The organism is Sporosarcina sp. OR05 (assembly GCF_041414805.1).
GTDB lineage: Bacteria > Bacillota > Bacilli > Bacillales_A > Planococcaceae > Sporosarcina > Sporosarcina saromensis.
This window is the reverse complement of the sequence record NZ_JANKJL010000007.1, coordinates 1-57671: the sequence shown is the minus strand read 5'-3', so window position 1 is coordinate 57671 and position 57671 is coordinate 1. Positions and strand designations below refer to the sequence as shown.

The window sequence follows — 57671 nt, the reverse complement described above, 5'->3', positions numbered from 1 at the left end:
GACGGTGCTGAAACAGACCTCGATATCGGTCACTACGAGCGATTCATCGACATTAAATGTAACAAATACTCCAACGTCACGATGGGGAAAGTATATTCCTCCGTGTTAAGAAAAGAGCGCCGCGGCGACTATAAAGGGGCAACTGTTCAAGTTATCCCACACATTACGAATGAAATCAAAAGCCTCATCAAACGTGCGGGCCAAGAAACAAATGCAGATGTCGTCATTACGGAAATCGGCGGTAGTGTTGGTGATATCGAATCCCTACCGTACCTCGAAGCAATCCGTCAAATGAAAACAGACCTTGGCAGAAATGATGTCATGTACATCCACAATACGCTCATCCCATACCTTCATGCTGCAGGGGAAATGAAAACAAAACCGACACAGCATAGTGTGAAAGAATTACGTAGCCTTGGCATTCAACCGAACATGATCGTCGTTCGAAGCGAATATCCAGTTCCGCAAGAAATGAAAGACAAAATTGCATTGTTCTGTAACATCAAGCCGGAAGAAGTCATTGAAGCGCTTGACGTAGAAACATTATACGAAGTACCGATTCGCTTGCATGCACAAAACATGGACAAGATTGTAGTGGATTTCCTAGGTCTTGAAACAAAAGAAGCAGACTTGACGGAAATCCAGGAACTTGTTAACCGTGTAAGCCACTTAACACGCAAAGTAAAAATTGCGCTTGTTGGGAAATACGTAGAATTACAAGATGCTTACATCTCTGCAGTCGAAGCGTTCCGCCATGCAGGGTATGAATTTGATACGGATATCGAATTCGATTGGATTAATTCAGAAGAAGTGACGAGTGAAAACGTAGAAGCAACATTAAAAGATGCAGACGGAATCTTCGTTCCAGGCGGATTTGGCGATCGCGGAATCGAAGGGAAAATGGAAGCAGTGCGTTATGCGCGTACAAACAACATTCCATTCTTCGGAATCGGTCTTGGTATGCAACTAGCAGCTGTGGAATTCGCACGCAACGTCCTTGGCATTCAAGACGCACACTCTGTTGAATTCGACAGCGAAACGGAAAACCAAATCATTGAAAACAATCATGATTTCGAAACGCATGCCGGCGTTGATCAACCAAGTGGCGATATGCGCCTAGGTGCTCACCCATGTAAATTGGTAGAAGGCACGAAAGCACAAGCAGCTTATAACGATGAACTTGTGTACGAGCGTCACCGCCACCGTTTCGAATTTAATAACATTTTCCGTGAGCGTTTCGAGAGCGCGGGCATGGTCGTAGCAGGCGAAAGCCCAGATGGACACCTTGTGGAAATCATCGAATTGAACGATCACTCATTCTTCATGGGCACGCAATTCCAACCACAATTCTCGTCACGCCCAACGCGCCCACAACCGCTAATCCGCGAATTCATTCGCGCATCACTCGAAGCACAAAAAGCGTAAAACAGAAACGGCACCGCCCAACAAATGTGAGGGCGGTGCCGTTTTTTCTTACATCAATCTTGTTTTTTCATCAAGTCTTTTATCTGCAAAAATGCAGTAAAACTAGGATATATAAGTATAACTCAATCCAAAGGAACATCCATCATCTGAACACAAGAGATTCCTTCAGCATATTATTGCAAGATAACAAAACCGTTAATGTGTCAAAGGCATCCAGCGCGACAAGCGCATTCCCTTACAAAATCTTTCCCGCGGATCACAATGCCGCAAAAGTCACCCGTTCGCCGCATAACTCCTCCGAACGCCGCATAACTCCTCGAAACGCGGCAAACATCTTCCGAACACGGCATAACTCCTCTAAACGCGGCAAACTTCCTCCGAACACGGCAAAACTTCTCGAAACGCGGCAAACTTCCTCCGAACGCGGCATAACTCCTCGAAACGCGGCAAACATCTTCCGAACGCGGCATAACTTTACGAAACGCCGCATAAATCACGCGAACACCGCATAACTCCTCCGAACGCCGCATTAACCAACTCAATCCTCTTCAAAAATCATCTCATCATACGCCATCTTCACCGCTTCATACAAAAACAAAGCAACGAGCAAATGGGGCTGGACGATTCTTGATCCATCATCCGCTGGCAAGATGCCTTTCACTAATCCAGTAGCCATATACGTATACGCCAACTCCGCTAATTCATTCCCTTCAACTGCCTTTTCACCCGCAACAACAGCGAATGGAATGAATTGGTCAGCGAGCTCTCTAGCCAATTGCAGTGCACGTTCATCCGAAGCGGATCGCGCGAATAACCAAATCCGGTCTGCAGATTGAATGTCCATTCCTTGTTCATATGGAATTGCCCCTTTAAATGGCTCTGCACCATAAGTGGCATTCAATGCGACGCCATGCATTTCATCAAAACCTGCAAAAATGACTCGACCTTGTCCAATTGTTGCCTGCGCCAATAACCGTGCAGTTTCTTCAATGGCTTCTTCATTATTAGAACCAGCCCGTTGTAGAAGTCCGCCGGTTTGTGTCGTCAATATTTTCATCTGTCCAATCACCTCGTCATTCATTATAATTTTTATCGAAAATAAAACCAAATTAGACGGTGTAAACTAAAATCTTGGAAGTTATCTTACAATAACGAGAGAAAAAAGAAGGATATCCGCGATTTATGTATAATTAAATATATATAAGGGATATATCATTACAAAGGGGTGGGGCCAATTGAAGACCTTGCTAATTGTAGACGACCAAACCGGAATACGTCTTCTATTGAACGAAGTATTCACGAAAGAAGGGTTTGCAACGAGGTTGGCCGCGAATGGTGCCGAAGCAATGCAATCGGTAGCAGAAGTACAACCGGATTGTGTTTTGTTGGATATGAAAATGCCGGGCATCGATGGGGTAGAAGTGCTAAAACGTATAAAAAAAGACTGGCCGGAGATTCCTGTAATCATGATGACGGCATATGGTGAAATCGATTTAACGAAAGACGCAATGGAACATGGAGCCATCAGGTACTTTACGAAACCGTTCAACATTTATGAAGTGCGCGATGCAGTCCTCGAAACAATTAACAAAACAACTCGTTAGCATGAAAATGTGAATATGCTTGACGGACAGCCAGACAGTAGTAAATACTGTCTGTTTTTGTTATGATAAAAGAGGTAAATAACATAGTGATAAATCAATTCATCTCAACAATCCAGAGGAGGATTTTTTCATGGCACTTGTTTCAATGAAAGAAATGATGATTAAAGGTAAGCAAGAAGGATATGCAATCGGGCAATTTAACTTAAATAACTTAGAATATACGCAAGCGATTTTACAAGCTGCGCAAGAAGAAAATTCACCTGTCATCCTTGGTGTCTCTGAAGGTGCAGGTCGTTATATGGGCGGTTTCACAACTGTCGTCAATATGGTAAAAGGACTCATGCACGATTATAACATTACCGTGCCGGTAGCCATTCACCTTGACCACGGATCAAGTTTTGAAAAATGTAAAGAAGCGATTGACGCAGGATTCACGTCTGTCATGATTGATGCTTCATCCAAACCACTTGCAGAAAACATTGAAATTACGAAAAAAGTTGTGGAATATGCACATGCAAAAGGAGTTTCTGTAGAAGCGGAATTAGGCGTTGTCGGTGGACAAGAAGACGATGTTGTCGCAGAAGGCGTCATTTACGCAGATCCTGCAGAGTGTAAAGAACTTGTCGACAACACAGGCATTGATTGCTTAGCACCTGCACTTGGATCCGTTCATGGCCCTTACAAAGGCGAGCCGAACTTAGGGTTTGAAGAGATGGAAATCATCTCTAGTCAGTCTGACCTTCCACTCGTTCTTCACGGCGGAACAGGGATTCCAACGAAAGATATCCAACGTTCCATCTCATTAGGAACAGCAAAAATTAACGTCAACACAGAAAATCAAATCGAAGGAACGAAAGCGGTTCGTGAAACATTGAACGCAGATCCGAACGTATACGATCCACGCAAGTATTTGACACCAATGCGCGAAGCAATTAAAAAGACAGTCATTGGCAAAATGCGTGAATTTGGTAGCTCAGGTAAAGCATAATCGCTTTTTCGAACAGAAACGTTGTCCGAAAAGAGGAGAGGCATCGAATCATCGGTGCATTCTCCTTCTTTCCATTCATGAAGGAGGAAGTTGAAAATGAAATTTTTTATTGATACAGCAAACTTTGAGGAAATTAAAGAAGCACATAGTTGGGGAATTCTATCAGGTGTTACAACGAACCCATCTTTAGTGGCGAAAGAGAATATTTCATTCCACGACAGACTACGTGAAATTACAGCACTCGTACCCGGTTCTGTCAGTGCAGAAGTTATTGCGTTAGACGCAGAAGGTATGATTAAAGAAGGTCGCGAGCTTGCAAAAATTGCTCCAAATATTACTGTGAAATTACCGATGACACCGGAAGGTTTAAAAGCGTGTTCAGTTTTCGCGCAAGAGGGCATTAAAACGAACGTTACACTCATTTTCAGTGCGAACCAAGCATTGCTTGCTGCACGCGCTGGCGCAACGTACGTCTCTCCATTCCTCGGCAGATTAGATGATATCGGTCAAGAAGGTATCCAACTAATTAGCACGATTGCGGACATCTTCACAATCCATGACATCGATACACAAATTATCGCAGCGTCCATCCGTAGCCCGCAACATATTACAGATTCAGCATTAGCCGGAGCGCACATTGCAACAACTCCTTTCAACGTGCTCAAGCAATTGTTCAATCACCCGTTGACAGACAAAGGTATCCAACAATTCCTCGCAGACTGGGAAGCAAGAAAGAACAAGTGATTCATTAAAGGAGACTGACATGGACGTTTATAAAATTAAAGGCGGTAACCCTTTACAAGGAACTATCAAAGTGAGCGGTGCAAAAAATAGCGCCGTCGCTTTAATCCCGGCATCCATCTTGGCAGATTCTCCCGTAACAATTGATGGACTTCCTGAAATCTCGGACGTCTTCACCCTTCAAGCACTCCTTGAAGACATTGGCGGTAAAGTGGATTTCCAAAATGGGAACATGACGATCGACCCAACTGAAATGATTGCGATGCCACTTCCTAACGGTAAAGTGAAAAAGCTGAGAGCATCGTATTATTTAATGGGTGCAATGTTAGGCCGTTTCAAGCATGCGGCAATCGGGTTACCAGGTGGATGCCATTTAGGTCCTCGTCCGATTGACCAACATATTAAAGGGTTTGAAGCGTTAGGGGCAAAAGTGACAAACGAGCACGGTGCCATTTATTTACGTGCCGACGAACTTCGCGGAGCTAAAATCTATTTGGATGTCGTTAGTGTAGGCGCGACAATCAATATTATGCTTGCAGCTGTACTTGCCAAAGGACGTACCATTATCGAGAATGCGGCAAAAGAACCTGAAATCATTGATGTGGCAACGCTTTTAACGAATATGGGCGCAAACATTAAAGGCGCAGGGACGAATGTTATCCGAATCGAAGGCGTGGAGAAGCTTAACGGTACAAAACATACGATTATACCGGACCGTATCGAAGCAGGAACGTTCATGATCATGGCAGCTGCTGCGGGTGACGGCATTACAATCGATAATGTCATTCCATTCCACGTTGAAGCATTGACCGCAAAACTTCGTGAAATGGGTGTTACTGTTGAAGAGCGCGAAGAACAGATCTTCATTCCGAAGGCGAATAAATTACAGGCAGTCGATGTGAAAACGCTTGTCTATCCAGGGTTTCCGACCGATCTTCAGCAACCATTCTCCGTTTTACTGACACAGGCAGAAGGTTCTTCCGTCATTTCCGACACCATCTATTCAGCCCGTTTTAAACAAATCGACGAATTACGTAGAATGAATGCCGACGGGAAAGTGGAAGGCCAATCGGTGTTATTGAGCGGACCAACCCCATTGGAAGGGGCAACCGTCCGTGCTTCCGATTTACGAGCAGGCGCAGCACTTGTCATCGCAGGGTTGATTGCTAAAGGGGAAACGGAAATTCAGGAAATCGTACACATCGAACGAGGCTATAGTTCGATTATCGAAAAGCTTCGTGGCATTGGAGCGGATATTCGCAAAGAAACCGTCGCCGAAAACGCAGTTATAACGGAATAAAGAACATGTCGAGTTTTTCGTGTGAATGAACAGCGGCAAACTTGGCGAATTGACAAAAAACGGCACGTTCACAATATGCTATACTGAACAATGACAAATTATTTAGCTTGTAGTTGTAAAGCGTATAACGGGAGGAACAATCATAATGGAACGCAGTTTATCGATGGAATTGGTACGTGTAACAGAAGCAGCAGCTATCTCGGCATCACGCTGGATGGGACGCGGTTTGAAAAACGAAGCGGATGACGCCGCGACGACAGCGATGCGTACTGTGTTTGATACGATTCCGATGCAAGGAGTCGTCGTTATTGGTGAAGGCGAAATGGATGAAGCACCGATGCTATATATCGGTGAAGAATTAGGGACAGGACATGGTCCGGCAGTTGACGTTGCAGTCGATCCGCTTGAAGGAACGAACATCGTTGCTTCAGGTGGCTGGAATGCACTCGCAGTTATCGCGATTGCGGACAAAGGCAACTTGCTCAACGCACCAGACATGTACATGGACAAAATCGCAGTAGGTCCTGAAGCGGTAGGAAAGATCAGCATCGACGCTTCTGTAACCGAAAATCTGCATGCCGTAGCCAAAGCGAAAAACAAATCGATTGATGAAGTTGTGGCAACTGTCCTCAACCGTGAACGTCATGGAAAAATTATTGAAGAAATACGAGCAGCAGGCGCACGCATCAAGCTCATCAATGATGGAGACGTTGCAGCTGCAATTAACACAGCATTCGACAATACGGGCGTAGATATCCTCTTCGGCCTCGGCGGTGCTCCTGAAGGCGTTATCGCAGCGGTTGGACTCAAATGCCTAGGCGGCGAAATCCAAGGACGTCTCGTTCCATCAAACGATGAAGAACGTGCACGATGCGAAAAAATGGGCATCAACGTCAATAAAATCCTATACATGGACGACCTCGTCAAAGGCGACGACGCCATCTTCGCTGCAACCGGCGTAACCGACGGAGAACTCCTCCGCGGCGTCCAACTAAAAGGCGGCTACAGCGAAACCCACTCACTCGTCATGCGCTCCAAATCCGGCACCATCCGATTCGTAGAAGGCCGCCACAGCCTCAAGAAAAAACCGAACCTGGTAATGGAAGACTAAAACAAAAGCGAAGGGCGCTTGCTCAGACCCGACAAGCGCTGGCCGACTAAGTGCGCCACGTCCTGTGGCAACGTCGGCACTAGTACATCGTGTACGTCGGAGGGCTTGAACGAAAGGCGCACTTTGCCTTTTGCTTCAAGACCGAAGCGACTCGAGGGTCTAGCGCCCGCAGCTGGATGCTAACAAAAGCGGATGGCGCTTGCTCAGACGCAATGATCCAACATAATAAAGGAGGGCATTCCAAACGAATGCCCTCTCAAAAAATAACTACTTATATTCTTCCCGAAATGATAATATAGTAACGAAACGTATGAAATCTTACAAACAACGAAACACTATACACAAAACAATACTAGCTTGCCTCATCGTCCGGTAATCCCCGGGCACACTTCTAGTGAGCTTCACCTACCCGATACTCGATAAGACCTCAAAAAACTAAATTTACTAAAGAGTGGTGCATAACGGAATATGTCGATATTAACAATCGCCAGTTTGGAAAATATGACTCTTAAAGAGTTATACGAGCTAGCAAAGGAATACAAGATTACGTATTACAGTAAACTTACGAAAAAAGAACTCATTTTTGCCATCTTAAAATCAAGAGCAGAACAAGAAGGTTTCTTTTTCATGGAAGGGATTTTAGAAATCATCCAGTCGGAAGGGTATGGCTTTTTACGCCCCATCAACTACTCACCGAGTTCAGAGGATATTTATATTTCTGCATCGCAAATTAGACGTTTTGACTTGCGTAACGGGGACAAAGTAACTGGAAAAGTGCGCCCGCCGAAAGAAAACGAACGGTATTATGGGTTATTGCAAGTGGAAGCGGTCAATGGAGAAAATCCCGAAGTTGCCCGTGAACGCGTTCACTTCCCGGCGTTGACACCACTTTATCCAGAGCGGCACATCAATTTGGAAACGATTCCTTCAAAACTATCTACGCGGATCATGGACCTTGTTTCGCCTGTAGGTTTCGGACAACGTGGCTTGATTGTGGCACCTCCAAAAGCGGGGAAAACAATGCTGTTGAAAGAAATTGCGAACGCGATCACAACAAACCATCCCGAAGCTGAACTGATCGTTCTCCTGATCGATGAACGACCGGAAGAGGTGACGGACATTGAACGGTCTGTAAAGGCGGACGTTGTGAGTTCGACTTTTGATGAAGTGCCAGAAAACCACGTGAAAGTTGCGGAACTCGTTTTGGAGCGAGCGATGCGCCTCGTTGAACATAAACGGGATGTCGTCATTCTTATGGACTCGATTACGCGTCTTGCGCGTGCGTACAACTTGGTCATTCCTCCAAGTGGTCGGACACTTTCAGGGGGAATTGACCCTGCGGCGTTTCATCGTCCAAAGAGATTTTTCGGGGCTGCACGTAACCTTGAAGAAGGCGGCAGTTTGACGATTTTGGCAACGGCGTTGATCGATACGGGTTCACGAATGGATGAAGTCATTTATGAGGAATTCAAAGGAACGGGTAATATGGAGTTGCATCTAGATCGGAGCCTGGCAGAGCGTCGTATCTTCCCGGCACTCGACATCCGTCGTTCGGGCACACGTAAAGAAGAGTTGTTAATTCCTTCAAGTCAGCTTGAAAAACTGTGGGCGATCCGTAAAACGTTCTCAGATGCATCCGATTTTGCAGAACGTTTCTTGAAAAAGTTACGCCAATCGAAGTCGAATGAGGAGTTCTTCGATAAGTTGAATGAAGAAATGAAAGCGCATCGGAACGGCAAAGGTTTGTTGTAAAGTAGGCAAACATGCTTTTCTGAATAAAAGAGGAAACAGTTGCGTCGTCCCAGCAGATTTGCTATACTATTTGAGTAAGGTTTCAATAAATTTGCTGCATATACGGTTGACATATACGGACCGTGTAAGGCATCAGTCTTATGCAAGACCTTTAAAACATACTCTGTTCCAGATGGTTCAGGGCGAGAGGAGAGAGACCGATGAGAGCAGGAATTCATCCAAATTACAAACTTGCAACTGTCACTTGTTCATGTGGTAACACATTCGAAACAGGCTCTGTTAAAGAGGACATTCGCGTAGAAGTTTGTTCAGAATGCCACCCATTCTACACTGGACGCCAAAAATTCGCTGCAGCGGACGGACGTATCGACCGCTTCAACAAGAAATATGGCTTCAAAGAAGAAGGCCAAGAATAAGATTGATTCAACCCGCTGGTATCATGCCAGCGGGTTTTTATGTGAGAAAAAAACTGTATAATACTGAGTTGCTTTTGATGTGTCAAAGGCATTTGGCGCGATGGGGATGGATAAGTTCCAATAAGCGATCACCGCGGTTGCTGCATACTGTTTTAGGCGGTTAAACGGCGGAAAAATTTCCTGAACGGAGCATAATCCGTTGGAACGCAGCAAAACTCAGTCAAACGCCGCATAACTGGCTGGAACGCAGCATAACTTCCTCAAACACCGCATAACTGGATAGAACGCCGCATAACTTCGTCAAACGCCGCATAACGCTACTGAACTCCACAAAAGGCTTCTTTACATAACCAATCAAAAGTGGTACTATTCCTAAAACTACATGCATTGAAGAGAAGAGTAGATAATCGTTTTTCTTTACAGAGAGCTCCGTTAGCTGAAAAGGAGTAAGGAAACGTTATTGAAACAAGCCTCTGAGCAGCATGCCGAAACCGTGTGTAAGGGGATGGCGTGACAGGAGCTCCTGTTATAGAGCTAGGGTATTTATGTAAACGTACCTGATAAGGTTAATATGGTGACATATTAATAAACTGGGGTGGCACCGCGATTGGTTAATCTCGCCTCCAAGATCAATTCTTGGAGGTGGGATTTTTTTATTGGTCAATAATGAGAGGGGTTGTGAAAATGAAGGAAGCATTCGTACCAAAATCATGGCGGTATCCTGCAATCTTTTTGTGCAGCATAGGAGTTTCAAGTGTTGGCAGTTGGATCTATTTCATCGCACTCAATCTAATTGTCTTGGACCTGACAAAATCAGCACTCGCTGTTTCAGGACTCTATATCATTCGTGCAGTCTCCACGGTATTCACGAATAGCTGGGCGGGCAGTCTTATTGATCGAGTAAACAAAAAATACTTGATGATGATACTGAATTTCATGCAAGCATTATTCATCGCGGTACTTCCACTATTCCCGTCGATACCAATCATTTATTTACTCGTATTTATAATTACAATTGGTAGTTCCATGTATCAACCGACATCTATGGCATACTTGACGAAACTCCTACCGATTGACCAAAGAAAAAGGTTCAACGCACTGCGAAGTTTACTGGATTCTGGCGCATTTTTGACGGGCCCAGCAATCGCAGGTATGCTGTTTACAATTGGAACACCCAATCTTGCAATTTATTGTAATGCTTTAGCGCTGTTGATGTCAGCAATCATTACATTCGCCATGCCGACTGTCGACATACGTGAAGAACCAGCCCGACTAGCAAAAACACGATCTGTAACAGTATTGAAAACCGACTGGCAACTCGTTGCAAAGTTCAGTAGAGCCAACGCCTACATTATGCTTATCTATTTCTTGTTCAGTCTCACAATTGTGCTCATGACAGCGACGGACTCCTTAGAAGCTGCATTCGCTACACAAATCCTGTTGCTGACGGAAGGAGAATACGGCGTGTTAGTAAGTATTGCAGGTGCAGGGGTAGTCGTCGGCTCATTGCTGAATACAGCCGTTGTTGAGAAATTACGTACCTCTTGGCTAATCGGAATGGGTTCTATTGTAACGGCTACAGGGTATATCGTATTTACACTATCGAACGGATTTGTCCTTGCTGCAATTGGTTGTTTCGTCCTATCATTTGCGACGGCGTTTGCCAATACGGGTTTTTATACGTTTTACCAAAATAACATTCCGGTAAAGATAATGGGGCGGATTGGAAGTATTTATGGGCTAGTGGAAGCATTTCTCATTATCGTAGCAACCGCAATATTTGGACTTGCTACTGAGTTGATGTCCATTCGATTTGTTGTTGTTTCAGGGGCATTATGTATGGGAGTTGTCGCTTGTGTGTTATTTGTTTGTAATGTACTACCAGCAAAAGTACATTATTATTTAGCAGGTGGAGAGCGTGTTTACGAACAAGTAGAAAAATAGATGGGGTGGGAGTCAAATGGAGAAAATACAAAAGGTATTGGATGAATATTTCGCTGCATGGAATGAAGGATTTATCAGCAAAAACGGAGAGGGGATAGGCATTACATGTCTCCTGAATTTGTTGGGTATTGGGCGCACGCTAATTTAAATAAACCGGATGAGTACGGCTACAACTATGACCTAGACGATGTATTATGTCAGTATGGGAAAGCAGAGAAAAGTTTTGAAACATTTTGCGTAACTGAACGAAAAAATGGAGATGAAATGATTGTTGTAGGAAGAGAGACCAATTTGATAAATAATGAACCATATTGCGCTCAGTGTATGTTCATTTGGAGAAAAGAGAATGGTGAGTGGAAATTGTTAAGGGAATATATTGAGTTAGAAAGGTAAAGGATTTTATTAACAAAGAGTAGTTTTAGTTGCTTGAAGAACAAGTCCAGTTTCGCCACATAACATATTTTTACAAGAAATAAAAGACGTCCTTTTCACTTCGATTTGGTGTATGATAGACATTCCTATGACGATAGATGGAAGTCCATATAAAGGTAGAAGTGAAAGGGGAACCAACATGTACGTATCAATGCAAGGCGGATGGATTGAAGTGATTTGTGGAAGTATGTTTTCGGGGAAATCTGAGGAATTGATTCGAAGGGTGCGACGTGCGCAATTCGCGAAACAGAAAATTGCCGTGTTCAAACCTGAAATCGATGATCGATATAGTGAGGAAGCGGTCGTCAGCCATAATGGAACGACTGTCATTGCAACGCCGGTCGCAGAATCGACGCAAATTGAGCAGTTCATTACAGAAGACTACGATATTATCGCAATTGACGAAGCGCAATTTTTTGACGAAGGCATTGTAGATGTTGTGATGGAATTTGCGGATCGTGGTTTTCGTGTCATCATTGCGGGACTTGACCAAGATTTCCGTGGCGAGCCATTCGGTCCGATGCCACAACTGATGGCAGTTGCGGAAAACGTTACAAAACTTCAAGCGGTATGCACAGTTTGTGGATCACCTGCAAGCCGTACGCAACGGCTCATTAATGGGAAACCGGCCGGCTATGATGATCCGATTATCCTCGTTGGCGCATCGGAAGCGTATGAAGCAAGATGTCGCTTGCATCACGAAGTACCAAATGGCGTAACAGCAAACGTTGCAGCGAAATAAGAGAATGTGGGCAATATGGACAACCTCCATATTGTCTTTTTTGTGGAATGAAATGCACACAAAAGGGCTTTGGCTGAATACTATGAAGGGCATTAAGAGCATATTGAAAGTAGGAGAACGTATGAACAAATGGAAATGCATCTTTTCCCTCAGTCTCGCCATCGTGCTTATGGGTTGTGAGGAAGAAACGGTTGTTGAACAAGTGGAAGCGCCGGTTGTTGAGGCAAAGCAAGAGGCAACGGAGAAACCACAAAAACCTCAGAAACCACAGCAAGAAATTGAACAGGAACCCGTAATTGTTGAACTTGTCGATCCGTCAACTTCGGAAGTTATCCACACGATTAAGCCGACTGAATTAGAATTTGAAACAGATCGTGTGAGCTATCAACAGACCATCGAAAAGTTGGCGAGAAATTTGGCAAGAGGGACGGAAGATGCGGAAGGGTACGACCGAAGAATGGTTTTGGATCGGTTGGATGACAAAGGCAACGTCGTGAAAGGGAGTCCGTTAATCTTGCTGCGGGAACGCGTATTGGTGGAACGGATTTTAGCGGCTTCTGTGGAGGGTGGAAAGGTTGAACTTCCGATTGATATCATTGAAAGTGACTATGATCTCGAAGATGTTCCTTATTTAGACGAAGTCGTCGTCGCAACTTACACAACGTATTTCAATCCAGCTGAAACCGGCCGGAACAAAAATATTGAACTGTCCGCTTTGGCTATTAACAATTTCATTATCGGAAGCGGTGACTACTTTTCCTTCAATACCGTCGTCGGTCCGCGAGATGAAGCTAGCGGCTACCAACCCGCTCCGGAAATCGTAAACAAAGAACTTGTTATGGGCATCGGAGGAGGAGTCTGCCAAACATCCTCAACGTTGTTCAATGCAGTGGACCAACTACCCGTGAACTACGTCGAAAGACACCACCACTCCCTCGATATCGGCTACGTTCCTAAAGGAAGAGACGCCACTGTGTCATACGGCGGACTGGATTTTAGATTCCAAAATACTTCTGAAGTTCCGTTCCTCATCAAAACAATCTACAACAAAAACTCCCTCACCATCGAATTCAGGACTTCGCAAAAACATAGTCGTGCGTTGTGAATTGTTTCGGGGACAGTCCCCGGCGCAATTCGCAACATTCCCAATTGTTCTGGTGCCTGTCCCCGGTTTAATTCGGAAGATTGGCATTTGTGTGGGGGACTGTCCCCGTAAAAATGGGGAGAAATTACTGTATTTTGGGGGCTTATTGCCGTACAATAAACTTACTATATGACTGAGAAATTTGAGGTGTGCGTGTATGTTTGATAGGCTGCAAGCCGTTGAGGATCGTTATGATCGGTTGAATGAATTGTTAAGTGATCCGGAAATTGTGAGTGACATGACGAAGTTGCGGACGTATTCGAAGGAGCAGTCCGATTTGCAGGATACGGTCGATGCGTATCGTGAATATAAAGAGCTGACTTCGCAGTTCAAAAGTGCGAAAGAGATGCTTGAGGAATCGTTGGATGATGAGATGAGAGAGCTCGTCAAGATGGAAATTAGTGAGTTGGATGAGCAGATTGAAGCGCTTGAAATTAGGTTAAAGATGCTGCTTGTGCCGAAGGATCCAAATGATGATAAAAACGTTATTATGGAGATTCGTGGGGCTGCTGGTGGGGACGAGGCGGCGCTGTTTGCTGGGAACTTGTACCGGATGTATAGCCGTTTTGCAGAAACGAACAATTGGCGGGTGGAAGTGATGGATTCGTCGCCGACGGAGCTTGGTGGCTTCAAGGAAATCATTTTTATGATTAACGGGAACGGGGCGTATTCAAAATTGAAGTATGAAAACGGTGCGCATCGTGTGCAACGTGTACCCGAAACTGAATCGGGCGGGCGCATTCATACGTCCACTGCCACTGTCGCCGTGCTACCGGAAGCCGAGGAAGTCGAGATTGACATCCATGAAAAAGATATCCGGACAGATACGTTTGCATCTTCAGGTCCGGGTGGGCAATCCGTCAATACAACGATGTCAGCTGTCCGTTTGACGCACTTACCGACAGGCATTACCGTTTCATGCCAAGATGAAAAATCGCAAATTAAAAACAAAGAAAAGGCAATGAAAGTATTGCGTGCCCGCATCTACGACAAGTTCATGCAAGAAGCGCAAGCGGAGTATGATGAAAAACGGAAATCCGCAGTCGGAACAGGGGACCGTTCTGAACGGATCCGCACGTACAACTTCCCGCAAAACCGCGTAACCGACCACCGTATCGGTTTGACGATTCAAAAACTCGATCAAATCATCGAAGGGAAAATGGATGAAGTGATCGATGCACTCATTATGGAAGACCAAGCGAGACGACTGGAAAGTTTGGATCAGCATGACTGAAAGAATTTATGAAGCGCTCCAACGAGCGAAGACGCGTCTAGCGTCAAACAATCTCGATGAAAACGCTGCGCAGCTCCTGATGGAACATGTTACAAACAAATCAGGGGCTTCGTTGCTTGCTGATTTACGTGAACCGCTCACGCCTGAACAGCAAACCGACTTTTGGAATAAAACCGAACAACTGTTAACAGGAAAACCTGTGCAACATATTATCGGGACAGAAATGTTTTACGGACTGTCCTTCGAAGTGAATGAGCATGTCCTCATCCCGCGTCCTGAAACGGAGGAGCTTGTTTTCGGCGCGCTTGAACGAAGCAAGCACTTGCCTGAAGATGCACGCGTGGCAGATATCGGTACCGGGAGTGGCGCAATCGCGATTGCCTACAAAAAAGAACGACCGAACGCAATGGTAACGGCGGTCGATATTAGTGAGGCGGCGCTTGAAGTGGCGAAGCGTAATGCAAGTCACAACGGCGTATCGATCGACTTCCGGCAAGGGGACTTAACGAATCCGATTGCGATGGAAAAATGGGATATCGTCTTATCGAATCCTCCTTATATTGCTGTTGAGGAGTCCGTGGATATGTCGCGGACGGTTCTCGATTTTGAGCCGCACGGCGCATTGTTCGCAGAGGACGATGGGCTTTTCTTTTATAAGAAGCTGGCGGAAAACTTGCCGCCACTCATGAATGTTCCTTCAGTCATCGGTCTTGAGATTGGCTATCAGCAAGGTCCTGCAGTTGCACGTCTCTTTGAAAATGCCTTCCCTGCAGCACGTGTTTCAATTGTCAAAGATATTAACGGAAAAGATCGAATGATATTTTGCGAGATTGATGAATAAACGATCCTGCTCCTGGTAACAATGAGGTCAGGAGGGGATCGAGATGTTACAAGACTATGAAATTAGTAATTTGCATACACGTACAAAGCGGATGGGTAAAGTGGTGGCAGTCGTTGAATTCATGCTGATCTTATTTCTAATCCAGTCCGCTTTGATGCTTTTTATACAGCCACAACCTGAACAGGCGGAGGAAATCCGATTCCGTGTTGTTGCGCATTCGAATACACCAGCAGATCAGCAGTTGAAAGAATCGATTCAACAGGCAATTGCGCCGCTTATACACAATGCCGTCAGTCAGGCAACGTCAAATGCAGACATTGTGGATAACTTGGAAGAAGTAGATGAAGAGATTTATCGTATTGCACAACAAATGGCGGATGGACAAGAAGTGCAATTTGAACGAAAAGCAACATTGTTCCCGCCAAAACGGTCTGGCCTCGTCATTACGCCGCAAGCGCCGTATGATGCATACGTGTTAACAATCGGCAGTGGGCGTGGCGACAATTGGTGGTGTGGATTGTTCCCGAATGTCTGTTTTCCGGAGCAAGAAACGGAAAAGAAAGCGGATGAAGAAAAAGAGGAAAAGGTAACGTTCTTTATTTGGGAGTGGATAAAGTCGTTGTTTTCGTAAAGTTATCCACTTTAATTGTGGATAAGTGAATTGAAATGTGTATAAATGGAGGTTTTATTCGTGGAAACAAAAATTGTTTCAGTGGATAACCATATGGATAACTCGCTAAGTTATCAACAGGCTGTGGATATTTTAAAAAGTGGGGAAGTTGTTGCTTTTCCGACAGAAACGGTTTACGGGCTAGGTGCGTTGGCGACGGATGAGACGGCTGTCCAACGTATATACGACGCAAAAGGGCGCCCGTCGGACAACCCACTGATCGTACATATTGGGCGTCAAGAAGATGTGGATAAGTATGCGTTGAATGTTCCGGAACATGCGAAAGCGCTAATGGAACGGTATTGGCCAGGTCCGCTGACGCTCGTTTTCCACAAACGTCCGGGTGTGATAGCAGAAAATGCGACACCTGGTTTTCAAACGGTCGGGCTACGTATGCCAGATCACCCCGTTGCGCTTGAATTGTTGCGCACATTAGACGGGCCTCTTGCCGCGCCAAGTGCCAATCGTAGCGGTAAACCGAGCCCGACAGAAGCAGCACATGTGTATCATGATTTGAAAGGCCGCATTCCTCTCATTGTTGATGGGGGGCGGACAGGCGTCGGTGTGGAATCGACCGTGCTTGATATGACGACTGAGCCGCCGACGATTTTGCGGCCGGGCGGTTTGACGCGAGAAATGATTGAAGCGGTTATCGGACCCGTGCATGCAGAAAGCAAGACGTCTGAAGGAGAAGCACCACGCGCGCCAGGTATGAAGTATATGCATTATGCGCCGGAATCTCCGCTTTACGTAATTGAGTCGGATGAAGCAGTCATTCAACGTGCCATTTCTTCCATCCATGAAGACGGCAAGCGTGTGGCGGTCATTGGGCCGGATGAATACCGCAATAGTGGCGCGGACTGGTATTTTTCAGTCGGTGCACGAAGCGATCAGCAAGCGATGGCGACAAATTTGTATAACGCGATTCGGCAATGTGATGAGACGGAAGCAGATATTATTTTAGCTGTGGAAACTGCTTCAACAGGTGTCGGTGAAGCGGTCATGAACCGGTTGTTAAAAGCGGCGGATGGCAAACGGTTTTAATTGACACAATTGAATATTGAACGAATGACCTCCCAAGGGGCCGCATAAGATGAGGGGATGCGGAAGTTGGGAGGTCAATTTATTGGTAGAAATTATCGCGGCAAGTGTGACGACAATCGATGTGATCATTGTGTATTCGTTGTTACGATTAAGAAAAGCGAGATTGATGCTGGCCATTTGGACGATGTTGCTCAATATGGCGTTTCCATTTATAGGATTTGTCATGGGTGATTGGTCTGCAGAACTTTTTTCGACGTGGAGCCATTTGTTATCGGGGATTTTACTGGCGTTAATTGGTGTGCATATGTTGCTGCAAGACGACAATGCCAATTCGGAGTTAACGAGGCAATTGCACCCTGGTATTATCGCGTTGGCGGTCAGTCTTGATACATTTTCCGTCAGTGTTTCTTTTGGCATGCTTCAATTGAATAAAATCCTGTTCATCTTAGCATCCGGCTTTCTCACTTTCATCTTCTCCTGTTTGGCACTTTACTATGGTAGAAAGCTAAAACTTGGCAATGGAGCGCTGTTACGAAGGGCTTGTGGCGGTATTTTACTAGTCATGGGAATAATGTCATGGTTTCGTTAAAATTATCTGTTTCTATATTCGTAGAGATAAGGTATGGTATAAGTAGGTGATTATGGAATGAATATTTATTTTATTTGTACAGGAAATACGTGTAGAAGTCCGATGGCGGAAGCAATTTTGCGCTCCAAACAAATCGATGGAGTAACGGTACGATCGGCAGGAATCCATACGCTTGACGGATTGCCGATTTCTTTGCATGCCGAAACAGTAATTAAACGGTCGGACATGCCCTATACCGCTGTGTCGTCTGCGTTGACTGCTGAAAACTTGGAATGGGCCGACCTTGTGTTGACAATGACAACGTCTCACAAAGATGCGATTTTGCATGCTTTTCCAATTGCGGCAGGGAAGACGTATACGTTGAAGGAGTATGTGTGGCCGGATCAAGGCGGGGATGTGCTAGATCCTTATGGCGGTTCTCTGGAACTGTATGAACAGACTTTTGACGAATTGAGCACTTTGATTGGACAGTTGAAGACGAAGCTGACGGAGGATGAAGGATGAAAAATGGAAAGAAGTTTGGATTGAGGAAGAAACTTGTTTTATTCGTGACCATTTTAGCGATTGTCACGTATTCAACGAGTGCGTTATTTATTAATTATATTGGCCCGACGTTTTTTCCGGGTGTACAACCCTTTTTGTTTGAATTAATTACATATGCGTTAGGAATTTTATGGTCGGGTATTTTAGCAGCCTTATTCTCAACAATTTTGACGAAACCGTTGCAAAACTTGGAAGCTGCAGCGATTGAAGTGGCGGATGGAAAAATTGGTGCGGATATACCATTACCGAAGTCTTCGGATGAAATTCGTTCGGTTGCAGAAGCGTTCCAACATTTAGTCGTTAATTTACGGACGATTGTTGGAGAAATTGAGACGAATTTTGAAAAGACGGCGAAAACAGTCGATCAGTTGTCCGCTGAAACGAGCGCTGCTGCCACACAAGCGGATGCAGTTGCATCGACGATTATGGAGATTTCTTCAGGTGCAGAAGCGTCTGCGATGGCAATCCAAGAGACGGCGGAGGCAATGGAAGACGTCAGAATGCTTGCTGCAGAAGTGAGCAGCCGTGCAGAGGAGTCGTCCGACCGCTCAAAAGAAATGCTCGCAGAACTCGAACGTACGACGAATGTGTTTAAAACGCTCGTCGATGGCATCCGTGACATGTCCAACCAAAGCGAGCAGTCACTCGGAACGATTCGCGAGTTGGATCATAACGCACAAAAAATCGGAGAAATTGTTCAGTTGGTCGGCAGCATTGCAGGGCAAACGAACTTGCTTGCATTGAATGCTTCGATTGAAGCTGCACGTGCGGGTGAACATGGAAAAGGATTTGCGGTCGTGGCGGAAGAAGTCCGTGTGCTGGCGGATGAAAGTGCGAAAGCGGTCCACAGTATCGATGAACTCGTGAAAACGATTCAGACAGACGTCTCCAAAGTTGTGAAAGAAATTGAGCAACAAGTTAAAACAGCGGCTATCGAAGCAGATCGTGCGGACGCAACGAGCAGCAGTGTCCAATCAATGTCCGAAAAAGTGAACGGCATGGCGGCATCGGTCGTCCAAATAACCGAACTCGTCGAGAACCAATTAGCAAATATCGAAACGACGGCAAGACAATCACAAGAAGTCGCAGCAATCGCAGAAGAAACATCAGCCGGTGCTGAAGAAGTACGTGCCGCAACGGATGAACAAGTAAAGTCAATCGAAAAAACCGATGACATGGCCATCCAACTCAAACGCCAATCGGAAGACTTATACAAAGTGATCAACCAATTTGACCGTTCGTAATTGCAAGTGTGTGGAATAAATGAAAAACCGTATGGATCTACGTAGGAAAAACGTAGCTCTATACGGTTTTGTTCGTTGTGAGGACTTGTAAAGTGCATGTGGCACGACAAGATTGCTGATGAATTACAGCTCCCCGCGGAACAAGCAAACGCCGCATAAATGACTATAACCCAGCATAACCCAAGAGATTATAGCATTTTGCCTTAAACCAACCCTTAGTTTGTAAAGTGCATATGACGCGACAAGATTGCTGACGAGTTACAGCTCCCCGCGGAACAGGCAAACGCCGCATACTTTCTCAAAACGCGGCATAAATCCCTCGAACGCCGCATAACTTAGCCAAACACAGCAATATTCCTTCAAACACGGCATAAATGCCTATAACTCAGCATAACCCAGGAGATTATAGCATATTGCCTTGAACCAACCCGTAGTTTGTCAAGTGCATATGGCGCGACAAGATTGCTGATGAGTTACAGCTCCCCACGGAACAAGCAAACGCCGCATACTTTCTCAAATCGCGGCATAAATCCCTCGAACGCCGCATAACTTCGCCAAACACAGCAATATTCCTTGAAACGCCGCATAAATGCTAATAACTCAGCATACCCCAAGAGAATATTGTATTTCGCCTTGTACCAACCCTTAGTTTGTCAAGTGCATGTAGCGCGACAAGATTACTGACGAGTTACAGCTCCCCGCGGAACAAGCAAACACCGCATACTTTCTCAAAACGCGGCATAAATCCCTCTAAAGCCGCATAACTTTGCCAAACACAGCAAAATTCCTTCTAACACGGCATAATGCCGCCAAACGCCGCATAAATGCCTATAACTCAGCATAACCCAAAATATGATAGCATTTCGCCTTGTACCAACCCTTAGTTTGTAAAGTGCATATGGCGCGACAAGATTGCTGATGAGTTACAGCTCCCCGCGGAACAAACAAACACCGCATAACGCCACAAAATCCCCGCATAAACAAAACCTCTCCAAAAGCAGCTACCAAATCCATACAAGTATCGAATCATTTACCCATCAAGCCGGATAGTGTACAGTGGAATTAGCACTACATGGCGATTAGCCATTCATTTCACAGCACGAAATAATCATTCAGATGCTGTGTTTTTATGTCGAACAATGATAGAATTAGTTGTGAGTAAATTAAGAAAAGAGGGACCGCAATGAAAATCGCAATCTCTTCAGATCATGGCGGCAATAACTTGCGTCGTGAAATTATGGACTTATTATCGGAATTGGGCCTAGATTATGTGGATTTCGGTCCAGACTCAGACGCTTCAGTCGACTACCCGGATTACGCAGTGCCTGTCGCACATGGCGTGGCAAAAGGGGAATTTGACAAAGGGATTCTCATTTGTGGCACAGGAATTGGTATGTCCATTGCTGCCAATAAAGTGAAAGGGATTCGATGCGCACTTGTCCATGACGTATTCAGCGCCAAAGCGACGAGAGGCCATAACGATTCGAACGTCCTCGCAATGGGCGAAAGAGTAATTGGTCCTGGGCTTGCACGCGAAATCGTGACAGCATGGTTGGACACTTCTTTTGAAGGCGGCCGCCACGAGCGACGCATCGCAAAATTAACGGAGCTCGAAGACGAATCGAGGTGAAATAAACAATGGATGCAATGAACTTATATAAGCTCGAACTTGAACAACTGCTTGCAGAATTGGCAGAACAAACCGATTTAATTCCTGGAACGTTCTTTGTCATCGGTTGTTCAACATCTGAAATTGCTGGCAAACGAATTGGTACCGGCGGCGCACTTGAAGTAGCGGAAGCCTTGTTCCAACCGTTGCAAGCATTTGCCAAAAAGTATTCCCTCCACTTGGCATTCCAAGGATGCGAACACATTAACCGGGCATTGACGATTGAGCGCAAAGCAGCAGAAGCGTACAATCTCGACCCAGTTTCTGTCATACCTGTCGTAAAGGCAGGGGGCTCTATGTCAGCGTACGCATATGAACATTTAAAAGACGCAGTTGTCGTCGAATCCATCCGTGCCAATGCAGGAATCGACATCGGTCAGACGTTGATCGGAATGCAATTAAAACCGGTCGCTGTCCCACTACGCACATCCATTAAAAAAATCGGTGACGCCATCGTAACCGTTGCGACAACCCGTCCGAAACTAATCGGTGGAGAACGCGCAGTTTACAAACGTCCGATTGAAGAATGAACGACTGATTTCCAATAGATGCGCCCGCTCCGTTTTCGCGAAATGAACGTGAGAGCGGGGCGTTCAAAATACCGGACAAGCTTACGGCGCCGATTCCGGATATATAAATGATAAAGGGGAAATGACAACATGGATTTAAGCAATGTACAACGTGATGACGCAGCAGTTTTCGAAGCAATCATGGCGGAAAAAAATCGCCAGAACGCAAACATCGAGTTAATCGCATCTGAAAACTTCGTAACAGAAGCAGTTATGGAAGCACAAGGCTCCTATTTGACAAACAAATATGCAGAAGGCTATCCAGGCAAACGTTACTACGGTGGATGCGAACATGTCGATGTGGTAGAAAACATCGCGCGCGACCGTGTAAAAGAAATCTTCGGTGCAGCGTATGCAAACGTCCAAGCCCACTCCGGTGCACAAGCGAACATGGCTGTTTATTTCACAGTGCTTGAGCCAGGCGATACAGTGCTTGGAATGAACCTTTCACACGGTGGACACTTAACACATGGTAGTCCGGTGAACTTCTCTGGTATCCTTTACAACTTCGTGGAATACGGAGTAAGCGAAACGGACGAGCGCATCGACTACGAAGACGTTCGTCAAAAAGCACTCGAGCACAAACCAAAAATGATCGTTGCAGGCGCAAGTGCCTACCCACGCGAAATCGACTTCGCGAAATTCCGTGAAATCGCGGATGAAGTCGGTGCATACTTAATGGTTGATATGGCGCACATCGCTGGACTTGTCGCAGTGGGCGAGCATCCAAACCCAGTGCCACACGCACATTTCGTAACATCGACAACGCATAAAACGTTGCGCGGGCCACGTGGCGGTTTGATTCTCGTGAATGAAGAATTCGCTGCTGAATTCGGTCGTAAAATCGATAAAACGATCTTCCCTGGCATCCAAGGTGGTCCATTGATGCACGTCATCGCTGCCAAAGCGGTTGCATTCGGCGAAGCCCAAAAGCCTGAGTTTAAATCGCATATTCAGCAAGTGAAGAAAAATGCGAAAGCCCTTGCGGACAGTTTGATGGCAGAAGGTGTCGACATCGTATCTGGCGGAACGGACAATCATTTATTGCTTGTCAACTTGAAGTCACTTGGCATCACAGGCAAGATCGCTGAACACGTACTTGACGAAGTCGGCATCACAGTAAACAAAAACACGATTCCTTTCGATACAGAAAGCCCATTCGTCACATCAGGTATCCGTATCGGAACACCTGCTGTCACAACGCGCGGCTTCAAAGAAGAAGAAATGAAAGAAGTCGGTGCAATCATCGCAACGCTTCTGAAAAACCACGAAGACGAAGCGACGAAAAAAGAAGCAGCAGAACGCGTGAAAGCACTAACAGACAAATTCCCACTATATGCATAATAAAACCAGCCTCGTTCTCTTGCAGAACGGGGTTTTTCTTTTGATAGGGGAGTTTTGTTTTCAAGTGATGCCCATTGAAGCAAAGCGCTAATTTGTCAAAAGCATTCTGCGCGACAGGGAAAGTGGGGGAGAAGAGTGTTTTTGCCCGCGGTCACTATCATTGCTCGATACCGATAATGACGCGCCAGCCAGCAAATGAGGAGTCGCCGCATCGATAAATAGTTTTAAAGACACGCAAACCAGAAAAACAAGACGTCCCACGTCATAAACCAGTCCTTAATGACACGCAAACCGTAAAAACAAGACGTCCCGCGTCATAAACCAGTCTTTAATGACACGCAAGCCAGAAAAACAAGACGTCCCGCGTCATAAACCAGTCTTTAATGACACGCAAACCGTAAAAACAGGCCGTCCCGCGTCATAAACCAGTCTTTAATGACACGCAAGCCGGAAAAACAGGAAGTCCCACGTCATAAACCAGTCTTTAATGACACGCAAACCAGAAAAACAAGACGTCCCGCGTCATAAACCAGTCTTTAATGACACGCAAACCGGAAAAACAGGAAGTCCCGCGTCATAAACCAGTCTTTAATGACACGCAAGCCGGAAAAACAAGACGTCCCGCGTCATAAACCAGTCTTTAATGACACGCAAGCCGGAAAAACAGGAAGTCCCGCGTCATAAACCAGTCTCTAATGACACGCAAACCGGAAAAACAAGACATCCCGCGTCATAAACCAGTCTTTAATGACACGCAAACCGTAAAAACAAGACATCCCGCGTCATAAACCAGTCTTTAATGACACGCAAACCGGAAAAACAAGACGTCTCGCGTCATAAACCAGTCTTGAATGACACGCAAACCGGAAAAACAGGAAGTCCCGCGTCATAAACCAGTCCTTAATGACACGCAACCCAGAAAAACAGCATCTCCCGCGTCATTAAACACACAAAATACGCACGCTAGCCAGTCCATCAGTCCATTTTGCGTCCAAACCGAAGCAATCCGCTCAAAAAAAACTCGCTCTCGCTCTCCCAAAATTCCCTCTTCAAAAAATCATCAATACAAAAAATCCTCAAATAATTCATCATTCAACAACATCTGACACAAACTACGGTTGATGGTGTGTGTATTGGTAACTATCTGTTATAATGTACGAGACATTCCGAAAAGGAGCGATAAGCAATGGCAAAAGTACACGTATTCGATCATCCGCTCATCCAGCATAAATTGACACACATCCGGGACGTTAACACCGGCACGAAAGAGTTTCGTGAACTCGTTGACGAAGTGGCGACACTCATGGCGTATGAAATTACACGCGACCTTCCTTTAGAGGAAGTCGATGTAGAAACGCCTGTATGCATGTCGAAATCGAAAGTATTGGCAGGGAAGAAATTAGGGATTGTACCGATTCTCCGTGCAGGTATTGGGATGGTTGACGGCATCTTGAAATTAATTCCAGCGGCGAAGGTTGGACATGTCGGCTTGTTCCGTGATCCGGAAACATTACAGCCACACGAGTATTTCGTAAAACTACCATCTGACGTGGCGGAACGCGAGTTCATCGTCGTCGATCCGATGTTAGCAACAGGTGGGACGGCTGTAGAGGCGGTTAATTCACTAAAAAAACGCGGAGCAAAAAACATCCGTTTCATGTGTTTAATTGCTGCTCCTGAAGGCGTTAAAGTATTTACGGATGCACATCCGGAAATCGATGTGTACATCGCAGCGATGGACGAGAAGTTGAACGAAAAAGGCTATATCGTACCAGGACTCGGAGACGCGGGCGACCGTTTATTCGGCACAAAATAAGATTGCGATAAAATAATGGGGGAAGGCGTGAATGGTTTGAAACAGAAATGGAAAGTAATGACGATATTCGGTACAAGACCGGAAGCGATTAAAATGGCACCACTCGTACTGGAGCTGCAAAAGCACACGGAGGACATCGAGTCAATCGTCACTGTGACGGCACAACATCGTCAAATGCTCGACCAAGTTTTGCATACATTCGGCATCACACCTGACTACGATCTGAACATCATGAAAGATCGTCAAACACTCGTGGATGTTGCGACTCGTGGGTTGGAAGGATTGGACGCAATTATGAAAGAAGCGCAACCTGATATCGTCCTTGTCCACGGTGATACGTCAACAACATTCATCGGTAGCCTTGCAGCATTTTACAACCGTATCGCTGTTGGCCATGTTGAAGCAGGACTTCGTACGTGGGATAAATTCTCCCCGTACCCTGAAGAGATGAATCGCCAGCTAACAGGCGTCATTGCGGATTTGCACTTTGCACCAACCGAAAAATCTGCCGGTAATCTCCTAGATGAAAAGAAACCGGAAGACCGTATTTACATTACAGGGAACACGGCAATCGACGCCCTTCAAACGACTGTCCAAGAAGATTACCATCACCCGATCTTTGATAAAATCGGGGATGATCGCCTCATCTTGCTAACGGCACACCGTCGTGAAAACTTAGGGGAGCCGATGCGCAACATGTTCCGTGCCATCAATCGCATCCTTGAAAAACATCCTGATACACAAGTGATTTATCCTGTGCATATGAACCCTGCGGTGCGTGAAGTTGCAGATGAACTGCTTGGTAATAACAACCGCGTTCATCTCATCGAGCCGCTTGAAGTAGTGGACTTCCATAACTTCGCTGCCCGCTCGCACATCATCTTGACGGATTCTGGTGGTATTCAAGAAGAAGCACCTTCACTCGGGAAGCCGGTCATCGTGTTACGCGATACAACAGAGCGCCCTGAAGGCATTGAGGCTGGCACGTTAAAACTTGCTGGGACAGACGAAGAGATGATCTTCCAACTGACGGATACACTTCTTTCCGACGAAGCGGAATACAGTGCGATGTCCAAAGCATCCAATCCTTACGGAGATGGAAAAGCGTCTGCACGAATTGTAGAAGCGTTGAAAGAATATCTTTCTTCTTTGTAATAAAAAGCAAACGAACAACACGAAAAATCGTTGAATGTGCAACTCGAAAGTGTTTCCACTTCAACGGTTTTTCTTTCCTTTCACAATGTGCACAGGATAGAAGGAAATCCAGATGATGAAAACGCTAAAATTTCAGCATATGACTCCGTGAAACACGCATTCTTGCAGGTTGCACCCAATTATGTCGATAATTTGACAAAAACACGACTTTGTGAAGTTTTTCACGGGAATCAATTGACATCAAAATGCCCCTATTGTATGCTAACAAAGGGTAAGAATGATAGGGATTTCATACATATGAAAATCGTCATTGCAATCAAATTTGACGCGATTCTATCATCCTTTCACTGGACGTCGTCAATAGTCACATCACGAGCGTGCACAATAGCAACGCTTCCTGGTGGTCAGCGGCTACGACGATTCACTTACAATTATAGGTTCCGACCTTTATCGGAGTCTTGGACAAGCCCGACTTAGGGAAACGAACCTTTTCGTTTGACACTGCTCATTGTCCTAACACTTTTCGCGGATCACAAAAATCGGCAAAAATACGAATCAGGAGAATCACCCACCATGCATACAATGCGACAAATTTTCAATAGGCAAAAGAAGGCGCTCTTTTTTTGGCTCGCACTGTTCGTCATCGGATGGGGTTTTACTGACTTCAAACCGATTTTTGCAGGATTAATTCTTGGCTCCTTGTTCGGATTGTATAATTTTTGGATTATTGTCCGTAGAATGGAAAGATTTGATCAATCGATCTCGCAAGGAAAAGAAACGAAGTCAATCGGAGGAACCGTATTGCGATTCGGATCCGGTGTGGCGGCGGCAGCCATTGCGTTGACGAAGCCGGAAACATTTAACATGATTGCAACAGTGATCGGGTTAATGATTCCATACGTCTTGTTGCTAGTCGACAGGATCGTAGTACACGTCAAGCATTACTAATTTTTTGATTGCAAAAGGGAGGTGAACGAAACGTGAACCATAAAAATCCGAATGTGGAATTTCTCGGATTGGTCTTTAACTTATCCAACGTCCTAATGCTTTTCGTAACATGCCTTATCGTCTTCCTAATTGCAGTCATCGCGACGCGTAATTTACAAATTAAACCGACAGGCATGCAGAATTTCATGGAATGGGTCATGGATTTCGTCAAAGGGATCATCAAGAACAATATGGACTGGAAAACGGGTGGTCGTTTCCATGTACTTGGAATTACACTCATCATGTTCGTATTTGTCGCAAATATGCTCGGTTTACCATTCGCAATTAGTTATAACCATTATCTATGGTGGAAATCGCCGACAGCTGATCCAGTTGTAACGATGACGCTTGCAGGAATGGTTGTTGTTTTGACACATTATTATGGCGTTAAACTATTAGGTGCGAAAGGGTACTTTAAATCGTACCTACAACCGATGCCTTTCTTGGCACCACTCAAAGTCATTGAGGAATTCGCAAACACGTTGACACTCGGTCTTCGTCTTTACGGTAACATCTTCGCAGGGGAGATCCTTATCGGACTTCTTGCGACACTAGGGGCTTCCACTATCTTTGGATTCGCTGGAGCATTAATCCCGGCACTCGCTTGGCAAGGTTTCTCCATCTTCATCGGAGCGATCCAAGCATTTATCTTTGTTATGTTAACGATGGTTTATATGGCTCATAAAGTCGATACAGACCATTAAACATATATTGCCCCTTTAGAGGGTTCATAAACAACACAAAAAAAACATGAATTTTTAGGAGGATATTACACAATGGGTTTATTAGCAGCAGCACTTGCAGTTGGTCTTGGTGCACTTGGAGCAGGTATTGGTAACGGTTTGATCGTATCGAAAACAGTAGAAGGTATCGCTCGTCAACCAGAAGCACGCGGTATGCTTCAAACGACAATGTTCATCGGGGTAGCGTTAGTTGAGGCCCTTCCGATCATCGCGACAGTTATCGCGTTCATCGTAATGAACAAATAATTTACACACAACTATAGATGGCGAAGAACGCAACGTTTGTCCTTCGCCATTCATTTATGTAACAACAGATGTTTGAAATGCAAGTTTAACGTTGAAAATTAAGAATAACGTTCTTTCTATACACTAACGAAATTTGACAGGAGCTCTTGAAGGGAGTGAAACAATCGTGTTTGGAAATACCTTCATCCTTTTGTCGGCAAGCGCTGACGCAGGATTTTTAGCAGGATTAAACGACCCAGAAGGTTTGAACTTAGGTGACATCATCGTCACAGTAACATTCTTCACCATCCTAATGCTTCTTCTGAAGAAGTTTGCATGGGGTCCACTTATGGGCATTATGGATCAACGTGCACAATTGATCGCGAATGAAATCGAAGCAGCTGAACAAAGCCGTCTCGAAACACACAAACTTTTGGAAGAGCAGCGTGCCCTTTTGAAAGAAGCGCGTGATAACGCACAGTCGATTGTTGACAATGCACGTAAGCAAGGTGAAACACAACGTGAAGAGCTGATTTCAGCAGCACGTGCAGAAGTGAACCGCATGAAAGAAGCGGCTACACTTGAAATCGCGACAGAGAAAGAAAAAGCTGTTGCAGCTGTCCGTGAAGAATTCGTCTCACTATCAATTATGGCGGCTTCCAAAGTTCTTGGTAAAGAAATCTCTGAGGAAGACAACCGTGCATTGATTGAAGAAACGATTGTGAAGGCAGGCGAAAGCCGATGAGCCAATCGGTAGTAGCTAAGCGCTATGCAACCGCATTATTCAACTTGTCACAACAACAAGGACAAACTGCTTCCATTCAATCAGAACTAACAGAATTGAAAAAAGCGTTCCGTGACAACAAGCAACTAGGCGTACTACTCAGTTCTCCAAAGTTGTCCGTAGCAAAAAAGAAAGACATTATGGCAAACATCTTTAAAGGCGTAAATCCGATCATCATGAACACATTGTTCGTTTTATTGGATGCGAAACGTCTTGATGAAATCCAAAATGTTATTACTGAATTCCATGAACTCGCGAACGGTGCTGCAGGCGTTGCAGAAGCGAAAGTATACTCGACACGTCCATTGACGGAAAATGAGTCGAACTCAATCTCTGCTTCATTCGCACATAAAGTTGGCAAACAAACATTACGCATTGAAAATATCATCGATCCAAGCTTGATCGGAGGCATCCGTCTCCAAATCGGCAATCAGATTTACGACAGCAGCTTGAGCGCGAAGCTCGATAAGCTCCAACGTAAATTGATCGGATCTTAATTTGAAATTGAGGGGTGACATACATGAGCATCAAAGCTGAAGAAATCAGCACGCTGATTAAGCAGCAGATTGAAAACTATCAGTCTGAGATGGAAGTAAGCGAAGTCGGTACGGTTATCAAGATCGGTGACGGTATCGCTCTTGCTCATGGCCTCGACAACGTCATGGCTGGAGAACTTTTAGAGTTCTCAACAGGTGTTCTAGGTATGGCACAAAACTTGGAAGCGAACAACGTAGGTATCGTTATCCTTGGACCATACACAGATATCAAAGAAGGCGATGAAGTACGTCGAACTGGCCGTATTATGGAAGTTCCTGTAGGTGAGGAACTAATTGGACGCGTAGTCAATTCAATCGGTATGCCGGTAGATGGATTAGGTCCAATCGCAACAACAAAAACTCGTCCAATTGAAAGTCCTGCGCAAGGCGTTATGGCACGTAAATCCGTACATGAGCCATTGCAAACAGGCATCAAGGCGATCGATGCACTTGTACCGATCGGCCGTGGACAACGTGAATTGATCATCGGTGACCGTCAAACAGGTAAAACAACTGTTGCGATCGATGCGATTCTTAACCAAGCTGACCAAGATATGATCTGTATCTATGTCGCTATCGGACAAAAGGAATCCACAGTACGTGGGGTTGTTGAAACACTTCGTAAAAACGGAGCGCTTGACTACACAATCGTCGTTACAGCGTCTGCTTCACAACCAGCTCCATTGCTATTCCTAGCACCTTACACAGGTGTAACAATGGCCGAAGAATTCATGTTCCAAGGCAAGCACGTATTGGTTGTTTACGATGATCTATCTAAACAAGCTGCTGCTTACCGTGAACTTTCACTACTACTTCGCCGTCCTCCAGGTCGTGAAGCTTACCCTGGTGACGTATTCTACTTGCACAGCCGTCTACTCGAGCGTGCAGCGAAGTTGAACGATACATTAGGCGCAGGTTCAATCACTGCACTTCCATTCGTTGAAACACAAGCTGGAGACATCTCTGCTTACATTCCAACGAACGTTATCTCCATCACTGATGGACAAATCTTCTTGCAATCAGACCTCTTCTTCTCGGGTGTACGTCCAGCGATCAACGCCGGTCTTTCCGTATCCCGTGTAGGTGGATCTGCGCAAATCAAAGCAATGAAAAAAGTTGCGGGTACACTTCGTCTTGACCTTGCTGCATACCGTGAACTCGAAGCATTCTCTGCATTCGGTTCAGACCTTGATGCATCAACAAAAGCGAAACTAGACCGCGGTATCCGTACAGTTGAAGTCTTAAAACAAGACTTGAACAAACCGGTTAAAGTTGAATATCAAGTAGTCATTCTTTATGCATTGACACGCGGCCTTCTTGACGATGTCGCAGTACAAGATATTCTTCGATTCGAAAGCGAAGTTACAAGCTGGCTCGAATCCAACCACACTGAAGTGTTAGATCATATCCGTACAACGAAAGACCTTCCGTCTGATGACGTCATGAAAGATGCGATCAACGCATTCAAGAAAACTTTCGTACCTTCTGAGTCTTAATTCAAAAATAGTCTCTTAGGATTTTGATCACTATATACTAACAATTACTGTTTTCGTATGAACGTAGAGGATTGAAGCGGAAGGCGGTACAGAAATACCGCTAGAAGCCTCAATCCGTTTCACAGCGAACTTAATTTACTGTATACAACTAAACAATAAGGTGGTGAATTGCCAGTGGTATCATTACGCGATATCGAAAATCGTATTAAATCGACAAAGAAGACTAGTCAAATCACAAAAGCGATGCAAATGGTTTCAGCTTCGAAATTGACTCGTGCAGAAATGAACGCGAAAGCATTCGTTCCGTACATGGAGAAAATCCAAGAAGTTGTCGGTGCAATTGCGAGCGCGACAAGCGACGCAAGCCATCCGATGCTTACACATCGTCCAGTGAAGAAGACAGGCTATATCATCGTCTCATCTGACCGCGGACTCGTTGGTGGATACAATAGTAACCTCTTCCGAAAAGCGCGTCGAGCGATTGAACAACGTCACGCCTCCAAAGAGGAAGTGAAAATCGTTGCAATCGGTCGTAAAGGGCTTGAATTCTTCAGCCGCCTTGGATATGACGTATGCGAAAGTCTAGTCGGAGTTTCCGATCACCCTTCTTTCGAGGAAATAAAATCAATCGCGAATCGAGCTGTTGGCATGTTCACAGAAGGCGAATACGATGAAGTGTACTTATACTACAACCACTTCATCTCCGCCATCTCCAATGAAGTGACGGAAAAGAAATTGCTTCCGCTCACGGATATTTCATCAGCGTCAGCAATGGCTTCCTATGAATTTGAGCCTTCTGCAGAAGCGATTCTCGAAACGCTTCTTCCACAATACGCGGAAAGTCTGATTTACGGAGCAGTGCTTGATGGAAAAGCGAGCGAACATGCTTCCAGTATGACAGCGATGAAGACGGCTACAGACAATGCGACGGAACTCATCGATTCACTCACATTGTCATTCAACCGAGCACGTCAAGCTGCAATTACGCAAGAAATCACCGAGATTGTCGGCGGAGTTGCCGCTCTCGAATAGAGCATAATTTGAACGGGAAAAGTAAGACAGGAGGGAAAAGCATGAGTAACGGACAAATACTTCAAGTTATGGGTCCTGTTGTTGACGTTAAATTCGAAGACGGTCAACTGCCAGCAATCTATAACGCACTGAAGGTCCAAATCCAACGTCCGAACGAAGAACCGCAAACGTTGACGCTTGAAGTTGCACTCCACCTTGGAGACGACTCAGTACGTACAATCGCAATGTCATCCACGGATGGTCTAAAGCGTGGTACGGCTGTTATTGATACAGGCGCGGCGATTTCAGTTCCAGTCGGTAACGTCACACTTGGACGTGTATTCAACGTACTTGGAGAAATCATTGACCTAGGAGAGGAAATTCCGGCTTCAGAACACCGTGACCCAATCCACCGTCAAGCTCCACAATTCGAAAACCTTTCAACGGAAGTTGAAATTCTAGAAACAGGGATTAAAGTAGTTGACTTGCTTGCACCATACATCAAAGGTGGTAAAATCGGCCTCTTCGGTGGTGCCGGTGTAGGGAAGACAGTACTTATCCAAGAACTAATCAACAACATCGCACAAGAACACGGCGGTATCTCCGTATTCGCGGGTGTTGGTGAACGTACACGTGAAGGAAATGACTTGTTCCACGAAATGACGGATTCCGGCGTTATTAACAAAACAGCAATGGTATTCGGTCAAATGAACGAGCCACCTGGCGCACGTATGCGTGTTGCACTTAGTGGTTTGACAATGGCAGAACACTTCCGTGACGAACAAGGCGCGGACGTACTTCTGTTCATCGATAACATCTTCCGCTTTACACAAGCGGGATCTGAAGTATCTGCACTTCTTGGCCGTATGCCATCTGCCGTTGGTTACCAACCAACACTTGCGACGGAAATGGGTCAATTGCAAGAGCGTATCACTTCAACAAACAAAGGTTCTGTAACTTCCATCCAAGCGATTTACGTACCAGCCGATGACTATACGGATCCGGCTCCGGCTACAACATTCGCTCACTTGGACGCGACAACAAACCTTGAGCGTAAACTATCTGAAATGGGTATCTACCCAGCGGTTGACCCACTTGCTTCATCTTCACGCGCACTTAGCCCTGAAATCGTCGGCGAAGAGCACTACGAAGTGGCACGTCAAGTACAGTCAACGCTACAACGTTACCGTGAACTTCAAGATATTATCGCAATCCTTGGTATGGACGAGCTTAGCGAAGAAGACAAACTTGTCGTCGGCCGCGCACGTCGTATCCAATTCTTCCTATCACAAAACTTCCACGTGGCTGAGCAATTCACAGGCCAAAAAGGATCTTATGTGCCGGTTGCGGAAACAATTAAAGGCTTCAAGGAAATCTTGGAAGGTCGTTACGACCACCTACCAGAAGATTCCTTCCGTCTTGTTGGACGCATCGAGGAAGTTATCGAAAAAGCAAAAGGCATGGGTGTAGAAGTCTAATTTGCCTTTACTAATGTCGCATCCATCCCCTTAACCGGGTGATGGATGCAACGTTCTTAACTATTCCAGCTTTACAAGAACAAAGCTGAATACCATTAAAGCCTCCGGCGATGCCATAGATTGTCAACAATCTGGGCACAATTATGCCTAGGCGTAATTGATTAAGCGGGATCAGGAGGGAACATTATGAAGACAATTAAAGTCAATATCGTCACTCCCAACGGCCCAGTTAGTGAAACAGAAGCGGACATGGTCATTGCTTCCACTGAAACGGGTGAGATTGGGATTCTTCCCGGCCATATCGCTATGGTTGCACCACTTCAAATTGGTGCGCTTCGCCTGAAGAAAGATACTACGACTGTTAATGTCGCCGTTCACGGTGGATTCATCGAAGTCCGTCCAGACGTTGTAACCGTATTGGCACAAAACGCTGAATTGGCTACCGATATCGACATTGCTCGTGCACAACGCGCAGCAAAACGTGCGGAAGAACAACTACAGGCAAAAGCAGATAAACTTGATGCTCAATTGGTGGAACTCGATCTAAAACGTGCCATCAATCGAATCAACGTTCATAATATGAAGTAATTGTTTTGACTTGTTGGCGGGCAGAGGATATGTTTCTTCTGCCCGCATTTTTTCTTATGGAAATTAATCCCTCTAGGACTCTACTAAAGGGAATCTATCCAATCACCCATATAATGTACAAATCATATGCAATAGTAAGTAGGTCTCGCGTGATACTCCACATCGCAAAAAAGCCAGTACCCTCTACTAACTTCATATGTAGGACTACTAAACTTCACAAAGAAACGATAACAGCTCCATAACAATTATCGAAAGTTGGCGAAGGAGGTCGAAAGAATGAACGATATTTTTGTGCACAATCCGATGCTTGCAATTTTGTCACACATCTTTTTCATCGGTTTGACATTTTATGCATTGCAGTCTGTCATGCCAGAAAAAATCATTAAAAAGCACCACGTTTTTCAAGCACAAATTCTCTATATTTTATTGAGTTTTGCGATTGGTTCAGCCGTATCAAATTTCTTTTTAGACATATCCTATTGGTCAGGAAGAATTCCTACATTATTTTCATAAACACTGGTTTGCCTGAAGATTTTTGGGGTACATAGTCAGTAGGCAATTGTCAGTAGTACAAACAGTGTACTCATTTCGAGTTGTTCCATGCTATCGCCGCGTATATACAGTCGTGTAGATGGGGCGATGGCATGAAAATAAATGTTTGAACCCCTATATGGCAAGGGAAAAACAAACATTAACAAGACGACAGCCCATTCTAGACAGGGCACAAATCGTCAAATGGGTACATATTATAGAATATCTTGTAGATAAGCGGGAAAATAGCTCTGTAGTAACTTGTTTAATTATGTAGAGCGATGTAGAATAGTATGTGTTTTTATGTTTAATCTATGACAAAAAAATTTAAATGAATCGCATATGGCAAAAAGTAAAAATTGAAGTCGGAGGGACTTTTTGTGGATAAAATAATTATAAACGGTGGACGTGTTCTTGAAGGAAATGTCCGGGTAGAAGGAGCGAAAAACGCAGTACTTCCTATTTTGGCTGCAGCATTACTCGCATCCGAAGGCCCAAATATTATACGCGACGTACCGAACCTATCGGACGTATCGACAATAAACGAAGTTGTAAAAAGCTTGAATGCAAAAGTTACGTATGATGCTGAACAAGGAGAAGTCATTATCGATTCAACGAGCAGACTTTCATCCGAAGCACATTTTGACTATGTACGAAAAATGCGTGCGTCCATTCTTGTCATGGGCCCATTACTCGCACGTAACGGTTTTGCCCGTGTCGCGCTTCCAGGCGGTTGCGCAATCGGATCAAGACCAATTGACCAACATCTCAAAGGGTTCGAAGCGATGGGAGCAGAAATCTCATTCGGTCATGGACATGTTGAAGCAAAAGCAGTTAACGGTTTAAAAGGTGCTAAAATCTATTTGGACTTCCCAAGTGTAGGTGCAACAGAAAACATTATGACAGCTGCTGCATTAGCCAAAGGAACGACAATTATCGAAAACGCGGCGAAAGAGCCGGAAATTGTCGATTTAGCAAACTTCATTAACGAAATGGGCGGAAGAGTCATCGGTGCAGGTACAGATGCCATCCGAATCGAAGGTGTGCAAAAACTACATGGCACAATTCACCATATCATTCCAGATCGTATCGAAACAGGTACGTTCATGGTAGCTGCAGCGATTACAGGCGGAGACGTCACAATCGATAACGCAGTTCCTGAACATAATGCTGCATTGATCTCCAAGCTCGGAGAAATGGGCGTTGTCATTACGGAATTGGAAGAAGGCTTACGCATCCAAGCCAAACACCCATTAAAAGCAACGGATTTAAAAACAATGCCGCACCCAGGATTCCCAACAGATATGCAATCACAAATGATGGCACTTATGTTGACGGCATCCGGAACTGGCGTCCTAACAGAAACCGTATTCGAAAACCGCTTCATGCACGTTGAAGAATTCCGCCGCATGAACGCAAGTGTTAAAATCGAAGGACGTTCTGTCATCATATCAGGGCCGTCCAAACTTCAAGGCGCTGAAGTCGCTGCAACCGATCTACGTGCCGCAGCCGCACTCATCCTAGCAGGACTTGTCGCAGAAGGCGTCACACGCGTCACTGAACTCGCTCACCTAGACCGCGGCTACGTAGACTTCCACAAGAAGCTCAAAGCACTCGGCGCGGACATCGAACGCGTTTCCGAAGAAGAAACAACAACTGTCCAAGAAGAACAACTCGTCTAAACGAACTTCTTCCTACCATACAAAAACTGTCTACACACCAAACCACTGTAGGCAGTTTTTTTATGCCTCAATAAACAACCAATACCTCTTTAAACACCACATAAGTCCTTCAAAAGCGGCATAAATTCTGCGAACGCGGCATAACCTCTCCAAACACCGCAAACTTCGCTCAAACGCGGCATAACATCTTCAAACGCCGCATACTCGCTCAATCTCCGCATAACGCAGCTCAAGATCCATTGAATCTCCGTCTCTCACAAACCCTTAAAGTGTAAAAGGCATTCAGCGCGATAACATCATATCTATTACATATAGCAACCCACGGAAAAGAAAATTAGGTACAAACCAAACTTGAAAGCTGCTATGCTCAGCATCAAACGCGGCATAACTCCGCAAAGCGCCGCATACTTCGCTCAAACGCGGCATAACATCTTCAAACGCCGCATACTCCGCTCAAACGCGGCATAACTCCCGTCAAACGTGGCAAACTTTGCTCAAACGCCGCATAACGCAGCTCGCCATCCATTGAATCTCCCTCTCTAACAAACCCTTAAAGTGTAAAAGGTTTTTGCGCGACAGGAAACCCTTCAAGACGAACAACTGGCCGCGGTTCCACAACAACCTTCTACTCATTTCGCAGGCAACTAAAACAATCCCGAAAAATCATAGCGATCTAGAAACTGTACGACACTCTCAACCAAACCGTTAAAGTGTAAAATGCATTTGGCGCGATAAGATTATATCTGCCACAAATAACAGCCCGCGGAAAAGAAAATTACTACCCCAACTTGAAAGCTGTAATAGTCAGCATCAATCCCCGCATAACTCCGCGAAACGCCGCAAACTTCGCTCAAATGCGGCATAACTCCGCGAAACGCCGCAAACTTCGCTCAACCGCGGCATAACTCCGCGAAACGCCGCAAACTTCGCTCAAACGCCACATAACGCAGCAAGTCTCAAAAACTCTACGAATATCTTCAACCATTTCTTCGAATGAATGAAGGACAACCTTCATACAATGAATTATGGACAAACTACTAGCTGTTTTATTCATTTTACTCCTATTTTTTATTCCAATCTTTATGAAGCAGACAATCGAACCCGTAGCAAAAGAAGTAGCAAAGGAAGAAGAAGATCCTTGCGCAATCTACATTACAGTGGAAGGAGAGGACAAGCCTATACCGCTTGAGGAATACGTACTTGGCGTCGTGGCAGGAGAGATGCCGATCGTATTTCATGACGAAGCGTTAAGAGCGCAAGCGATTGCCGCACGGACATATGCATTACGGTCAACAGACAACGGAAAGAAACCGATCCAAGCAACTGTATCCGCACAAGTCTATAAAAATGAAAAAGCTAGAAAAGAGCGTTGGGGGAAAGAATTCAAAAAAAACGAGAAGCGACTATCAGAACTTATTGAAACAACACAAGGGCAAACAATCGTTTACGAAGACGAAATGATCACAGCCATGTTTTTCTCGACATCCAATGGCAAAACGGAAACCGCACAAAATTTTAGCGGCAATCCGATCCCTTATTTGCAAAGTGTTGAAAGTCCAGGTGAAGCAAACGTAGCGGCAGAAGTAGAACGACGTGTTGAAATGCCGATTGACGAGTGGAATGAAGCACTCGGTTCTGAATGGAAAGCGGATCATTTTAAAAGCTTGAAGCTCGTTCGTAATCATACAGGACGCGTGCAGCGAGCTGTATCTACTAATTTTGAGAAGAGCGGTAGAGAAATGCGAGAAGTACTCGGAATCGCATCTACGGACTTCGACATTGCGTACGATGTAACAAACGAAATCGTCATCATTACAACGAAAGGCTATGGGCACGGTGTAGGCATGAGTCAATACGGTGCAGAAGCGTTCGCACAAAAAGGATGGAAAGCTGAAAACATCTTATCGTACTACTATACAGGCACAACATTAAAAAATTTCCAACAAGATGATTTAGCATGTTTAAAATAACGCCCAATTGCAAACAATAGCAATTGAGGTGATGACAATGCGAGAAGAAAAACCGAAATCCCCTTCTCAAAAGAGTAAGAGTACAAAGAAGAATAGATGGTTCTGGCCGGCCGTCTACTCGAGCGTGGCGATCGTCTTTGTCGGCATGATTTGGGGCTTTAATGCCATCATACAAAAGGATACCAAAGAAACTGTCGATGGTACAAACGAGCCGAACAACGGATTGGTCGTAGAAACAAATGCACCAACTGAAGTCGTAAAGTTCCCATTTGATGAGGAACATCTTGACAACGTGGCCATTATACAAGAGTACTATGATACCGAAGCAGATGAAGCAGACAGAGAGAATGCCCTCCTCGTCTTCAACCAAACGTACAAGACGAACACAGGTATTTCAATTTCCGTCAACGACCAACCATTTGAAGTATTAGCAGCAATGAGCGGAACTGTTGAACAAGTCGTAGTGGATCACTTCCAAGGCGGCGAAGTACGCATTACACACGCGGACGGAATGACAACGATTTACAGTTCACTCACAGGCATCCAAGTGAAAGAAGGCGACCAAGTTGAGCAAGGCCAAGTACTTGGTACAGCGACGAGTAACGAATGGAATCCGCAAGCTGGAACACACTTGTTGTTCGAAGTACAGGTGGATGGCGTTCCAATTAATCCACGTTCAAAATTAGGTTTTTAACAATCAAGCCATTCTCGTCGTGTAGAGCGAGATGGCTTTTTCTGTATCAAAAATTCTTTCATTCCCACCAATCAATCGTTTAGTAAGCAAGTCATTCACTTAAATCGAAGTAGCGGACGAAAGCATTTCAAGTAGTCCCACAGATTTTCTCCTGCTTTTTCAAATCTCTTCCTCACTTCAAATGCTCTATCAGACATAACCACGCCCATCTCAGCATAGGATAAAGGAAGAAATGGAGCTGACAGGAAAGGAAGAGGGCGTGCACGAGCAAATTCGGAGGCGATGCGTGCGCCTCGGCAAAATGTTGCTGGACACTGGACTTACCGTACGGGCATTGGCAAAAGCAACAGGCTACTCCAAAAGCACGGTTCATAAAGATTTGACAGAACGATTACCAAACGTGGACTCGGAGTTGTCTGATGAAGTTGCTAGAGTACTTGCCTATCATAAGTCTGTCAGACATTTAAGAGGCGGTGAAGCAACACGAATGAAGTGGAAGAATGAAAATAAGAAAGCCCGCAACACATGACGGGAATAGACGGGGACGCAACCATCCGATTTGGAAGAGTGCGCACACCCTGTCTTTTCGCATGTAGAAAAGTTTGATGAATATACATATGCCATTTGAATAACATGTAGAAAGTACTAGTGGAAATGAACGATGTAAATTACGATTCATTGTCATGAGTTGTAAATAAAATCCTACAATTGGTTGATCGACAAATAAGGTTTGTTGCATAAAAACATTCCAAAAGACTGTCAATCTTTGTGTTCAATAAAGAACCAGTGTGTTACAATGTATAGTTAGAAGAGTACGTAAAAATACAGTATGGAATAGGCAGCTGGAAGGGGAAACGGGATTAATGTTTGCTAAAGATATCGGAATCGACTTAGGAACTGCAAATGTGTTGATTCACGTGAAAGGGAAAGGGATCGTATTGGACGAGCCTGCTGTTGTAGCGATCGATAAACATACGAACAAAGTATTGGCTGTTGGCGAAGAAGCAAGTAAAATGGTAGGAAGAACACCGGGCAATATTGTTGCCATCCGCCCAATGAAGGATGGCGTCATTGCTGATTTCGATGTGACAGAAGCGATGTTACGTCATTTTATTAACAAACTGAATGTAAAAGGATTCTTGTCAAAACCAACGATTCTTGTCTGTTGCCCAACAAACATTACACGGGTTGAGCAGAAGGCGATTAAAGATGCGGTAGAAAAATCAGGTGGAAAGAAAGTCTACTTGGAAGAAGAGCCGAAAGTAGCAGCAATCGGCGCAGGCATGGATATTTTTCAACCGAGCGGTAACATGGTCATTGATATCGGTGGTGGAACGACTGACGTCGCGGTATTATCAATGGGCGATATCGTCACATCCGAATCGATTAAAGCAGCTGGGGATTTGTTTGATAGTGAAATTATTTTATCAATCAAGAAAAAGCATAAGTTGATGATCGGTGAACGGACTGCAGAAACGATCAAGAAAAATATTGCCACTGTTTTTCCAGGAGGCCGCAATGAACAGATGGACATCCGTGGACGCGACATGGTGACAGGTTTGCCAAGAACAATTACGATTACATCCGAAGAAGTTCGTGAGGCGTTATCGGAGTCAATCGAAATGATTATTCAATCTGCTAAAAACGTATTAGAAAAAACACCACCGGAGCTATCGGCAGATATTATTGACCGTGGCATTTTCCTAACAGGTGGCGGTGCATTATTGCACGGGATTGATCAACTGCTTGCAGAAGAGTTGAAAGTACCCGTATTTGTTTCGGACAACCCATTAGGCTGTGTCGCAATCGGCACGGGTATATTGCTCGAAAACATTAGCAAAGTCGGTAAACGATACTAATTGCAATAAATGATAGGAGGCGGGAACAATGTTCCGTGGTTTTTACACAGTCGGTTCTGGCATGATTGCGCAACAGCGTAGAACGGAAATGCTAGCAAATAATATGGCGAACGCCAACACACCAGGCTTTAAAGCAGAGCAATCGAGCATCCGTTCATTCCCTGAAATGTTCATGTCCAGCTTGAATGCGACGCGCATCCCTACAGAAAAAGGATTACATATGACAGGACTCTCACCTGTAGGCGAACTGTCCACAGGTGTTTACATGCAAGAAACGATGCCACTTTTTGTACAAGGCTCCCTTCGTGAAACAGGTTTGACGACGGATGTCGCTTTACTCGAAGGCAACTTGCCTGTCGATGAAGAAACAGGTACACCGGGTGCCGTCTTTTTCCGTCTAGAAAGCGACAATGGCAACGAAGTGTATACGAAAAACGGGAACTTCACATTGGATCCGCAAGGCTATTTAACCAATCCGATGGGTTATTATGTCCTGGATACGAACGGCAATCGTATTCAGTTGCAAAATGACGATTTCCGCATTACATCTGACGGGGTTGTGATGGAAGGTGAAGGTGCGGTTGCGACGCTCGGCGTGTCATTCGCTGCTCAACCAGCAACATTGCTGAAACAAGGCAATGGCCTGTTTGCAAGCAGTACAGGCAATCTACCTGAAGCACAAGGCGTTGCAGGTGTCGGGTATTCATTCCAACAAGGCTATTTGGAAGGGTCTAACGTCGATTCTGCTAAAACGATGACAGACATGCTTGCAGCTTACCGTGCATTTGAAGCGAATCAAAAGATTTTACAAGCCTATGACCGCAGTATGGAAAAAGCAGTGAACGAAATCGGGCGTGTCAATTAATGATACGCATTGAAAGGGGCCGGAAAGTATGATACGGTCGATGACAACAGCCGTCAATACAATGACGCAATTACAACACCATATCGATATTATCGGAAACAACTTGGCAAATTCAGCGACGACGGGCTACAAAGCAAGCCAAGCGAATTTCCAGGAAATGTTGTACCAACAATTCAACAATGACAAAGCGGATACAGCAACACGACAAACTCCTGCAGGCATCCGCTATGGTGTTGGTGCAATGCTCGGTTCAGCGCAAATGAATTGGAAAGTCGGCACGATGCAAAAAACCGATCGAGATCTCGATTTTGCATTGACCGAACCGAAACAGTATTTCAACGTCATCATGCCCGGTGAAAATGGCGACACAATCGCCTATACACGTGAAGGCAGCTTCTATGTCTCACCGATAGAAGGCGGCAACGTGATGCTCGTCAACGGTGAAGGCTATCCAATTGCCAATCAAGCAGGCGAGCCGATCACGTTTGCAGACAATGTCCGTGAATACGGTTTATCTGCACGTGGTGAACTACAAGTGTCGTTTTCAAATGGCACAACACAAACGATTGAACTCGGCATTTCAACCATTCAACGTCCAAATTTAATGGAACGACTATCGGGCAACTTGCTTGGCGTTCCGGCGAATCTTGCGGACCTTGGCGTCGGACAAGAAGAAGTACTCATCAATTTAAACGGAGCTGACCGTAATCAAATCGGTATGGAAAAAGGTTATTTGGAAGCATCGAACGTCAATTATGAAAAAGAAATGACAGACCTCATCAATGTCCAACGTTCGTACCAATTTAATGCTCGTACCGTCACACTTGCCGATCAAATGTTAGGGCTCATCAATAACATTCGATAAGTCGGGCTAGGGAGAATACAATATGACAGATGATAAGCAAAAAAGTCCACAATTAAACCGCAGAGATGCCACTGAAAAAGAAATCGTGTCATCGCGCATTGCACGCAGTCAACAAAAAAAGCAGAAACCTGTGAAGGAAGAACAAGAAACGAAAAAACGCATGTGGGTGCAAATTCGTTTGCTGCCCATCTGGTTGCGGATCCTCCTCGTCCTTCTGTTAGTTGCAGGTGCAGCAATTGCAGGTGCAATGGTCGGTTATGGCGTCGTCGGTGACGGCCAGCCGGCAGACGTGTTGAAAAAAGAAACGTGGATGCACATATTCGATATTATGAGCGGGAAAGAGTCATAACGGCTCTTTCGTTTTCATTTACACCATACATAAGTTTGGAGGACAAAGTCATGCTAAATGCAGAGCAAATTCAAGCCATCATTCCACATCGCTATCCATTTTTGTTAGTCGATCGAATTACTGAACTCGAAGAAGGGAAAAAAGCAGTCGGCTTAAAAAATGTCACGATCAACGAAGAATTTTTCAAAGGACATTTTCCAGGCTATCCCGTCATGCCAGGCGTGCTCATTGTCGAAGCACTCGCACAAGTCGGTGCAGTTGCCATGTTGCAAAAAGAAGAAAACCGTGGCCGACTTGCATTCTTCGCAGGCATCGACAATTGCCGTTTTAAACGACAAGTTATTCCTGGCGATACGTTAAAACTGGAAGTGGAAATCACAAGAATGCGTGGCGCAATCGGAAAAGGTAAAGCCGTCGCAACCGTCGAAGGCGAAATCGCATGCGAAACCGAAATCACGTTTGCACTTGGACCGGTCGAGTAAACATTTGCACTACTCAGCCAATTTCGTTACAATGGATGTGTAAAATCCATTTTATTGACAGCCGTGCACAAAACGGAAATGTTTCACGTACGCGTAGAAACATGCATAGTGGGAGGTACCATCAGAAATGTTTAAAAATCTTTCTCCAAATATAAAAAGTAGTATAACCCGCTCCATCACCCAAACATTCGAGCAATATATGGCAAGTATCGCTTGGGATGAAGAACTATACAGCATCGAGCAGTTTGTCGCAACATGGCGGGAATACATTACAACAAAAGCATTATGGTATTCAAAAATTCCGGAAGACATCAAACAACATCCTTCATTCCACGAAGATCTCGCCCAGCGCATCAATGAAGTCATTCAGCGGATTTTGAACGAACCGCCTTCCGAAGACCAAATCGCATCCATCCAAATGATGCAAGAAAAACTCGACACGCACTACACATACGGCTGTAAGGCAGAAGCCAACTTTGTCGAAAATTTACTAACCGAACACCTACAAAAAGAACAAGATTAAACGGATAGTTCCCTCCTTTTAAGCCAACCTACGAGTATCATACGGATTGTATGATAGACGGCTTGTGGAAAGGAGGGAATTTCATGTTCAAAAAAGCGATCCCACTCGTACTCGTATCTGGATTCGCCCTAGCAGGGTGTGGCAACGACGAAGTACCGGACAACAACGAAACCCCAATGGAAGAACTAGACAACGGGCTACGTGACATGACACCACGTGTAAATAACGGTGCAGGTCCAGACATGGATGGCATCGACAATGGAAACGGCAACAACGTAGACGACGGAATCATCAATGACGACAACCGCTACGATGGCAACATGAACGGTGACAACGGAATGGACGACGGCATCATCACCGATGACGGCGTAACCACACCAGACGACACCCAAATGGACGACCGTGACCAACGCAACGGAATGAACAACCGCTAACCGCAAGCCGTAAAGAAAACCGCCTCCAGCAGGCGGTTTTTCCCATTCAGTTCAGTGCTTCTTTGTGGAATCGCGTCACAGAAATTCCACACAACAAAGCAATCCCCGCATAACTTCCCCAAACGCGGCATATCCGCCTCAAACGCCGCATAGCCGCCGCAAAACGCGGCATACTTCTTCCAAACGCTGCATAACACCTGCAAACGCGGCATACTCCTCTCAAACGCCGCATAACGCCTCCAAACGCGGCATACTTCTCCTAAACGCCGCATAGTCGCCACAAAACTCAGCATACACCTCGCACCCGCTGCCATCGAAAAACAAAACCTAAGAGCTTAATTTGTCAAAACCCATTTAGCGCGACTCAATACACAAGGAAATATAGTAACCGCCCACGAAACAAAATTAGTATTCCGCATAAATACTTAAAACGCGGCATACTTCTCTAAAACGGCGCATAACACCTGCAAACGCGGCATTTTCCTCTCAAACGCCGCATAGTCACCACAAAACGCAGCATACTCCAAGCACCAGCTGCAAACGAAAAACAAAACCTAAGAGATTAATTTGTCAAAACCCATTTGGCGCGATTCAATAAATCGAGAAACATAGTAACAGCCCACGAAACAAAATTAGTATTCCGCATAAATACGTAAAACGAGGCATAAAGTCACCAAATGCAGCATACTTCTCTTGAATGCCAAACGTCTCCAAACGCGGCATACTTTTCCCGAACGCCGCATACTCCACGCACCCGCTGCAAACAAGAAACAAAACCTAAGAGCTTAAATTGTCAAAACCCATTTGGCGCGATTCAATAAATCAGGAAACATAGTAACCGCCCACGAAACAAAATTAATAATCCGCATAAATACTTAAAACGCGGCATACTTCTCCCAAACGCCGCATAACAACTCCAAACGCGGCATAAAGTCATCAAACGCGGCATACTCCTCTCAAACGCCGCATAGTCGCCACAAAACTCAGCATACTCCTCGCACCCGCTGCAAACGAAAACCAAAACCCAAGAGCTTAAATAGTCAAAACCCATTTAGCGCGATTCAATAAATCAGGAAACATAGTAATCGCCCACGAAACAAAAATAAAAATCCGCATAAATACTTAAAACGCGGCATAAAGTCACCAAACGCGGCATAATGTCACCAAACCCAGCATACTTCTCTCAAACGGCGCATAAAGTCTTCAAACGTCGCATAACTTCTCAAAACGCGGCATAACTCCGCCAAACGCCGCATAACCGCCGCCACCAATCCCAGCATAATCACCCAAATAAAAAAAGCCACCATCAAGGCAGCTTCTCCTCCGACAAATCGCGATCCCGATCCTTCTTCAATCGAGGACGTTCCCGCATATCCGATTCAAATCGTTGCAACAACTCTTGACCGCTCAAACCTTCCGTAATGAGCTCTTCCAACAAATGCTCCGCATATTGTGTGCGCGCACGCTTCAAGCGACCTTTCAATAAGACAGAGATATGATCGCCAATTTGCTCAATCGCATCCACCGCCACAAGAAAGCCTGCCGGTTCATTCTCCGGATAAGAAATGACGACGCGCGCCTCCAGCAACTCTTCAGCCGCCTTCCAACGCTCAAACAACCCCTGGTGCGAACGATCGATAAATAGTTCCAGAAGCCACATGCGATGACTATTTTCCTGATTAATAATAATGCCATCCTCTAACGGAAAATCTTGAATTTTATCCTCCACCAGTATGCCCACAGAAATCATTTTAAACGTCTTCAAACCTGCCACCCCGCTCACTTTTTGCTACAAGTATAACACAATTTACAATAAATCTTGAAAAACTACCCATCTTTAAATAATCTCATAAAATACACAATTCTTAGAAGGCGATACCTATGCGCTTTGAACAAAAAACACCTGTTATCAGACGCTGTTAAAACAACAAAACAACTATCTAAACACATTGAATTTTCAATTTTGAGTATTTGCAAGTTTTGACAACCTAGACATATGATAAGGACATTACAAACAGAAAGGGGGGAAATGAGTGAATCAAGTTGCACTTGTCGGGCGAATTACGAAAGATCCCGTACTAAGAAGATTGTCGGAAGGCAGATTCCAAACAAGCTTCATTCTTGCAGTGAATCGTAAATTCAAAAACCAGCAAGGCGAAGTGGACGCCGACTTCATACTCTGCACAACGTGGGGCAGAGTTGCAGAAAATACCGCGAAGCATTGTGGAAAAGGTTCTCTAATCGGGGTCGGCGGACGAATTCAATCACGCACATATGAACGTGAAGACAAAAGCCGCGTATTCATTACAGAAGTAATTGGTGACGAAGTCCGCTTCCTCGCAACAAAAAGAAGGACAAGCGACGACCTGTATGATGACACTGAAGCCAACGTACATTCCGCAGATTCGCCTGGACGGGACGAGGAACAGGAAAATGTGAGCGCAAACTTCCAGTTACCGCAAGAAGAGAAAGATGGATTGCCAATCTACTAGCTATCTAAGTTACATACGGAAAGCGAGTAGACAGGGGAGGGAGGACCGAAGGAAGTAGTAGCTGTAGCCATGAATTGAATAGCACGTCAGGTAAATCGTTTACATGAATCGAACGAAAGTAGAACAAAGGAGATTTATCGATGTCTAAAGGATGGGGGTCCTAACGACATCATACCAAGCATTGTAGAAGTCGGTTCACAATGCTTGCTGCAATAGGCCGGTGGATCGTGGCCAACCATTTGTGGCAGGAGGCCGCTCCTGCCGCAAATCCAATAAATGAAAGAGGTGAACAACATGACATCCGTCGAAAAACAACTGTTCAGATTGGAACTTCAGGTGGGACAACTCATCACCATCATCGCCAACTTGAATGAACGCGTCATGCACTTAGAAGAAAAAGTGCAGCAACAAAAAGTCATTTCCATCCAAGCTCGCCGAGACAAACAAAAAGTCCATTAACAAACCCGACTCCATAACAGAGCCGGGCCGAAACCTATCGTTCAAATGTTAATAAATCATCAAGTTCAGCATCGGACAATTCCGTAATCCATTGACTCGACTGAATGAGATCTGCAGACAACGCCGCTTTCTCTTGCAACATCTTATCAATTTTTTCTTCAATCGTTCCGACACTAACAAACTTATGCACATGCACAAATTTCGTCTGTCCGATTCGATACGCCCGATCCGTTGCTTGGTTCTCGACCGCAGGATTCCACCAACGATCCGCATGTAACACATGATTCGCTGCCGTCAAATTCAGCCCCGTGCCACCCGCCTTCAACGACAAAATGAAAATCGGGAACTCACCTGCCTGGAACGCATCCACCAAATGATCACGCTGACCTTTCGGCATACTTCCAGACAAAAACGGCACATCCAAGTCATGCAACTCACTCAAACATTGGCGAATTAATTGACCCATCCCGATGTACTGCGTAAAAATGAGACATTGCTCCCCGTTACTCGCAATATCGGCAGCCATCGACACAATGCGATTTAATTTTACCGAACGACGAAGCATTTCATCAGCAGGAGAAGCCGGCTCCTTCAAGAACAACGCAGGATGATTACACAACTGTTTCAAACGGCTAAGCATCTTCAAAATAAGCCCTTTGCGCTCAAAACCAGTCAACGTATCCAACTTGAATTTCGTATCCTCTATGAAACTTTCATAGAGCGCAGCCTGCTCGGTCGTGAGCGGACAATACTCGTTCTGCTCAAGCTTTTTCGGTAAGTTCAACTGCAAATCAGGATCATTTTTTGTACGGCGCAACAGAAACGGTCGGATTTTTGCCCGCAGCTTTCGTTTCTCAACCGCCGAATCATCCCGCTCAATCGGAATGATAAACTGTTCATTAAACGTCCGGAAACTGCCAAAATACCCTTTATGAATAAAGTCAAAAATCGCCCACAACTCAGACAAACGATTCTCAATCGGCGTTCCAGTCAGCGCAATCTGATGTTCACCGTGCAACTTGCGAATCGCACGCGACTGCTTCGTCTGCATATTTTTGATATTTTGCGCTTCATCAAGCGTAATACTCGCAAACACCGTGCCACTCAACGTCTCATCATCTTGCGTCGCCGTACCGTACGTCGTCAAAAGTACATCCGGCTTGCGTTCTGCCAACAATTGATCGAACGCTTCATCCTTCGCCCGCGACGGCCCATAATGCGTATGCACGACGAGTGAAGGAGCAAAACGCTCAATCTCCTTCTGCCAGTTGCCAAGCACACTCGTCGGACAAATGATCAACGAAGGCGAAGACGTATCCGGCCGCGAATGGACATTCAACAAATACGAAATAAGCTGAATCGTCTTGCCGAGCCCCATATCGTCGGCTAAACACGCACCAAACCGATAATCACGCATGAAGACGAGCCAATTGTAGCCCTCAATCTGATACGGGCGTAACTCAGCATTTAACGCAGCCGGCACACCAGCATCCGGCAAACCATGCTTATCAGCAATCATTTCAACATACTCACGCAACGACTGTTTCATCGAAAAAGCCAACAACGGATCATCGGATTCACCATCATCCTCGAGCGGGACAATCTCTTCAGGAATTTCCTGAAACAGCAAATCTTTCACCGTCCACTCACCAGCATCCGCCTGATCCATCAACTCACGAATCCGCTTCAACCATTGCGGATCAATATGAAACCACTCATCACCCGAACGGATGAACTCACGATTCTCATCCACCAACTTACGGAACGTATCTTGATCGATTTCTTTATTCGCAAGCGAAAAATTCCAATCGAACGCCAACACTTCATCCAACCCTGCCGCTGAACGATACGACTGCACACTCGCACTCGTCCGCACCCGCAACTTCGACTCTGTCACCGACTTCAGCCAAGCAGGCAAAATCACCGGATAACCGAACGATTGGAACACCGGCAAATCCTCCTGAATGAACATACGCACTTCAGGATCGGACATCGGCATCGACAAAAAACGCTCGCCAGGCTCAACCTGAATGGACTGCAAAAACGAAACCATCTCAGACTGCTTCTCATGAATCTCAGTAGCATACGATTTCCACTTCGCCGGCAGCGCATCCGCAATTGGCGCATTCACCTTTTTAACAGCAGGCGTCCAATGTGCACCGCGCTCACTGACAACAACCGTCTCCAGCAACCATTCAGTACTACCCGCATCATCAGGCTCCGTCAAACGGAACGCCACCCGGACCGGCATCGTCGAAACCGACTCACCCGGCCACCCATACTTCTTCAGATGCGGCAGCAATGCCGGCAACTGTTCGAATCGCATCGCTGAAGCCTGTATTTTTTCGCGAATCGCATCATGCAAAATCATCGAAGCTGACGCAGAAATCCCGATTTTCTCCTCGTCGAATCGGATTGTCCCTGCGTCCAACTCTGCATAGTGCCAGAAATCCGGTTCATTCCAAACACGCGCAGCCTCCCGGACAGCCGTCAAATGGGCTTCATCCTTCTCAGACTGCCCGCTAAACGAAACAAACGGATGCGGCTTGCCAACAAATACTTGGAAAAACTCATTCGTACTTACATGGACTGCTTGCTCATCCGTCACCGCAAGCAATCCATACAACGCTTGTTCATTCGAAAAAAACAGAAAGCTCGCAAGTCGCCCTGGCACGATCCGTCGACCGTTTACATCCGTTGCAGAAAGAGCATACTGACCGTTTTCTTGGCGGTCTATCGATAAATGGAAAAGTGTATTGATTTGTTCGGTATGCATCATAAATTCAAATTCCCCTTTTCCATCTCTTCCGACAATGCGCGCAACCGTTTGTATTGTTCGCGGACCGTATCGATATAGCGATTCCAAAACTCGATCTTGCCGCTCTTTTTCGCACCTGTTTTCATGTTTTTAAACAAGCGGACAGCTCGGCGGTAACTATGCCGATTCTTTTCCTGAATGAACTGCATCGCGTACGTATGCAACAAAGGCATGACGGAAGCAGGGTCATTTGCCAACACAAATTTCAATGTATCCGGATCCACTCCATCATACGGCACATTGAACCGGTGCATGAGTGCAGCCCATTCGTCAAAACGCTCACGCTCAATGAGAAAATCACCGAATGCACTGACACCATCTTTTCCATACAACATGAAAAGTTCTTCACGCCGTATTTCAGGGAAATGGGCTTCTTCCAGCAATTCATCCATCTTTCGGATAAAGTGATGTTTGTCTCCATTCGTCTTTAACAGTTCATAATACGTCCCGATATACGGATAAATGGACTCCATAATAATCGCTAACGACTCGGTCTGGCCCATGTCAAGCGCATGATCTGCAAGCGGCAACCAGTGCGTAACACGTTTGCCCCCTGTTTGCGCAGCAACTTTTTCAAGGGCTACATCATCGATCCATTCCAAGTAGACGTAAGCGGCAAAAAACGGCGCTTCGGCAGAGTCTTCTTCAAGGAGGCGTGCAAGCTCTTTCTTTTGGGAAGCTTGATCAGTATACAATAAGTCCCACATCACTCTAAACAACTCAAGCCTCTTTTCAAACAGGCCTTTATTGTACAAAGTGATCGACTGAATCATTATTTTCAATGCATCATAAAATACGTCCGTTTCAAACAAACGCAACTTTTTTCGTAATGATTGTGCATGGTCTTTAATCTTTCCGATTTGCTCACCAAGCCACATCTGCAATTGCCACTCACGGTATGTGAATTGATTGGAATCGTCCAGATGAACCTGTACATAGGACCAAGCAGCATCGACGACATGCAAACGGTAAAACAAGTCAAACAACGGCTTCCATTCCCACTCAAAAGGAGCTAGAGGAATCACTTTCTGATCCATCAACGACGTTTCATGTATGAACACATTCGCATTTTCGCGCGGATCCATGTTTCGCAACGGATTTGTCAATTGACGAAGGACCACATTCCACGCTTCAGGTGAGCGTTCCGACAATTTTAACGTCATTTGGGTGACTTCCGTCTGTTGCCATTCATGCAACCAATCCGTCAAAGAATGAAATTGAGAATAGAGATGGAAAACAACTGCAATCTTATGCGGACACCAACCAGGCTCCTCACACGTGCACGTCGCATCCACCTCAGAAAACGTCAATTTCACAAGATGGTCAACACCATCCGTACAAACTGTTTCAACCGAAGATTCGTCTTTAGCAAACCGATATGCAAATCGCGCTCCCTTGCGCACAAAGGAAACCGCCTTTCGAATGATTTGCGCTTCTGTATGAACGTCAGGACGATAAGAATGTTTAATCCTATTCATTAATTCATCAATCTCACGCTCATGCAAATAAGAAACGCGTTCAACTGTCATGTGCATCGGCTCACTCCCTAACATAGGCATTCCCTTTATTATAAAGCTTTTGGCCATCAATTTAAACGATTTCAATTCAAACAAAATGTGTTACGAATAAACCGCATACCTACAATGTCCGAACAAGTAATAACCCACATCATTTTTAAAGGAGAAATCATCGAATGAAAACACTTATCTTACACGTACCTGGTCTTTATAACCATTTGCAACAATGGAAAATGAAATCAGCAACCGGGAAACGACTGCGCACCAGCGTCCGCGAACAATCACTCAGTGAAACATACGCTGCCAACGAAACGTTTCTAACAATCAATCATGAAGTACTTCTAGCAAACTACCGATTTGACGTACTAACCATCTTATATGTACATGAACCGCCGCAGCGGAAAAATGAAGGCATCATCTGCTACCTAAAAGCACAGGGGATCGACCATTTCCCGTTAGAAACATCTTTATTATTAAACAAGCGAGTGAAGGAAAAAGTATGAACACTAGCAATTATTCTTCCGACATTGAATAAGATAGAAAACAAAACATTCACAAACTAGGTCAGCTTATGATAAAATAATAATAATCGGAATTTTCGATAACGGAGGGATGCATATGCTATTAGTTCAACGCATGACACCTTTTTTCACGAGCCAAGAAGATTTCCGTCTACGCCTTGTCTTTGCATATCAATATTTCTCAATTGAAAAGGGAGGTGAAATCTACCAATTCGTTCCGACTGAAGGGAAAGAGATTGTCATAAACATCAAAAGCCTGCAAGTAGAGAATTTAGGAGAGGTGTTCGTATTCCAAAAGGGCAACCGTTTCATTCGCCTCCCACTCTATCAACTGCTCCTCATTTCCGACCTACACATACACTTAACGACAATCATGGAAAGTACATTAAAACTCGAAATTCCAATCCCAAAAGTCGTTTCCGAAGAAGCTGCACTCCTCATCGCAGCACTCGAACAACAAAACCAACTACGCATGATCGACTACGCACTCGAAACAAACAATAGACAATTATTCATTCAACTAATGGAAGGACTGCGTACGATTTGAAAACTATCGAATAAAAAACACTTATCAACTTGCGATAAGTGTTTTTTGCTGTCCATAACCGACATGAAAGTAGGGAGCAACGATGTAAGTAAGCAATATTTGCTAAGTAATGGTAAGGTTGACAAAGAAATTGTATCGAAACCGTGGTAAAATGTTTAGCAGGTAGATTACTAGGGTATACATAGTTTGGTTTCTCAATTTGTCAAAAAGTGCAAAGCGAGCACGAAAATCGTTGAACCGGCGACACCGAATAACAAATCTTGTAACGTCAATCGGTTTTTATCGTTTTTTTGCATTAGCTTTCACTCCTTTGTCGATTTCCCGGGAAATAAAGCGGATTGATGTTGACAAATATTTATGAAATAATACCAATCTGAAACATACTGATCGCTCTATCAGATTGCCCAATCTATGACGTATTCATACAGTTTGAATTGAATATTTCACAAGATTTGGTACAGTAGTCTATACGTAAACGAAAATATTTCATTGCAGAAAGGACCGTCGCTATGTTCTTTGAGTACAGGTTTTGGCACTTTTTGACGAAGCCGGACGAGCTTGCGTCCAATCTACAAACAAGCACGATGCGTCATTTTAATAAGCGGTTACTCGTTGTCATTCTAGCAGGGGTTGTATTATTCGCACTGCGCAACATGTGGGGAATGAACACCGAGGGCTTGACTTCGTTGTTAACAACCATGTCGACAGCAGACTATATTATCGCCAGATACGCATCACTCGTCGGGGCAATCATTTGGGCAGCGCTATACAGTGCATTCCATATTTTCGGAGTGGCCTACATCCTTTCAGTGCTGACAAAAATCCCATATAGACAACTTGTGCCTTTGCAAGTGCTCATTACGGGACTGCTACTACTGGAAAAAGCACTCATTTTTATCGTGTTTGCCATAAAAGGTACAACCGTAAGCCTGTCATTCTTGTCTTTCGGACCGCTTGCGGTGACAATTCTAGAAAACTGGTACTTGATTTTATTCCTGAACCAGCTCACATTAACGGGCGCATTAATCATTACATTGCAATACCGTTTTATCCGTGGTTACGTAGTCGATGGAAGATGGCGTCAACATCTATGGCTATTAATCGGCCTTCATGTCGTAATGGCGCTCATCACAGCAGCCGTCGCATACATTCCATTCGACAAATTGCTCAATTCATTGTTCGGAGGTGGATTCTAAATGAAAAAACGAATGTCCATCACCGTCGCAATCGTCGTCAGTGCATTCATCGCCATCAACGTCCATCTTTTATACTCAAAGAAAAGCACTGTTCAACAAACAGTGTATGTCCATCAATATGAACGCATGACTGAAGGACACTTTGAAGAAACCATTCCTAAAGAAGGACTTGTTTCACCAGCAGCCATTTACACCGTCTACGTTGGAAATGAAGAAACAATCGATACATGGCTCGTTAAAGAAGGAGATCAAGTGCAAGTTGGTGATGAAATCGCGACATTGCAATCCGATCGTGCAGAAAGCCAACTCGCGGCATGGGAAGCAGAGGAACAAGGGCTCTTGGAACAACAAAGCGCCATCGAATCAACACTTTACGACCTAGAAGCCGACCGAGCAAGCGCAAGTGGCAATACATCAAATGTCAATACAACTGAAACACCTGGCACGACAGACATCGAATTGACGGTCGATGTACAAGTCGACGTATCCCAGGACGGCGCATATGCGCAAGCAATTGCGCAAGCGGAACGTGAACTCGCAGAAGTCGAACGCAAACTAACTGTCATCCAAGCACAGTTAGCTCAAAATCCCATGCGCCCAGCACTCATCAGTCCAGTAAACGGTACGGTTTCAACTGTCAATAAACACGGCTACACATTGGCGGCTGACGTGTTTAGCGAAGAAAAACTGATTACAACGTATGCAGAACTGCCAGAGTGGCAAAAAATCGAAGCCGGCGACCAAGTACGTATCCAAGAAAACAGCTTGGACACAGTCATTGAAGGAACCGTTCACGCCGTTTCACAAGTACCCGCAACAGACAGCAGATGGCGCGATGCATACGACGAACTAGCACCTGACGCAAAACGGAAAAACCCAATGGAACTCTATGAAATTACAATCATGCCACTAGAACAACTTACGACGTTGCCATTCGGCGCAAATGTCAACGCAACACTTATTGTCAACGAAGTGGATGCCGTAAGTGTCAAAGTAGATTGGCTCGAAGCCTACACAAAACAACAAGCAAATGCATGGCAACTCGACGAAAATGGACAAGGCAGAAAGATCGACGTTTCCTCTCCCTTCCAAACGAACAACCGCGCCGTCATCACGGACGGTCTAGCAACGGGAGACATCGTCATCTACAAACACAACATCTCCACCTACGCCGATCCATTCAACGTCATCATGCCACTCCCACTGGACTTGCCACCCAAATCCCAGTGGCGCACATTCGGCTGGAAAAACTACATCAAACACGGCTTCCTCCACTAACAAAAACCGCCCTATGGCGGTTTTTGTCATTCCAACATCCAAATCAGCATCATACTCCACCAAACACCGCATAACTAGAGCAAACGCGGCATACTGCCATCAAACACCGCATAACTAGAGCAAACGCGGCATACTGCCACCAAACACCGCATAACTAGAGCAAACGCGGCATACTGCCATCAAACACCGCATAACTAGGGCAAACGCGGCATAAATTCACCAAACACCGCATAACTAAAGCAAACGCGGCATAAATTCGTCAAACGCCGCATAACCTCATCAAAGACAGCATAATTCCATCAAAAAATCATAATCTCATCCAAACAAAACACCTTTAACCAACCCTTTAAATTGTCAAAAGACATTAGGCGCGACAAAATTTGTCACTACACAAAATCATCCGCGATACAACGATGAAACTTTAAGCATCGACGCTGAACAACTAACATCCAATCCGCGTAAACGATTCCAAGCGCAGCCTCTCCCACATGAATACCGCAAAACCTTGAAGAACTCAGCATAATGTCACTAAACGCCGCAATACTCTATCCAAAAACGCATAACTCCACCGAACACAGCATAATTGCATCAAACGCGGCATATTTCGTCCAAACGCCGCATAACCAAACAATAGCTAACCCCCTCCAACCAACCCTTTAATTTGTAAAAATCCATTAGGCACGACAACAATCCATCCATCCCTCAAAAGTCACCCGCGAAACGAACAACCACTAAAATCAGTTAAACCTTCCGATGAACCATCTATTATTCACAAAATCCATTTCCTACTTCTATACTTGTCTCCCCATCCATATAGTGAAAAAACAAATAGATTACGAGAAAATGGGGGAACGAACGTGAAAAAATTATACTGGACCATTTGTATAGCAATCATTCTCACACTTGGGATGAACATAGAAAAGGCGCAAGCAAGCGAGCCTGCTCAACGAACGATTGGACTTCATGACAAAGTGTTGCCAATTGAACAAACACGTGTTGTCGATGGCGACACAAAAGTTCCTTTTGAGGAGATTTCAAAATATCTTTACCTCACAGTTACTGAAGAAAACGGTAAAATGCACATTGAAAAACGTGACAACCATATGATCGTTGACTTCGCCAAAAATACAACAACTACAAACGGAGTGGAGCGATCTGGTACTCCATTCATGGAAATAGACGGGAAAATGTACATTAGCGTCAAAGAAATTGCATACAGCATGGGCTTTCAAATCGACTACTTCCGCCACCTACACACGATACGCATTTACCGCGACGACTATCCACACATGGATCGTGTAACATACGAGAGAAAAATTGCAGACGTGAAAAACAATCGTAAACATGCAACAAGTCCTTCCGACAAAGTAACCGTCTATTTAACATTTGACGACGGACCAAACAAATTTACGCTCATGAACAACAACACGCTCGAAAAATACAAAGTCCCCGCCACTTTTTTCTTTTTAGGCAATCAAATGCAACAGAACGCATCCATCGTCAAAACGATACACGACAGCGGCCATTACATCGGTTCGCATAGCATGACCCATGACAAAAACCTTGTCTACCAATCAACTGAATCATTCATAGCGGAAATGGCAGAAGGTGCTGAACTCATCAAACAACTTACAGGCCAAACCGCTAAACTAGTGCGCGTCCCATATGGTAGCACGCCCCACGTCACATCTGGCATGAAACAAAGCCTCATACAACACGGCTATAAAATGTGGGACTGGAACGTCGACTCCAATGATTGGCGCTACACCGACAAACAAGCCGATCAAATCGTCCACAACGTCAAAGAAGGCGTCAACAAAGCAATCCAATCTGGCGACCGAACAATCGTCATCCTACTCCACGACCGCAGCCAAACAACGATCGCGTTACCCGCCATCATCCAATGGCTCCAAAACCAAGGCTACTCATTCAAAACCTACAATCCAAACGAGCACATTTCCCACAACTTCCATAAAGAACCCTTACTCTAGCAATCAACCAAATGAATCAATACTAGGGGGCGACAATAAAAAACGATCGCCCCTAAATAAACCGAGTTAAACTCCTAAACGACATCTACTCACAGAACACAGCATAACGCCACTCCCTCCAACCAACCCCTTAATTAGTCAAAAGCATTCAGCGCGACCACTGATCCTGCCAACAAAACTCCTCCCGCGGACAAAGAAAACCGCATAAAATCCCCAAACGCGGCATAACTTCCTCAAACTCCGCAAACTATCCCAAAACACCGCATAATTCCCTGGAACGCCGCATAACGCCACTCCCTCTAACCAACCCGTAAATTTGTCAAAAGCATTCAGCGCGACCACCAATCCTGCCAACAGAACTCCTCCCGCAAACAAAGAAAACCGCATAAAATGCCCAAACGCGGCATAACTTCCTCAAACTCCGCAAACTTTC

Annotated in this window: 56 protein-coding genes and 1 other annotated feature (1 of these 57 running past the window's edge); of the genes, 52 read left to right on the top strand and 4 right to left on the bottom strand. The window is 45.1% G+C overall.

Annotated elements, in window-relative coordinates:
* On the top strand, positions 1-1425 hold the 3' portion of the coding sequence (locus tag NRI27_RS11675; protein ID WP_371390823.1) for a CTP synthase. Its footprint begins 189 nt before the window's first position; 1425 of the gene's 1614 nt are visible here — the last part of the coding sequence; its start codon lies beyond the left edge, outside the window; it ends in the stop codon at positions 1423-1425.
* A 538-nt stretch (positions 1426-1963) separates the two neighbouring features.
* Here NRI27_RS11675 and NRI27_RS11670 read toward each other — a convergent pair.
* Complete coding sequence (locus NRI27_RS11670; RefSeq protein WP_371390822.1) at positions 1964-2482, bottom strand: DUF2529 family protein; 519 nt, start codon at positions 2480-2482, stop codon at positions 1964-1966.
* 178 nt (positions 2483-2660) lie between these two features.
* Here NRI27_RS11670 and NRI27_RS11665 point away from each other — a divergent pair, with 178 nt between their 5' ends.
* From NRI27_RS11665 to NRI27_RS11450, 44 genes are all read left to right on the top strand, one after another.
* Entirely contained in the window at positions 2661-3029 is a 369-nt protein-coding gene (locus NRI27_RS11665) for a response regulator (protein WP_317944534.1), read from the top strand.
* Positions 3030-3159: 130 nt separating this feature from the next.
* The gene (locus NRI27_RS11660; RefSeq protein WP_371390821.1) at positions 3160-4017 is read left to right on the top strand and encodes a class II fructose-bisphosphate aldolase; all 858 of its coding nucleotides are present in this window, start codon (positions 3160-3162) and stop codon (positions 4015-4017) included.
* Positions 4018-4113: 96 nt separating this feature from the next.
* Complete coding sequence (gene fsa / locus NRI27_RS11655) at positions 4114-4761, top strand: fructose-6-phosphate aldolase (RefSeq protein ID WP_317944530.1); 648 nt, start codon at positions 4114-4116, stop codon at positions 4759-4761.
* 19 nt (positions 4762-4780) lie between these two features.
* The gene (locus NRI27_RS11650) at positions 4781-6058 is read left to right on the top strand and encodes a UDP-N-acetylglucosamine 1-carboxyvinyltransferase (RefSeq protein WP_371390820.1); all 1278 of its coding nucleotides are present in this window, start codon (positions 4781-4783) and stop codon (positions 6056-6058) included.
* Between the two features lie 145 nt (positions 6059-6203).
* A complete protein-coding gene (gene glpX, locus NRI27_RS11645; RefSeq protein WP_371390819.1) occupies positions 6204-7169 on the top strand; it encodes a class II fructose-bisphosphatase in 966 nt (321 codons plus the stop codon).
* A 468-nt stretch (positions 7170-7637) separates the two neighbouring features.
* Positions 7638-8921 carry a transcription termination factor Rho gene (gene rho / locus NRI27_RS11640; RefSeq protein WP_371390818.1) on the top strand — a complete coding sequence of 428 codons (1284 nt, stop codon included), beginning with the start codon at positions 7638-7640 and terminating at the stop codon, positions 8919-8921.
* Between the two features lie 200 nt (positions 8922-9121).
* Positions 9122-9337 (top strand): 50S ribosomal protein L31, encoded by a 216-nt coding sequence (rpmE, locus tag NRI27_RS11635; RefSeq protein WP_317944522.1) that lies wholly within the window; start codon positions 9122-9124, stop codon positions 9335-9337.
* Between the two features lie 378 nt (positions 9338-9715).
* Positions 9716-9965: a binding site (T-box leader), on the top strand.
* Between the two features lie 56 nt (positions 9966-10021).
* Positions 10022-11281, top strand: coding sequence for an MFS transporter (locus NRI27_RS11630; RefSeq protein WP_371390817.1), 1260 nt, complete (start codon positions 10022-10024; stop codon positions 11279-11281).
* Positions 11282-11386: 105 nt separating this feature from the next.
* Complete coding sequence (locus NRI27_RS11625; RefSeq protein ID WP_371390816.1) at positions 11387-11674, top strand: DUF4440 domain-containing protein; 288 nt, start codon at positions 11387-11389, stop codon at positions 11672-11674.
* A gap of 178 nt (positions 11675-11852) precedes the next feature.
* Complete coding sequence (locus tag NRI27_RS11620; RefSeq protein WP_317944896.1) at positions 11853-12455, top strand: thymidine kinase; 603 nt, start codon at positions 11853-11855, stop codon at positions 12453-12455.
* A gap of 121 nt (positions 12456-12576) precedes the next feature.
* Positions 12577-13560 (top strand): VanW family protein, encoded by a 984-nt coding sequence (locus tag NRI27_RS11615; RefSeq protein ID WP_371390815.1) that lies wholly within the window; start codon positions 12577-12579, stop codon positions 13558-13560.
* A gap of 196 nt (positions 13561-13756) precedes the next feature.
* Positions 13757-14833: a peptide chain release factor 1 gene (prfA, locus tag NRI27_RS11610; RefSeq protein ID WP_317944879.1), complete on the top strand. Its 1077-nt coding sequence runs from the start codon at positions 13757-13759 to the stop codon at positions 14831-14833.
* The gene (gene prmC / locus NRI27_RS11605) at positions 14775-15674 is read left to right on the top strand and encodes a peptide chain release factor N(5)-glutamine methyltransferase (protein WP_371390814.1); all 900 of its coding nucleotides are present in this window, start codon (positions 14775-14777) and stop codon (positions 15672-15674) included. The genes prfA and prmC overlap by 59 nt, the downstream gene beginning before the upstream one ends.
* Positions 15675-15717: 43 nt before the next feature.
* On the top strand, positions 15718-16305 hold the full coding sequence (locus NRI27_RS11600; RefSeq protein WP_317944876.1) for a stage II sporulation protein R: 588 nt from the start codon (positions 15718-15720) through the stop codon (positions 16303-16305).
* A gap of 60 nt (positions 16306-16365) precedes the next feature.
* A complete protein-coding gene (locus NRI27_RS11595) occupies positions 16366-17388 on the top strand; it encodes an L-threonylcarbamoyladenylate synthase (protein ID WP_371390813.1) in 1023 nt (340 codons plus the stop codon).
* Between the two features lie 82 nt (positions 17389-17470).
* A complete protein-coding gene (locus NRI27_RS11590; RefSeq protein ID WP_317944873.1) occupies positions 17471-17977 on the top strand; it encodes a manganese efflux pump in 507 nt (168 codons plus the stop codon).
* Between the two features lie 57 nt (positions 17978-18034).
* Positions 18035-18481 (top strand): low molecular weight protein arginine phosphatase, encoded by a 447-nt coding sequence (locus NRI27_RS11585; protein ID WP_371390812.1) that lies wholly within the window; start codon positions 18035-18037, stop codon positions 18479-18481.
* A complete protein-coding gene (locus tag NRI27_RS11580; protein WP_317944870.1) occupies positions 18478-19764 on the top strand; it encodes a methyl-accepting chemotaxis protein in 1287 nt (428 codons plus the stop codon). Before NRI27_RS11585 ends, NRI27_RS11580 begins: the two co-directional genes overlap by 4 nt.
* A 1183-nt stretch (positions 19765-20947) precedes the next feature.
* The gene (gene rpiB / locus NRI27_RS11575) at positions 20948-21394 is read left to right on the top strand and encodes a ribose 5-phosphate isomerase B (protein ID WP_317944868.1); all 447 of its coding nucleotides are present in this window, start codon (positions 20948-20950) and stop codon (positions 21392-21394) included.
* An 8-nt stretch (positions 21395-21402) separates the two neighbouring features.
* A complete protein-coding gene (locus tag NRI27_RS11570; protein WP_317944866.1) occupies positions 21403-21963 on the top strand; it encodes a TIGR01440 family protein in 561 nt (186 codons plus the stop codon).
* A 129-nt stretch (positions 21964-22092) separates the two neighbouring features.
* Entirely contained in the window at positions 22093-23346 is a 1254-nt protein-coding gene (gene glyA, locus NRI27_RS11565) for a serine hydroxymethyltransferase (protein ID WP_371390811.1), read from the top strand.
* Positions 23347-24532: 1186 nt separating this feature from the next.
* Positions 24533-25162 (top strand): uracil phosphoribosyltransferase, encoded by a 630-nt coding sequence (upp, locus tag NRI27_RS11560; protein ID WP_317944862.1) that lies wholly within the window; start codon positions 24533-24535, stop codon positions 25160-25162.
* 57 nt (positions 25163-25219) lie between these two features.
* Positions 25220-26317, top strand: coding sequence for a non-hydrolyzing UDP-N-acetylglucosamine 2-epimerase (gene wecB / locus NRI27_RS11555; protein WP_371390903.1), 1098 nt, complete (start codon positions 25220-25222; stop codon positions 26315-26317).
* Between the two features lie 573 nt (positions 26318-26890).
* A complete protein-coding gene (locus tag NRI27_RS11550; RefSeq protein ID WP_371390810.1) occupies positions 26891-27265 on the top strand; it encodes an ATP synthase subunit I in 375 nt (124 codons plus the stop codon).
* Positions 27266-27297: 32 nt separating this feature from the next.
* On the top strand, positions 27298-28008 hold the full coding sequence (gene atpB, locus NRI27_RS11545) for a F0F1 ATP synthase subunit A (protein WP_371390809.1): 711 nt from the start codon (positions 27298-27300) through the stop codon (positions 28006-28008).
* 72 nt (positions 28009-28080) lie between these two features.
* The gene (gene atpE / locus NRI27_RS11540; protein ID WP_060209511.1) at positions 28081-28293 is read left to right on the top strand and encodes a F0F1 ATP synthase subunit C; all 213 of its coding nucleotides are present in this window, start codon (positions 28081-28083) and stop codon (positions 28291-28293) included.
* Between the two features lie 190 nt (positions 28294-28483).
* Positions 28484-29017 carry a F0F1 ATP synthase subunit B gene (gene atpF / locus NRI27_RS11535; RefSeq protein WP_317944894.1) on the top strand — a complete coding sequence of 178 codons (534 nt, stop codon included), beginning with the start codon at positions 28484-28486 and terminating at the stop codon, positions 29015-29017.
* Positions 29014-29553 (top strand): F0F1 ATP synthase subunit delta, encoded by a 540-nt coding sequence (locus NRI27_RS11530; RefSeq protein WP_371390808.1) that lies wholly within the window; start codon positions 29014-29016, stop codon positions 29551-29553. The genes atpF and NRI27_RS11530 overlap by 4 nt, the downstream gene beginning before the upstream one ends.
* A gap of 23 nt (positions 29554-29576) precedes the next feature.
* Positions 29577-31088 (top strand): F0F1 ATP synthase subunit alpha, encoded by a 1512-nt coding sequence (atpA, locus tag NRI27_RS11525; protein ID WP_317944855.1) that lies wholly within the window; start codon positions 29577-29579, stop codon positions 31086-31088.
* A gap of 174 nt (positions 31089-31262) precedes the next feature.
* Positions 31263-32120 (top strand): ATP synthase F1 subunit gamma, encoded by an 858-nt coding sequence (atpG, locus tag NRI27_RS11520; RefSeq protein ID WP_317944853.1) that lies wholly within the window; start codon positions 31263-31265, stop codon positions 32118-32120.
* Between the two features lie 41 nt (positions 32121-32161).
* On the top strand, positions 32162-33577 hold the full coding sequence (gene atpD / locus NRI27_RS11515; protein ID WP_317944851.1) for a F0F1 ATP synthase subunit beta: 1416 nt from the start codon (positions 32162-32164) through the stop codon (positions 33575-33577).
* A gap of 186 nt (positions 33578-33763) precedes the next feature.
* Positions 33764-34165 (top strand): F0F1 ATP synthase subunit epsilon, encoded by a 402-nt coding sequence (locus NRI27_RS11510; protein WP_371390807.1) that lies wholly within the window; start codon positions 33764-33766, stop codon positions 34163-34165.
* A 276-nt stretch (positions 34166-34441) separates the two neighbouring features.
* Complete coding sequence (locus NRI27_RS11505) at positions 34442-34678, top strand: DUF1146 family protein (RefSeq protein ID WP_317944847.1); 237 nt, start codon at positions 34442-34444, stop codon at positions 34676-34678.
* A 398-nt stretch (positions 34679-35076) separates the two neighbouring features.
* The gene (gene murA, locus NRI27_RS11500; RefSeq protein ID WP_317944845.1) at positions 35077-36378 is read left to right on the top strand and encodes a UDP-N-acetylglucosamine 1-carboxyvinyltransferase; all 1302 of its coding nucleotides are present in this window, start codon (positions 35077-35079) and stop codon (positions 36376-36378) included.
* Between the two features lie 1025 nt (positions 36379-37403).
* Complete coding sequence (gene spoIID, locus NRI27_RS11495) at positions 37404-38348, top strand: stage II sporulation protein D (protein ID WP_371390806.1); 945 nt, start codon at positions 37404-37406, stop codon at positions 38346-38348.
* A 37-nt stretch (positions 38349-38385) separates the two neighbouring features.
* Positions 38386-39042: a peptidoglycan DD-metalloendopeptidase family protein gene (locus NRI27_RS11490; RefSeq protein ID WP_317944841.1), complete on the top strand. Its 657-nt coding sequence runs from the start codon at positions 38386-38388 to the stop codon at positions 39040-39042.
* Between the two features lie 259 nt (positions 39043-39301).
* On the top strand, positions 39302-39571 hold the full coding sequence (locus NRI27_RS11485) for a sporulation transcriptional regulator SpoIIID (RefSeq protein ID WP_317944892.1): 270 nt from the start codon (positions 39302-39304) through the stop codon (positions 39569-39571).
* A 334-nt stretch (positions 39572-39905) separates the two neighbouring features.
* The gene (gene mreB, locus NRI27_RS11480; RefSeq protein ID WP_317944840.1) at positions 39906-40901 is read left to right on the top strand and encodes a rod shape-determining protein; all 996 of its coding nucleotides are present in this window, start codon (positions 39906-39908) and stop codon (positions 40899-40901) included.
* Positions 40902-40929: 28 nt separating this feature from the next.
* Positions 40930-41766, top strand: coding sequence for a flagellar hook-basal body protein (locus tag NRI27_RS11475; protein ID WP_371390805.1), 837 nt, complete (start codon positions 40930-40932; stop codon positions 41764-41766).
* 28 nt (positions 41767-41794) lie between these two features.
* Positions 41795-42631 (top strand): flagellar hook-basal body protein, encoded by an 837-nt coding sequence (locus tag NRI27_RS11470; protein WP_371390803.1) that lies wholly within the window; start codon positions 41795-41797, stop codon positions 42629-42631.
* Between the two features lie 22 nt (positions 42632-42653).
* Positions 42654-42980, top strand: coding sequence for a DNA-directed RNA polymerase subunit beta (locus tag NRI27_RS11465; RefSeq protein ID WP_371390802.1), 327 nt, complete (start codon positions 42654-42656; stop codon positions 42978-42980).
* A 50-nt stretch (positions 42981-43030) separates the two neighbouring features.
* Positions 43031-43462 carry a 3-hydroxyacyl-ACP dehydratase FabZ gene (gene fabZ, locus NRI27_RS11460; protein WP_371390801.1) on the top strand — a complete coding sequence of 144 codons (432 nt, stop codon included), beginning with the start codon at positions 43031-43033 and terminating at the stop codon, positions 43460-43462.
* Positions 43463-43589: 127 nt separating this feature from the next.
* Positions 43590-43985, top strand: coding sequence for a hypothetical protein (locus NRI27_RS11455; RefSeq protein ID WP_371390800.1), 396 nt, complete (start codon positions 43590-43592; stop codon positions 43983-43985).
* A gap of 83 nt (positions 43986-44068) precedes the next feature.
* Entirely contained in the window at positions 44069-44419 is a 351-nt protein-coding gene (locus NRI27_RS11450) for a hypothetical protein (protein ID WP_371390799.1), read from the top strand.
* Positions 44420-45725: 1306 nt separating this feature from the next.
* On the opposite strand, the gene NRI27_RS11445 is transcribed toward NRI27_RS11450, so the two are convergent.
* Positions 45726-46184, bottom strand: a complete 459-nt coding sequence (locus tag NRI27_RS11445; RefSeq protein ID WP_371390798.1) for a YwpF family protein — start codon at positions 46182-46184, stop codon at positions 45726-45728.
* Positions 46185-46452: 268 nt separating this feature from the next.
* On the opposite strand from NRI27_RS11445, the gene NRI27_RS11440 reads away from it, so the two are divergent.
* Together NRI27_RS11440 and NRI27_RS11435 are read left to right on the top strand one after the other, a co-directional pair.
* Positions 46453-46911, top strand: coding sequence for a single-stranded DNA-binding protein (locus NRI27_RS11440; RefSeq protein WP_317944824.1), 459 nt, complete (start codon positions 46453-46455; stop codon positions 46909-46911).
* A gap of 294 nt (positions 46912-47205) precedes the next feature.
* Complete coding sequence (locus NRI27_RS11435; RefSeq protein ID WP_317944822.1) at positions 47206-47370, top strand: hypothetical protein; 165 nt, start codon at positions 47206-47208, stop codon at positions 47368-47370.
* Between the two features lie 34 nt (positions 47371-47404).
* On the opposite strand, the gene NRI27_RS11430 is transcribed toward NRI27_RS11435, so the two are convergent.
* The gene (locus tag NRI27_RS11430; RefSeq protein WP_371390797.1) at positions 47405-50149 is read right to left on the bottom strand and encodes a DEAD/DEAH box helicase; all 2745 of its coding nucleotides are present in this window, start codon (positions 50147-50149) and stop codon (positions 47405-47407) included.
* Entirely contained in the window at positions 50146-51723 is a 1578-nt protein-coding gene (locus NRI27_RS11425; RefSeq protein WP_371390796.1) for a hypothetical protein, read from the bottom strand. The genes NRI27_RS11430 and NRI27_RS11425 overlap by 4 nt, the downstream gene beginning before the upstream one ends.
* A 158-nt stretch (positions 51724-51881) precedes the next feature.
* Here NRI27_RS11425 and NRI27_RS11420 point away from each other — a divergent pair, with 158 nt between their 5' ends.
* The 5 genes from NRI27_RS11420 to NRI27_RS11400 all read left to right on the top strand — a co-directional run bounded on the left by NRI27_RS11420 (position 51882) and on the right by NRI27_RS11400 (position 57238).
* Entirely contained in the window at positions 51882-52208 is a 327-nt protein-coding gene (locus tag NRI27_RS11420) for a hypothetical protein (protein ID WP_371390795.1), read from the top strand.
* 115 nt (positions 52209-52323) lie between these two features.
* Positions 52324-52773, top strand: a complete 450-nt coding sequence (locus NRI27_RS11415) for a transcriptional regulator (RefSeq protein ID WP_371390794.1) — start codon at positions 52324-52326, stop codon at positions 52771-52773.
* A gap of 539 nt (positions 52774-53312) precedes the next feature.
* Positions 53313-53969: a hypothetical protein gene (locus tag NRI27_RS11410; RefSeq protein WP_371390792.1), complete on the top strand. Its 657-nt coding sequence runs from the start codon at positions 53313-53315 to the stop codon at positions 53967-53969.
* A complete protein-coding gene (locus NRI27_RS11405) occupies positions 53970-55247 on the top strand; it encodes a biotin/lipoyl-containing protein (RefSeq protein WP_371390791.1) in 1278 nt (425 codons plus the stop codon). It begins immediately after the preceding gene.
* Between the two features lie 857 nt (positions 55248-56104).
* The gene (locus tag NRI27_RS11400) at positions 56105-57238 is read left to right on the top strand and encodes a polysaccharide deacetylase family protein (RefSeq protein ID WP_371390790.1); all 1134 of its coding nucleotides are present in this window, start codon (positions 56105-56107) and stop codon (positions 57236-57238) included.
* Positions 57239-57671 lie beyond the last annotated feature (433 nt).

Bases quoted from the DNA above. Each gene is read 5' to 3' on its own strand.
- NRI27_RS11670 (WP_371390822.1), bottom strand. From the start codon at position 2,482: ATGAAAATATTGACGACACAAACCGGCGGACTTCTACAACGGGCTGGT.
- NRI27_RS11660 (WP_371390821.1), top strand. From the start codon at position 3,160: ATGGCACTTGTTTCAATGAAAGAAATGATGATTAAAGGTAAGCAAGAA.
- fsa (WP_317944530.1), top strand. From the start codon at position 4,114: ATGAAATTTTTTATTGATACAGCAAACTTTGAGGAAATTAAAGAAGCA.
- NRI27_RS11650 (WP_371390820.1), top strand. From the start codon at position 4,781: ATGGACGTTTATAAAATTAAAGGCGGTAACCCTTTACAAGGAACTATC.
- glpX (WP_371390819.1), top strand. From the start codon at position 6,204: ATGGAACGCAGTTTATCGATGGAATTGGTACGTGTAACAGAAGCAGCA.
- rho (WP_371390818.1), top strand. From the start codon at position 7,638: ATGTCGATATTAACAATCGCCAGTTTGGAAAATATGACTCTTAAAGAG.
- rpmE (WP_317944522.1), top strand. From the start codon at position 9,122: ATGAGAGCAGGAATTCATCCAAATTACAAACTTGCAACTGTCACTTGT.
- NRI27_RS11630 (WP_371390817.1), top strand. From the start codon at position 10,022: ATGAAGGAAGCATTCGTACCAAAATCATGGCGGTATCCTGCAATCTTT.
- NRI27_RS11625 (WP_371390816.1), top strand. From the start codon at position 11,387: ATGTCTCCTGAATTTGTTGGGTATTGGGCGCACGCTAATTTAAATAAA.
- NRI27_RS11620 (WP_317944896.1), top strand. From the start codon at position 11,853: ATGTACGTATCAATGCAAGGCGGATGGATTGAAGTGATTTGTGGAAGT.
- NRI27_RS11615 (WP_371390815.1), top strand. From the start codon at position 12,577: ATGAACAAATGGAAATGCATCTTTTCCCTCAGTCTCGCCATCGTGCTT.
- prfA (WP_317944879.1), top strand. From the start codon at position 13,757: ATGTTTGATAGGCTGCAAGCCGTTGAGGATCGTTATGATCGGTTGAAT.
- prmC (WP_371390814.1), top strand. From the start codon at position 14,775: ATGCACTCATTATGGAAGACCAAGCGAGACGACTGGAAAGTTTGGATC.
- NRI27_RS11600 (WP_317944876.1), top strand. From the start codon at position 15,718: ATGTTACAAGACTATGAAATTAGTAATTTGCATACACGTACAAAGCGG.
- NRI27_RS11585 (WP_371390812.1), top strand. From the start codon at position 18,035: ATGAATATTTATTTTATTTGTACAGGAAATACGTGTAGAAGTCCGATG.
- NRI27_RS11580 (WP_317944870.1), top strand. From the start codon at position 18,478: ATGAAAAATGGAAAGAAGTTTGGATTGAGGAAGAAACTTGTTTTATTC.
- rpiB (WP_317944868.1), top strand. From the start codon at position 20,948: ATGAAAATCGCAATCTCTTCAGATCATGGCGGCAATAACTTGCGTCGT.
- NRI27_RS11570 (WP_317944866.1), top strand. From the start codon at position 21,403: ATGGATGCAATGAACTTATATAAGCTCGAACTTGAACAACTGCTTGCA.
- glyA (WP_371390811.1), top strand. From the start codon at position 22,093: ATGGATTTAAGCAATGTACAACGTGATGACGCAGCAGTTTTCGAAGCA.
- upp (WP_317944862.1), top strand. From the start codon at position 24,533: ATGGCAAAAGTACACGTATTCGATCATCCGCTCATCCAGCATAAATTG.
- wecB (WP_371390903.1), top strand. From the start codon at position 25,220: ATGACGATATTCGGTACAAGACCGGAAGCGATTAAAATGGCACCACTC.
- NRI27_RS11550 (WP_371390810.1), top strand. From the start codon at position 26,891: ATGCATACAATGCGACAAATTTTCAATAGGCAAAAGAAGGCGCTCTTT.
- atpE (WP_060209511.1), top strand. From the start codon at position 28,081: ATGGGTTTATTAGCAGCAGCACTTGCAGTTGGTCTTGGTGCACTTGGA.
- NRI27_RS11530 (WP_371390808.1), top strand. From the start codon at position 29,014: ATGAGCCAATCGGTAGTAGCTAAGCGCTATGCAACCGCATTATTCAAC.
- atpA (WP_317944855.1), top strand. From the start codon at position 29,577: ATGAGCATCAAAGCTGAAGAAATCAGCACGCTGATTAAGCAGCAGATT.
- atpD (WP_317944851.1), top strand. From the start codon at position 32,162: ATGAGTAACGGACAAATACTTCAAGTTATGGGTCCTGTTGTTGACGTT.
- NRI27_RS11510 (WP_371390807.1), top strand. From the start codon at position 33,764: ATGAAGACAATTAAAGTCAATATCGTCACTCCCAACGGCCCAGTTAGT.
- NRI27_RS11505 (WP_317944847.1), top strand. From the start codon at position 34,442: ATGAACGATATTTTTGTGCACAATCCGATGCTTGCAATTTTGTCACAC.
- spoIID (WP_371390806.1), top strand. From the start codon at position 37,404: ATGGACAAACTACTAGCTGTTTTATTCATTTTACTCCTATTTTTTATT.
- NRI27_RS11490 (WP_317944841.1), top strand. From the start codon at position 38,386: ATGCGAGAAGAAAAACCGAAATCCCCTTCTCAAAAGAGTAAGAGTACA.
- mreB (WP_317944840.1), top strand. From the start codon at position 39,906: ATGTTTGCTAAAGATATCGGAATCGACTTAGGAACTGCAAATGTGTTG.
- NRI27_RS11475 (WP_371390805.1), top strand. From the start codon at position 40,930: ATGTTCCGTGGTTTTTACACAGTCGGTTCTGGCATGATTGCGCAACAG.
- NRI27_RS11470 (WP_371390803.1), top strand. From the start codon at position 41,795: ATGATACGGTCGATGACAACAGCCGTCAATACAATGACGCAATTACAA.
- NRI27_RS11465 (WP_371390802.1), top strand. From the start codon at position 42,654: ATGACAGATGATAAGCAAAAAAGTCCACAATTAAACCGCAGAGATGCC.
- fabZ (WP_371390801.1), top strand. From the start codon at position 43,031: ATGCTAAATGCAGAGCAAATTCAAGCCATCATTCCACATCGCTATCCA.
- NRI27_RS11455 (WP_371390800.1), top strand. From the start codon at position 43,590: ATGTTTAAAAATCTTTCTCCAAATATAAAAAGTAGTATAACCCGCTCC.
- NRI27_RS11450 (WP_371390799.1), top strand. From the start codon at position 44,069: ATGTTCAAAAAAGCGATCCCACTCGTACTCGTATCTGGATTCGCCCTA.
- NRI27_RS11435 (WP_317944822.1), top strand. From the start codon at position 47,206: ATGACATCCGTCGAAAAACAACTGTTCAGATTGGAACTTCAGGTGGGA.
- NRI27_RS11430 (WP_371390797.1), bottom strand. From the start codon at position 50,149: ATGATGCATACCGAACAAATCAATACACTTTTCCATTTATCGATAGAC.
- NRI27_RS11425 (WP_371390796.1), bottom strand. From the start codon at position 51,723: ATGCACATGACAGTTGAACGCGTTTCTTATTTGCATGAGCGTGAGATT.
- NRI27_RS11420 (WP_371390795.1), top strand. From the start codon at position 51,882: ATGAAAACACTTATCTTACACGTACCTGGTCTTTATAACCATTTGCAA.
- NRI27_RS11415 (WP_371390794.1), top strand. From the start codon at position 52,324: ATGCTATTAGTTCAACGCATGACACCTTTTTTCACGAGCCAAGAAGAT.
- NRI27_RS11405 (WP_371390791.1), top strand. From the start codon at position 53,970: ATGAAAAAACGAATGTCCATCACCGTCGCAATCGTCGTCAGTGCATTC.